The organism is Pseudomonas sp. Snoq117.2 (assembly GCF_900110545.1).
GTDB classification, from domain to species: domain Bacteria; phylum Pseudomonadota; class Gammaproteobacteria; order Pseudomonadales; family Pseudomonadaceae; genus Chryseomonas; species Chryseomonas benzopyrenica.
The window spans coordinates 225714-281529 of record NZ_FOED01000006.1 but is presented as its reverse complement, the minus strand read 5'-3'; the positions used below and the strand labels follow the sequence as shown (position 1 = coordinate 281529).

General features: G+C 66.5%; 52 protein-coding genes (2 of these 52 only partly in view). 27 read left to right on the top strand and 25 right to left on the bottom strand.

The window, feature by feature from the left end; genetic code table 11:
- A protein-coding gene (locus BMZ43_RS17365; protein WP_093255190.1) for an L-dopachrome tautomerase-related protein crosses the window boundary here: on the bottom strand, positions 1–671 show its 5' portion. It extends 478 nt beyond the left edge of the window; 671 of the gene's 1149 nt are visible here — the first part of the coding sequence; the start codon lies at positions 669–671; its stop codon lies off the left edge, out of view.
- Positions 671–1678 carry a zinc-binding alcohol dehydrogenase family protein gene (locus BMZ43_RS17360; protein ID WP_093255187.1) on the bottom strand — a complete coding sequence of 336 codons (1008 nt, stop codon included), beginning with the start codon at positions 1676–1678 and terminating at the stop codon, positions 671–673. Before BMZ43_RS17360 ends, BMZ43_RS17365 begins: the two co-directional genes overlap by 1 nt.
- A 105-nt stretch (positions 1679–1783) precedes the next feature.
- On the opposite strand from BMZ43_RS17360, the gene BMZ43_RS17355 reads away from it, so the two are divergent.
- Positions 1784–2692, top strand: a complete 909-nt coding sequence (locus BMZ43_RS17355) for a LysR family transcriptional regulator (protein ID WP_093255184.1) — start codon at positions 1784–1786, stop codon at positions 2690–2692.
- A 57-nt stretch (positions 2693–2749) separates the two neighbouring features.
- Here BMZ43_RS17355 and BMZ43_RS17350 read toward each other — a convergent pair whose 3' ends face one another.
- The 3 genes from BMZ43_RS17350 to BMZ43_RS17340 form a co-directional block, all read right to left on the bottom strand.
- The gene (locus BMZ43_RS17350) at positions 2750–3775 is read right to left on the bottom strand and encodes an alpha/beta hydrolase (protein ID WP_093255181.1); all 1026 of its coding nucleotides are present in this window, start codon (positions 3773–3775) and stop codon (positions 2750–2752) included.
- A 68-nt stretch (positions 3776–3843) separates the two neighbouring features.
- Positions 3844–4260 (bottom strand): organic hydroperoxide resistance protein, encoded by a 417-nt coding sequence (locus BMZ43_RS17345; RefSeq protein WP_064309165.1) that lies wholly within the window; start codon positions 4258–4260, stop codon positions 3844–3846.
- A gap of 150 nt (positions 4261–4410) precedes the next feature.
- Positions 4411–4845: a MarR family winged helix-turn-helix transcriptional regulator gene (locus BMZ43_RS17340; protein ID WP_093255178.1), complete on the bottom strand. Its 435-nt coding sequence runs from the start codon at positions 4843–4845 to the stop codon at positions 4411–4413.
- A gap of 88 nt (positions 4846–4933) precedes the next feature.
- Between BMZ43_RS17340 and BMZ43_RS17335 the strand changes: the two genes are divergently transcribed.
- The gene (locus tag BMZ43_RS17335; protein WP_093255175.1) at positions 4934–6451 is read left to right on the top strand and encodes a sigma-54-dependent transcriptional regulator; all 1518 of its coding nucleotides are present in this window, start codon (positions 4934–4936) and stop codon (positions 6449–6451) included.
- Between the two features lie 18 nt (positions 6452–6469).
- On the opposite strand, the gene poxB is transcribed toward BMZ43_RS17335, so the two are convergent.
- Positions 6470–8194 (bottom strand): ubiquinone-dependent pyruvate dehydrogenase, encoded by a 1725-nt coding sequence (gene poxB, locus BMZ43_RS17330; protein ID WP_093255172.1) that lies wholly within the window; start codon positions 8192–8194, stop codon positions 6470–6472.
- Between the two features lie 189 nt (positions 8195–8383).
- On the opposite strand from poxB, the gene BMZ43_RS17325 reads away from it, so the two are divergent.
- The 6 genes from BMZ43_RS17325 to gcvT all read left to right on the top strand — a co-directional run bounded on the left by BMZ43_RS17325 (position 8384) and on the right by gcvT (position 15239).
- The gene (locus BMZ43_RS17325) at positions 8384–8788 is read left to right on the top strand and encodes a DUF350 domain-containing protein (RefSeq protein WP_058791768.1); all 405 of its coding nucleotides are present in this window, start codon (positions 8384–8386) and stop codon (positions 8786–8788) included.
- Between the two features lie 9 nt (positions 8789–8797).
- Complete coding sequence (locus BMZ43_RS17320) at positions 8798–9343, top strand: DUF1190 domain-containing protein (RefSeq protein WP_093255169.1); 546 nt, start codon at positions 8798–8800, stop codon at positions 9341–9343.
- 2 nt (positions 9344–9345) lie between these two features.
- Positions 9346–10500, top strand: a complete 1155-nt coding sequence (locus tag BMZ43_RS17315) for a glutathionylspermidine synthase family protein (protein ID WP_093255166.1) — start codon at positions 9346–9348, stop codon at positions 10498–10500.
- Positions 10501–10753: 253 nt separating this feature from the next.
- Positions 10754–11122, top strand: coding sequence for a glycine cleavage system protein GcvH (gene gcvH / locus BMZ43_RS17310; RefSeq protein WP_093255163.1), 369 nt, complete (start codon positions 10754–10756; stop codon positions 11120–11122).
- A gap of 7 nt (positions 11123–11129) precedes the next feature.
- On the top strand, positions 11130–13985 hold the full coding sequence (gcvP, locus tag BMZ43_RS17305; protein WP_093255160.1) for an aminomethyl-transferring glycine dehydrogenase: 2856 nt from the start codon (positions 11130–11132) through the stop codon (positions 13983–13985).
- Positions 13986–14129: 144 nt separating this feature from the next.
- A complete protein-coding gene (gene gcvT, locus BMZ43_RS17300) occupies positions 14130–15239 on the top strand; it encodes a glycine cleavage system aminomethyltransferase GcvT (RefSeq protein WP_093255157.1) in 1110 nt (369 codons plus the stop codon).
- A gap of 87 nt (positions 15240–15326) precedes the next feature.
- Here gcvT and BMZ43_RS17295 read toward each other — a convergent pair whose 3' ends face one another.
- Complete coding sequence (locus tag BMZ43_RS17295) at positions 15327–15941, bottom strand: glutathione S-transferase (RefSeq protein ID WP_093255154.1); 615 nt, start codon at positions 15939–15941, stop codon at positions 15327–15329.
- 155 nt (positions 15942–16096) lie between these two features.
- On the opposite strand from BMZ43_RS17295, the gene BMZ43_RS17290 reads away from it, so the two are divergent.
- Positions 16097–17002: a LysR substrate-binding domain-containing protein gene (locus tag BMZ43_RS17290; protein ID WP_093255151.1), complete on the top strand. Its 906-nt coding sequence runs from the start codon at positions 16097–16099 to the stop codon at positions 17000–17002.
- 18 nt (positions 17003–17020) lie between these two features.
- Here the strand turns inward: BMZ43_RS17290 and BMZ43_RS26115 are convergent, their stop codons facing one another.
- The gene (locus tag BMZ43_RS26115) at positions 17021–17212 is read right to left on the bottom strand and encodes a hypothetical protein (protein WP_133860042.1); all 192 of its coding nucleotides are present in this window, start codon (positions 17210–17212) and stop codon (positions 17021–17023) included.
- A 243-nt stretch (positions 17213–17455) separates the two neighbouring features.
- On the opposite strand from BMZ43_RS26115, the gene BMZ43_RS17285 reads away from it, so the two are divergent.
- Positions 17456–19408 (top strand): DNA topoisomerase III, encoded by a 1953-nt coding sequence (locus BMZ43_RS17285; RefSeq protein ID WP_093255148.1) that lies wholly within the window; start codon positions 17456–17458, stop codon positions 19406–19408.
- 191 nt (positions 19409–19599) lie between these two features.
- Here the strand turns inward: BMZ43_RS17285 and BMZ43_RS17280 are convergent, their stop codons facing one another.
- The 6 genes from BMZ43_RS17280 to phoB form a co-directional block, all read right to left on the bottom strand.
- The gene (locus BMZ43_RS17280; protein WP_017642364.1) at positions 19600–19908 is read right to left on the bottom strand and encodes a hypothetical protein; all 309 of its coding nucleotides are present in this window, start codon (positions 19906–19908) and stop codon (positions 19600–19602) included.
- 175 nt (positions 19909–20083) lie between these two features.
- Positions 20084–21391 (bottom strand): MFS transporter, encoded by a 1308-nt coding sequence (locus tag BMZ43_RS17275; RefSeq protein ID WP_093255145.1) that lies wholly within the window; start codon positions 21389–21391, stop codon positions 20084–20086.
- A 170-nt stretch (positions 21392–21561) separates the two neighbouring features.
- Positions 21562–22887 (bottom strand): sigma-54-dependent transcriptional regulator, encoded by a 1326-nt coding sequence (locus BMZ43_RS17270; RefSeq protein ID WP_093255142.1) that lies wholly within the window; start codon positions 22885–22887, stop codon positions 21562–21564.
- Between the two features lie 153 nt (positions 22888–23040).
- Positions 23041–24807 (bottom strand): sensor histidine kinase, encoded by a 1767-nt coding sequence (locus tag BMZ43_RS17265; RefSeq protein WP_093255139.1) that lies wholly within the window; start codon positions 24805–24807, stop codon positions 23041–23043.
- Positions 24808–24862: 55 nt separating this feature from the next.
- On the bottom strand, positions 24863–26176 hold the full coding sequence (gene phoR, locus BMZ43_RS17260; protein WP_093255136.1) for a phosphate regulon sensor histidine kinase PhoR: 1314 nt from the start codon (positions 26174–26176) through the stop codon (positions 24863–24865).
- An 18-nt stretch (positions 26177–26194) separates the two neighbouring features.
- Positions 26195–26884: a phosphate regulon transcriptional regulator PhoB gene (gene phoB, locus BMZ43_RS17255; protein WP_007159925.1), complete on the bottom strand. Its 690-nt coding sequence runs from the start codon at positions 26882–26884 to the stop codon at positions 26195–26197.
- Between the two features lie 159 nt (positions 26885–27043).
- On the opposite strand from phoB, the gene BMZ43_RS17250 reads away from it, so the two are divergent.
- From BMZ43_RS17250 to BMZ43_RS17220, 7 genes are all read left to right on the top strand, one after another.
- Entirely contained in the window at positions 27044–27838 is a 795-nt protein-coding gene (locus BMZ43_RS17250; protein ID WP_064309175.1) for an IclR family transcriptional regulator, read from the top strand.
- Positions 27835–28788 carry a 2-dehydro-3-deoxygalactonokinase gene (locus BMZ43_RS17245; RefSeq protein ID WP_064309176.1) on the top strand — a complete coding sequence of 318 codons (954 nt, stop codon included), beginning with the start codon at positions 27835–27837 and terminating at the stop codon, positions 28786–28788. Before BMZ43_RS17250 ends, BMZ43_RS17245 begins: the two co-directional genes overlap by 4 nt.
- Entirely contained in the window at positions 28781–29407 is a 627-nt protein-coding gene (locus tag BMZ43_RS17240; RefSeq protein WP_064309177.1) for a 2-dehydro-3-deoxy-6-phosphogalactonate aldolase, read from the top strand. The genes BMZ43_RS17245 and BMZ43_RS17240 overlap by 8 nt, the downstream gene beginning before the upstream one ends.
- A 120-nt stretch (positions 29408–29527) precedes the next feature.
- Positions 29528–30676: a galactonate dehydratase gene (gene dgoD / locus BMZ43_RS17235; protein WP_064309178.1), complete on the top strand. Its 1149-nt coding sequence runs from the start codon at positions 29528–29530 to the stop codon at positions 30674–30676.
- A gap of 479 nt (positions 30677–31155) precedes the next feature.
- On the top strand, positions 31156–32481 hold the full coding sequence (locus tag BMZ43_RS17230) for an MFS transporter (RefSeq protein ID WP_017642355.1): 1326 nt from the start codon (positions 31156–31158) through the stop codon (positions 32479–32481).
- 93 nt (positions 32482–32574) lie between these two features.
- Positions 32575–33627, top strand: coding sequence for an SMP-30/gluconolactonase/LRE family protein (locus BMZ43_RS17225; RefSeq protein WP_017642354.1), 1053 nt, complete (start codon positions 32575–32577; stop codon positions 33625–33627).
- A 109-nt stretch (positions 33628–33736) separates the two neighbouring features.
- Positions 33737–35137: a sugar porter family MFS transporter gene (locus BMZ43_RS17220; protein WP_093255134.1), complete on the top strand. Its 1401-nt coding sequence runs from the start codon at positions 33737–33739 to the stop codon at positions 35135–35137.
- A 45-nt stretch (positions 35138–35182) separates the two neighbouring features.
- Here the strand turns inward: BMZ43_RS17220 and BMZ43_RS17215 are convergent, their stop codons facing one another.
- Complete coding sequence (locus BMZ43_RS17215) at positions 35183–35620, bottom strand: hypothetical protein (RefSeq protein ID WP_093255132.1); 438 nt, start codon at positions 35618–35620, stop codon at positions 35183–35185.
- Positions 35621–35853: 233 nt separating this feature from the next.
- Between BMZ43_RS17215 and BMZ43_RS17210 the strand changes: the two genes are divergently transcribed.
- Entirely contained in the window at positions 35854–37062 is a 1209-nt protein-coding gene (locus BMZ43_RS17210; RefSeq protein ID WP_218189460.1) for an aldose 1-epimerase family protein, read from the top strand.
- Between the two features lie 18 nt (positions 37063–37080).
- Here BMZ43_RS17210 and BMZ43_RS17205 read toward each other — a convergent pair whose 3' ends face one another.
- Positions 37081–37482: an acyl-CoA thioesterase gene (locus BMZ43_RS17205; protein ID WP_026083995.1), complete on the bottom strand. Its 402-nt coding sequence runs from the start codon at positions 37480–37482 to the stop codon at positions 37081–37083.
- A 487-nt stretch (positions 37483–37969) separates the two neighbouring features.
- Here BMZ43_RS17205 and BMZ43_RS17200 point away from each other — a divergent pair, with 487 nt between their 5' ends.
- From BMZ43_RS17200 to gltP, 5 genes are all read left to right on the top strand, one after another.
- Positions 37970–39277, top strand: coding sequence for an MFS transporter (locus tag BMZ43_RS17200; RefSeq protein WP_177344822.1), 1308 nt, complete (start codon positions 37970–37972; stop codon positions 39275–39277).
- 167 nt (positions 39278–39444) lie between these two features.
- Complete coding sequence (gene fdhA / locus BMZ43_RS17195; protein ID WP_007159913.1) at positions 39445–40644, top strand: formaldehyde dehydrogenase, glutathione-independent; 1200 nt, start codon at positions 39445–39447, stop codon at positions 40642–40644.
- Positions 40645–40788: 144 nt separating this feature from the next.
- The gene (locus BMZ43_RS17190) at positions 40789–41151 is read left to right on the top strand and encodes a hypothetical protein (protein ID WP_017642349.1); all 363 of its coding nucleotides are present in this window, start codon (positions 40789–40791) and stop codon (positions 41149–41151) included.
- A 67-nt stretch (positions 41152–41218) separates the two neighbouring features.
- Positions 41219–42049: an aldo/keto reductase gene (locus tag BMZ43_RS17185; protein ID WP_093255127.1), complete on the top strand. Its 831-nt coding sequence runs from the start codon at positions 41219–41221 to the stop codon at positions 42047–42049.
- A gap of 311 nt (positions 42050–42360) precedes the next feature.
- Positions 42361–43710: a glutamate/aspartate:proton symporter GltP gene (gene gltP, locus BMZ43_RS17180; RefSeq protein ID WP_093255125.1), complete on the top strand. Its 1350-nt coding sequence runs from the start codon at positions 42361–42363 to the stop codon at positions 43708–43710.
- Positions 43711–43761: 51 nt separating this feature from the next.
- Here gltP and BMZ43_RS17175 read toward each other — a convergent pair whose 3' ends face one another.
- Positions 43762–44607: an NAD-dependent epimerase/dehydratase family protein gene (locus tag BMZ43_RS17175; RefSeq protein WP_093255123.1), complete on the bottom strand. Its 846-nt coding sequence runs from the start codon at positions 44605–44607 to the stop codon at positions 43762–43764.
- A gap of 151 nt (positions 44608–44758) precedes the next feature.
- Between BMZ43_RS17175 and BMZ43_RS17170 the strand changes: the two genes are divergently transcribed.
- From BMZ43_RS17170 to BMZ43_RS17160, 3 genes are all read left to right on the top strand, one after another.
- Entirely contained in the window at positions 44759–45691 is a 933-nt protein-coding gene (locus tag BMZ43_RS17170) for a hydrogen peroxide-inducible genes activator (protein ID WP_007159908.1), read from the top strand.
- Entirely contained in the window at positions 45688–47763 is a 2076-nt protein-coding gene (gene recG, locus BMZ43_RS17165) for an ATP-dependent DNA helicase RecG (RefSeq protein WP_017642345.1), read from the top strand. Before BMZ43_RS17170 ends, recG begins: the two co-directional genes overlap by 4 nt.
- Positions 47764–47838: 75 nt before the next feature.
- Complete coding sequence (locus tag BMZ43_RS17160) at positions 47839–49233, top strand: aminoacyl-tRNA deacylase and HDOD domain-containing protein (RefSeq protein WP_026083994.1); 1395 nt, start codon at positions 47839–47841, stop codon at positions 49231–49233.
- A gap of 97 nt (positions 49234–49330) precedes the next feature.
- On the opposite strand, the gene rpmG is transcribed toward BMZ43_RS17160, so the two are convergent.
- The gene (gene rpmG / locus BMZ43_RS17155) at positions 49331–49486 is read right to left on the bottom strand and encodes a 50S ribosomal protein L33 (RefSeq protein WP_007159904.1); all 156 of its coding nucleotides are present in this window, start codon (positions 49484–49486) and stop codon (positions 49331–49333) included.
- 11 nt (positions 49487–49497) lie between these two features.
- Entirely contained in the window at positions 49498–49734 is a 237-nt protein-coding gene (rpmB, locus tag BMZ43_RS17150) for a 50S ribosomal protein L28 (RefSeq protein ID WP_007159903.1), read from the bottom strand.
- 391 nt (positions 49735–50125) lie between these two features.
- Between rpmB and BMZ43_RS17145 the strand changes: the two genes are divergently transcribed.
- Positions 50126–51703, top strand: coding sequence for an ABC transporter substrate-binding protein (locus tag BMZ43_RS17145; RefSeq protein ID WP_093255120.1), 1578 nt, complete (start codon positions 50126–50128; stop codon positions 51701–51703).
- 50 nt (positions 51704–51753) lie between these two features.
- Here BMZ43_RS17145 and BMZ43_RS17140 read toward each other — a convergent pair whose 3' ends face one another.
- The 6 genes in view from BMZ43_RS17140 to BMZ43_RS17115 are tightly spaced (at most 14 nt apart) and all read right to left on the bottom strand, a layout consistent with a single transcriptional unit that may run on beyond the window.
- Positions 51754–52083, bottom strand: coding sequence for a Na+/H+ antiporter subunit G (locus BMZ43_RS17140; RefSeq protein WP_093255117.1), 330 nt, complete (start codon positions 52081–52083; stop codon positions 51754–51756).
- A gap of 14 nt (positions 52084–52097) precedes the next feature.
- Positions 52098–52367, bottom strand: a complete 270-nt coding sequence (locus BMZ43_RS17135) for a K+/H+ antiporter subunit F (protein WP_007159900.1) — start codon at positions 52365–52367, stop codon at positions 52098–52100.
- Positions 52352–52849 (bottom strand): Na+/H+ antiporter subunit E, encoded by a 498-nt coding sequence (locus BMZ43_RS17130; RefSeq protein ID WP_093255114.1) that lies wholly within the window; start codon positions 52847–52849, stop codon positions 52352–52354. Before BMZ43_RS17130 ends, BMZ43_RS17135 begins: the two co-directional genes overlap by 16 nt.
- Positions 52846–54345: a monovalent cation/H+ antiporter subunit D gene (locus BMZ43_RS17125; protein WP_017642338.1), complete on the bottom strand. Its 1500-nt coding sequence runs from the start codon at positions 54343–54345 to the stop codon at positions 52846–52848. The genes BMZ43_RS17130 and BMZ43_RS17125 overlap by 4 nt, the downstream gene beginning before the upstream one ends.
- Positions 54342–54671, bottom strand: coding sequence for a Na+/H+ antiporter subunit C (locus BMZ43_RS17120; RefSeq protein WP_017642337.1), 330 nt, complete (start codon positions 54669–54671; stop codon positions 54342–54344). Before BMZ43_RS17120 ends, BMZ43_RS17125 begins: the two co-directional genes overlap by 4 nt.
- A gap of 1 nt (position 54672) precedes the next feature.
- On the bottom strand, positions 54673–55816 hold the 3' portion of the coding sequence (locus tag BMZ43_RS17115; protein ID WP_093255112.1) for a monovalent cation/H+ antiporter subunit A. Its footprint extends 1664 nt past the window's final position; only the last 1144 of its 2808 coding nucleotides appear in the window; its start codon lies off the right edge, out of view; its stop codon occupies positions 54673–54675.

Here is a 55816-nt window from a genome sequence, read left to right as displayed (position 1 = left end):
CGCATCAGCAGCGGCTCGCCTTCCACCACCGGTACGAAGCTGGGATCGACGTTGGCCTGGGGCGCGCCGGTCAGGCGCCGCTGGGCCTGGCCGGTGGCGAGGTCGAGGATGATCAGGCCGCCCGGCGGCGCCGAGTCGGTGACATAGGCCACCCCGGCCCGACCGACGCGAAAGTCGAAGCGCACGTCATTGACGTAGCTCTTGGGCTGGAGCACCGAGGCGGGGAAGACCAGGGTCCTGGCGACCTTGTTGGTCTTGAGGTCGATGGCCACCAGCTTGACGCCACCGGCCTTGGGCGCGGCGAAGCCGGGGGCGGCGGTGTCCAGCACCCACAGGTGCCCGCGACCATCGGCCACCACGCTCTGCACGCTGATGAAGCCCCTGCTCGGCTGGCCCGGGGTCTCGACGTTCAACGCGGCGTCCGGGTAGGGCACGGCCTTGCCGTCCTTGAGTTCGGCCACGGTGAAGGGCACCTCGTCGCCCCAGCGGGGATAGTTGACGAAGATCCGACCGGTCTCGCTGACGGTGACCCCGGTGGGCATGGCGTCGTGGAAGGCGAAGACCTGCTCCAGCTGGCCAAGGGTGCGCTCCTGGGGCAGCGGCGCGGCCTGGCCCGTCAGGCTACCCACGGCCAGGGCGACGGCGAGGGTCAGGGTGCTGAAGCGAGGCATCAGAAACCCTCCAGCACGAGCTTGCCGCGGGCCTGGTGGCTTTCCAGCTGGGCATGGGCGCGGCGCAGGTTGGCGGCATCGATACGGCCCAGGTGCTCGCCCAGGGTGGTTTTGAGGGTGCCCTGGTCGATCAGTCCGGCCACGCGTTCGAGGATCTCGTGCTGGCGCACCAAGTCCGGGGTCTGGAACAGCGAGCGGGTGAACATCAGTTCCCAGTGCAGCGACAGCGACTTGGCCTTCATCGGCACCACGTCGAGTTGCGCCGGATCGTCGATCACGCCGAGACGACCCTGGGGCCGCAGAACATCCACCAGCTGGGTGAAATGCTCATCGGTGTGAGTAAGGCTGGCCACCAGGGTCACGCCGTCTAGACCGAGGGCTTCTAGCTGGGGCCGTAGCGGCTGGTGGTGGTCGATGACGTGGTGGGCGCCGAGGGTGCGCACCCAGTCCTGGGTTTCCTGACGCGAGGCGGTACCGATTACGGTCAGCTCGGTAAGTTGGCGGGCCAGTTGCACCAGCACGGAGCCGACGCCGCCCGCCGCGCCCATCACCAGCAGCTGTTGGCCAGCGCCGCCGCCTTCGGTCGCGCCGAGACGGTCGAACAGCAGTTCCCAGGCGGTGATGGCAGTCAGCGGCAGCGCCGCGGCCTGGGCGTGATCCAGGCTTTTGGGCTTGTGGCCGGCCAAGTGTTCGTCCACCAGGTGCAGTTCGCTGTTGCAGCCGGGGCGGAACAGCTCGCCGGCATAGTAGACCTCGTCACCCACGGCGAAGCGGCTGACGGCGCTGCCTACTGCTCGCACCACGCCGGAGACGTCCCAGCCCAGCACCTTGGACTCGCGCTGCACCAGGCCCTGGCGCACCTTGGTGTCGACCGGATTGACCGACACGGCACGGACTTCCACCAGGAGGTCGTGGGCCTCGGGCGTGGGATCGGTCAGCACGGCGTCCTGCAGGGCACGGGGATCGCTGGCGGGGAGGGTGGTGTCACCGTGGATGATGGCTTTCATGAGCAGGTTCCTTTGTACGATAAGAAGATATGGAGCCATGGTCGTCTTCATTCTCGACCGGAAAAAGCGGCAGAATCAGATAGCACCTTCACTGTGGGAGTGAAAATGATCCGCTTCGATGACCTTGGCCTCTTCGTGCGCTCCGGCGCCCTGGGCAGCTTTTCTCGTGCCGCCCGCGAAGCAGACCTGTTGCCAGGTCAGGTAAGCGCCGCCATCGGCCGACTGGAGCGCGAACTGGGCATCCGCCTGTTCGCTCGCTCGACCCGCAGCCTGCGCCTGACCGCCGAGGGTGAGGCCTATCTGCCCTATGCCCGGGAAGTGCTGGAGACCTTGCGCGAGGGGCGCGAGCGGTTGCAGGGGGAGAGCCCGGAATTGCGCGGGGTGCTGCAGGTGGCGGCGCCTTCGGATCTGGGGCGCAATCTCTTGCTGCCCTGGCTGGCAGAATTTCGCCGGCGCCATCCCGGCCTGACCCTCAGGCTGTACGTCTCGGACCAGCAGGCCGACGTCTATCGCGATCCGGTGGACATCGCCATCCGCTACGGCCGCAGCCAGGACGACAGCCTGGTGGCCCTGCCGCTCGCCCCTGCCAACCGCCGGCTGCTGGCGGCGGCGCCGACCTATCTGGCCCGCCAGGGTGCGCCGCGCAGCCTGGACGACCTGTCCAGGCACGCCTGCCTGCTCTACCAGCTGCATGGTCGCACCTATGACAAGTGGAGCTTTCCACAGGCTGATGGTGGCCTGCGCCAGGTGGCCGTCAGCGGCCCCTTGCAGAGCGACGATGCCGAGGTGGTGCGGCGCTGGGCGGTGGCCGGAGAGGGCATCGTCTACAAGTCCTGGCTGGACATGCGCGACGATCTGCAGAGCGGCCGGCTGGTACGGCTGCTGCCCGATCAGCCCGGCGAGCCGTTGCCGCTGCAGCTGTTCTGCCCACATCGGCGGCAGTTCTCGCCGGCGGTGCGGCAGCTGCATGGCTGGCTAGCGGAACGCTTCGCGGCCCTGGGCGAGCAGCCCTGAAACGCAAAGGGGGTGGCTCCGCGAACGGAGCCACCCCCTCGGGTACCACGCCCAGTCCTACTGCAGGTGTAGCTTGAGCAGTTGGCCGGCCTGGGTCAGCGAAGCTTGGACCTCGGGTACCTTGGCCAGGACGTTGAGTAGGCCATAGTCATGGATCATGCCGTTGTAGCGCACCTGCACCACATCGACGCCGGCCGCGTTGAGTTTGCGTGCATAGGCCTCGCCTTCGTCCCGCAGCACGTCGTTCTCGGCAGTCTGCACCAACGCCGGCGGCAGGCCCTTGAGCTGGGCCTCGCTGGCCCGCAACGGCGAGGCATAGACGTTGGCGCGCTCGGTCTCGCTGGTGGTGTAGTTGTCCCAGAACCACTTCATCATGTTGCGGGTAAGGAAGCGGCCCTCGGCGTAGGTCTGGTAGGAGCCATTGTCGAAGCTCGCATCGGTCACCGGCCAGAACAGCACCTGGTAACGCAGCTTGGGCGTGCCCTTGTCCTTGGCCATCAGACTGACCACCGCGGCCATGTTGCCGCCGACGCTGTTGCCGGCCACCGCCAGGCGACTGCCGTCGACATTGATGTCCTTGCCGTGCTCGGCGACCCATTTCGTCGCGGCATAGGCCTGGTTGATGGCCACCGGGAAGTGGGCTTCCGGGCTCGGGGTGTAATTGACGAATACCGCCGTGGCACCGGAGGCCACCACCAGGTCACGCACCAGGCGCTGGTGGGTGGGGAAGTCACCCAGTACCCAGCCGCCACCGTGGAAGAACATGAAGGCTGGCGTCTGCCCCTTGGCGTTAGCCGGGCGGACGATGGTCAGCTGCAGCGGCTTGCCGTCGACCTGGATGGTCTTTTCGTTGGTCTTGACTCCTGAGAGATCGACCTTGACGCCGGACTGGGCGCCGGACAGCACCGCACGGGCGTCCTTAGGGCTCAAGGTTTCCAGGGGTTTGCCACCGCTGCCGTTCAGGGCGTCGATGAAGCCCTGGGTGGTGCGTTCGAAGGCGGGATCGGGCTGGGGCGCGGCAAAGGCGCTGCCCAGGGCCAGGGTGAGTGCGGAAAGGCCAAGCAGGCGAGAGACGGTACGCATGACGGATGACTCCTCGAACAGGAAGGACCGGGCGCCTCGGCTGAAGCGCCTAGGTAATACCGCGACCCTTAGGCCAGGGTCAGGCGCACGTCCACGTTGCCGCGGGTGGCGTTGGAGTAGGGGCAGACCTGGTGGGCTTTCTCGACCAGGTCTTCGGCTACAGCGCGCTCCAGGCCCGGCAGGCTGATGACGAGTTCGACGTCCAAGGCGAAGCCGGTGGGGATCGGGCCGATGCCGACCTGAGCGGTCACGCTGACGTCCGCCGGCACGGCGATCTTTTCCTTGGCACCGACGAACTTGAGCGCGCCGATGAAGCAGGCGGAGTAGCCGGCGGCGAAGAGTTGCTCGGGGTTGGTACCGGCACCCCCGGCACCGCCCAGTTCCTTGGGCGTGGACAGCTGCACGTCCAGGGCCTTATCGCTGCTGATGGAACGGCCGTCGCGGCCACCGGTGCTGGTTGCGGAAGCGGTATAGAGGATGTTCATGGCGTGCTCCTATTTACGTATCGCGATAACTGTTTGCTTGGGCTGTTACCGAGAGGGCTGGCCCGGGTACGGACTTAAGTTATCGCGATATTAGTTATCGCGCAAATATATTTTCGGAGGCAACCGACCAATGGCTGCGGTCGGCGAGGATCAACGTTCCAGCTTGGCGCGCAGGGTCATCAGATTTTCGCGCAGCCGGGTCATCTCCGCGTCACCCAGCGCGCAGTAGCCGCTGATGGTGCTGTTGATCTTCCGCGCCCGCTCGCGCAGGGTTCGGCCAGACTCGGTCAGCTCGATGGACAGGTTACGCTCGTCCTCGGCATTGCGTTGCCGGGTCACATAACCCTCGGCTTCCAGGCGCTTGAGCACCGGGGTGAGGGCGCCGGAATCCTGGTGCAGCCGACGCGCCAGCTCCTTAAGCGGCAGACGGTCGTTTTCCCAGAGCACCAGCATCATCAGGTACTGCGGGTAGGTCAGGCCCACCTCCTCGAGCAGCGGCTTGTACACCTTGGTCATGGCCAGCGAGGTGGAGTACAGCGCGAAGCACAGCTGCTGATCGAGCAGAAGAGGGTCTTTGTTGGTCATGGCGGTCCCGCCTGGGTAAATGAGAAGTGATTCTAACCCGAGCATTTGGGTAGCATTAGCCCTTTCGCTTTCAGACCCCAGGGTTTCCATGCGTATCCATGTGTCGTTCATCGATCGTGTCGGCATCACCCAGGAAGTCCTGGCGTTGCTCGGTGCCCGCAATCTCAACCTGGACGCCGTGGAGATGGTGCCGCCCAACGTCTACATCGATGCGCCGACCCTAAGCGCGGCGGTGCTGGAGGAATTGCGCGCCGCCCTGCTCACCGTGGTCGGGGTGGAGGCGGTACGGGTGGTGGACATCCTGCCCGGCCAGCGCCGATCTCTGCAGCTTGATGCCCTGCTCGCCGCCATGGCTGATCCGGTGCTGGCAGTAGACGGTGAGGGCCGCATCCTGCTGGCCAATCCGGCCTTTGCCGCCCTCGCGGGCGAAGACAGCGGCCATACCCTGGCCGAACTCTTCAACGACAGCGAATTGCCCAGTGAACTGCTGGACCAGGGCTTTCGCCTGCCGCTGCGCGAGGTGGTGCTGCGCGGCCAGGCGCTTCTGCTGGACGCCACGCCCATTGGCGAGCCGGTCGGCGGCCTGGCCGGCGGGCTGCTGACCCTCTATGCCCCAAGCCGGATCGGTGGCCGCCTCTCGGCGCTGCGCCATGACACCCCCGAGGGCTTCGATTCGCTGCTCGGCGACTGCGCCGCCATCCGCACCCTCAAGGCTAGGGCCCAGCGATTAGCGGCCCTAGAGGCGCCGTTGCTCATCCTCGGCGAGACCGGCACCGGCAAGGAACTGGTCGCGCGTGCTTGCCACGCCGCCAGCGCCCGCCGCGAGGCGCCCTTTCTGGCGCTGAACTGCGCGGCCCTGCCGGAGAGCCTGGCCGAGAGCGAACTGTTCGGCTATGCCCCGGGCGCCTTCACCGGCGCCCAGCGCGGCGGCAAGCCGGGCCTGCTGGAGCTGGCCGACCAGGGCACGGTGTTTCTGGACGAGGTCGGGGAGATGTCGCCCTATCTGCAGGCCAAGTTGCTGCGGTTTCTCTCGGATGGCACGTTTCGCCGCGTTGGCGGGGCCCAGGAAACCAAGGTCAATGTGCGCATTCTCGCCGCCACCCATCGCGATCTGCAGGCCATGGTCGCGGCCGGCACCTTTCGCGAAGACCTCTTCTATCGCCTCAATGTGCTCAGCCTGCAGGTGCCGGCGTTGCGCGAGCGTGGCCAGGACATCCTGCTGCTGGCGCGGCACTTCCTGCAGCAGGCCTGCGCCCAGATCGGTCGACCGCCGTGTCGCCTGGCCCCGGCCACCTACGGCGTGCTGCTGGGCAATGCCTGGCCGGGCAACGTCCGGCAATTGCAGAACATCCTCTTTCGCGCCGCCGCCATCAGCGAGAGCGGCCAGATCGACGTCGACGACCTCGACCTGGCCGGCACCGCGGTGGCCGGCCAGGTCGAGACCGAGGTCAGCACCCTGGAGGCCGCCGTCCAGGGCTACGAGGCGGCGCTGCTGGAGCGGCTCTATCCGCAGTATCCGTCCAGTCGCCAGCTGGCCGCGCGCCTGCAGACATCCCACTCGGCCATCGCCATGCGCCTGCGGCGTTACGGCATCCCACGGCGCTAGAGGCCGCGGGCGTCTGGATCAGCGCAGGACGTTGGTCTTGGCCAGATCCACTACCTCGCTGCCACGCCCGCTCATCACCGCGCGCAGCATGTAGAGGCTGAAGCCCTTGGCCTGGGCGGCCTCGATCTTCGGTGGCAGCGACAGCTCCTGCTTGGCGATGCGTACATCCACCAGCGCCGGGCCGGGGTGGGCGAAGGCCTCCTCTAGGGTGGCATCGAGCAAGCTGGCGGATTCCACCTTCCAGCCGCGCACGCCGCAGGCCTCGGCCACCTGGGCAAAGTTGACGCCACCAAGGTCCGTAGTCTCATCAATCATGCCGGCAGCCTTCATCTCCATCGCGACGAAGCCCAGGGAAGCGTTGTCGTAGACGATGACCTTGACCGGCAGCTTTTCGCTGGCCAAGGTAGCCAGCTCGCCCAGCAGCATGGACAGCCCGCCGTCGCCGGCCAGCGCCACCACCTGGCGATTGGGATAGGCCGCCTGCAGACCCATGGCTTGGGGCAGGGCATTGGCCATGGAGCCGTGGGTGAAGGAGCCGCCCAGCTTGCGCTCGAAATTCATCGCCAGGTAGCGCGCCGCCCACACTGTGGGGGTGCCGACATCGCAGGTGAAGAGGGCGTCCGCTGCGGCCAGTTCGCTGACGCGGGTGGTGACATACTGCGGATGCAGTGGCTCGCCATCGGCCGTAGCGGTAGCCAGTTCGTCCAGCTCGGCGCGGGTCTTGCGGTAGTGCTGCTGGGCCTTTTCCAGGAAGCGGCCGTGGCCGTTGGGCTTGAGCCGCGGCAAGAGGGCGTCCAAGGTGGCACGGACATCGCCCACCAACCCCTTGAGCAGCGGGGTACGCACGCCCAGGTGGGCGCCGCGCACGTCGATCTGTACCACCCGACCGTGATCCGGGAAGAAGTTGCGATAGGGGAAATTGCTGCCCAGCATTAGCAGCAGGTCGCACTCCTTGAGCGCGTGATAGCCGGAGGAAAAACCGATCAGGCCGGTCATGCCCACGCCATAGGGATTGGAGTACTCAATATGGGCCTTGCCGCGCAGCGCATGGACCACCGGCGCCTGCAGCCGCTCCGCCAGGGCCACCACCTGGGCATGGGCACCGGCGCAACCGGCGCCGCAGAGCAGGGTGATGCGCTTTTCGCCGGCCAGCAACTCGGCCAGGGCATCCAGCTCGGCTTCCGGCGGGACCACCACCGGACGCACCGGCTCGCTCCACTGGGCTTCCTTGAGCGGCGCCTCGGCCAGGGCCACGTCGCCGGGAATCACCACCACCGACACCGAGCGATTGAGAATGGCCGAGCGCATGGCGGTCTCGAGGATGCGCGGCAGCTGCTCGGGATGGGAGACCACCTCGCAGAAGTCGCTGCAGTCGCGGAACAGCCGCTCCGGGTGGGTCTCCTGGAAATAGCCCAGACCGATCTCGCTGGAGGGAATCTGGGCGGCGATGGCCAGCACCGGCGCGCCGCTGCGCTGGGCATCGAAAAGGCCATTGATCAGGTGCAGGTTACCCGGGCCACAGGAGCCGGCGCACACCGCCAGGCGCCCGCTGGTGTCGGCCGCGGCACTGGCGGCGAAGGCAGCGGCTTCCTCATGACGCACCCCGCGCCAGCGGATGCGATCGCGCTTGCGCAGGCTTTCGGTGAGGCCGTTGAGCGAATCGCCCGGCAGGCCCCAGATGGTGTCCACACCAGCAGCTTCGAGGGTGGCGACGAGCAGATCGGCAACGGTTTTCACAGCCATGACAAAGACTCCAGACAAGGATGGGAGAGGGCAAAGCCGCTTGGCAGAGGTCTTGTTGTGCCTTCTTGGTCCGATGAAGCAGGGCGGAAGTTCGCGACCATCCTGGCGTTTCGCCCGGTGAACGGTAGGCGCGCCCTCTGCAGGTGCGGCGATAATTGCGGTCGGCCTCTCTCGACAAGGAACGTCTCTGTGCTGTCCGCCTACCTCAGCGGGTTTCCCGCCTTCCTGCTCTATCTATTGCTGTCCCTGGCCCTGCTCGGGTTGTTCTGCGTGCTTTACGCCTGGCTCACGCCCCACCGCGAGTGGCAACTGATTCGCGCCGACGTGCCCGCCGTGGCCCTGGCTTTCGGTGGCAGCCTGCTCGGTTTCGTCCTGCCCCTGGCCGGTGCCATGCGGGTAGCGGTGAGCCTGACCGATTTCCTGCTCTGGGCGGTCATCGCCCTGGTCACCCAGTTGCTGGCCTTCCAGCTGCTGCGCCTGGGCCTGCCCGGGCTGCCACAGCGCCTGGCGGCCAACGAGATGGCCAGCGGCATCCTTGCGGCCTGCTTCGCCATCGCCGTGGGCGTGCTCAACGCTGCCGCCATTACCGGTTGAGGGCGGGTCATGAAACGCAGCCAAGCACTCAAACTGGTCCTCATCGGCGCCCCGGTGCTGACCCTGGCCTGGTGCACCAGTCGGCCTACCACCGGCTATACCTACGAGACAGCGGAGCAATGCACGCGCGATGGTGTCTTCAGTGGCAGCGTCTGCGCCCGCGAGTACGCCAATGCGCGTAGTGCCCACGCCCTGCAGGCACCGCGCTATGGACAGCGGGGCGATTGCGAGGCGGATTTCGGTACGGAGCGCTGCGATGGGCCGCAGCCTTATTACTCGCCGCGGATGTCGGGCTTCCTGATCAATCGCGACCCGGCTTCCGGTGGCGATCTGCCCGACGTGGACCTGGATCGCGACCGGCGTCGTGCCAGTCAGCCGCTCTACCGCTCCCTGGACGATCCCGGCACCTGGCGTACGGGCAGCAACGTCGCCGTGGCCGATCACAGTGGTCGGGTCTCGGTGGCTCGCGCGGCCCAGACGGTAGATGCTGGACGCTTCGTCAGCCGTGGTGGTTTCGGCCAGGCCGCGGCGGCACGCGCCAGCAGCGGGGGTTAGTCATGCAACGCATCGCCTTCAGCGAACGCCCCGACTGGCGCCAACAGGCCGAGGCTCTGGGCTTCGCCTTCCATACCTTCGACGGCGAACCCTACTGGGACGAGACCGCCGCCTACCGTTTTAGCCTGCGGCAGATCGAGGACGATATCGAGGCGCCCACAGCCGAGTTGCATGAGCTGTGCCTGGCCCTGGTGGATCTCATCGTCGAGCGTGAAGAGCTGCTGGAGCGGCTGCAGATCCCGCGCTTCTTCTGGGATCACCTGCGCATCAGCTGGCGGCGCCGTGAACCCTCGCTCTATGGCCGGATGGACCTCTGCTACAGCGGCCAGGGTCCGGCCAAGTTGTTCGAACTCAACTACGACACCCCCACCTCGCTCTACGAGGCAGCCTTTTTCCAGTGGCTGTGGCTGGAGCAGCAACGTGAACGCGGCGTACTGCCGTCTACTGCCGACCAGTACAATCTGATCCAGGAGCGATTGATCGAGACCCTGGCGGAGCTGGGTGTGCCGCAGCCGCTGTACCTGGCCGCGGTGCGTGATTCGCTGGAGGATCGCGGCACTGTCGACTACCTGCGCGACTGCGCGACTCAGGCCGGCCTGGATGCTCGTTTTCTGGCCATGGAGGACATCGGCCTGGAGCGTTCGGGGACCTTTGTCGATCTCCAGGGCCATTCCATCTTCAGCCTGTTCAAGCTCTATCCCTGGGAGCACCTGCTGGAAGACCCCTTCGGCGCGGCGATCCCTACCAGCGGTACCCGCTTCGTCGAGCCTCCCTGGAAGGCATTGCTCAGCAACAAGGGCATCCTGGCGCTGCTCTGGGAACAGCACCCGGGGCATCCTAATCTGCTGCGCACCTATTTCGACGCCCGACCCAGCACGCACCTGGCGCCGGGCTGGGTGCGCAAGCCACTGTTCTCCCGGGAGGGTGCCAATGTGACCCTGCACACTAGCGATGGGCGCCAGGTGACCGTCGCGGGTCCCTATAGCGGGGCGACCATTCGCCAGGCCTGCCAGCCGCTGCCCTGCTTCGACGGCCACTACCCGGTACTGGGCAGCTGGGTAGTGGGCAATCGGGCCTGTGGCATGGGCATCCGCGAAGACCGCTCGCTGATCACCCAGGACAGTTCGCGCTTTCTGCCGCACTTCATCCTCGACTGACGGCGCGACGCTCGAAACGGTGCAGGTAGGCTGTCGGACCCTAGAGGACAGCTAAAGTCGTATTGATATCGATACGGTGTTCGATAAACGTTACGGCTGGGTGGCTTCTCTTGTCCTTTCGTAACGATTTCGTTACGGCACGATAGGGGTCCTTCAGTTAAACCCCTGAAAACGCTGGACTTTGTTCCTGGCATTACCCTTGCACTACCAGACACATCTATCCATCAGGACAAAGGTCCGCAGGAGTCTGGCAATGGGTCTGCGCTATACCGAAGAACACGAATGGCTGCGTCAGGAAGCCGATGGCAGCATTACCGTCGGCATCACCGACTATGCTCAGGAGTCGCTCGGCGACCTGGTCTTCGTGCAACTGCCGGAGCTGCGCAGCTACGCCCAGGGCGATGAAGTGGCGGTGCTGGAGTCGGTCAAGGCCGCCAGCAACATCACCATGCCGCTGGACGGCGAGGTCCTGGCGGTCAACGAGGCGCTCAACGATGCGCCCGAGACCATCAACAGCGATCCGCTGAACGCCGGCTGGTTCTTTCGCTTCCAGCCCGCCAATGCCGACGCCTTCTCCGCGCTGCTCGACGAAGCCGCCTATCAGCACCTGATCAAGGGGTAAGACCGCCATGTCGCTGCACGACACCCTCAGCACCGCCGACGAATTCGTCCCGCGCCACATCGGTCCGCGCGAGCTGGACGAGATCGCCATGCTGAACCTGCTCGGCTACGAATCTCTGGAGGCCATGACCGCCCAGGTGATCCCCGAGAGCATCAAGGGCACCAGCGTGCTGGACCTGCCCGCCGGACTGTCCGAAGCCGACGCCCTGGCCGAGTTGCGCACCATCGCCGGCAAGAATCGCCTGCTCAAGAGCCTGATCGGTCAGGGCTACTACAACACCCACACCCCGGCGCCGATCCTGCGCAACCTGCTGGAAAATCCGGCCTGGTACACCGCCTACACCCCCTACCAGCCGGAGATCTCCCAGGGTCGCCTAGAGGCGTTGCTCAACTTCCAGACGCTGATAGGCGATCTCACCGGCATGCCGGTGGCCAACGCCTCGCTGCTGGACGAGGGCACCGCCGCCGCCGAGGCCATGACCTTCTGCAAACGCCTGGCGAAAAACAAGGCCAGCGCCTTCTTCGCATCCGTGCATTGCCATTCGCAGACCCTGGACGTCCTGCGTACCCGCGCCGAGCCCCTGGGCATCGAGGTGGTGGTGGGCGTGGAAACCGAGATCGAGAACCACGGCCGCTTCTTTGGTGCGCTGTTCCAGTACCCCATGACCACCGGCGAGATCCGTGACTACCGGGAGAGCATCCAGGCCTTCCAGGCCGCCGGTGCCCTGGTGGCCATGGCCGCCGACCTGCTGGCGCTGACCCTGCTCACCCCGCCCGGCGAGCTGGGCGCGGACGTGGCCATCGGCACCGCCCAGCGCTTTGGCGTACCGCTCGGTTTCGGCGGTCCGCACGCGGCGTACTTCGCCACGCAGGACAAGTACAAGCGCGACATGCCCGGTCGTGTCGTCGGCGTCTCCATCGACCGCCACGGCAACCCGGCCTATCGCCTGGCGCTGCAGACCCGCGAGCAGCACATCCGCCGCGAGAAGGCCACCAGCAACATCTGCACCGCCCAGGTGCTCCTGGCCAACATCGCCAGCATGTACGCGGTCTATCACGGTCCCGAAGGCCTGACCCGCATCGCCACCCGGGTGCAGCGTCTGACCAGTCTGCTGGCCGCCGGCCTGCAGCGCCTGGGCCACGAGACCCAGCACACCGCCTTCGACACCCTGACCTTGGTGTTCGGCGCGCGCACCGCCGCCTTGCACGAGTCCGCCCGTGCCCGTGGCTACAACCTGCGTGAAGTCAGCGCCGAGGTCCTGGGCGTGTCCCTGGACGAGACCAGCACCCTGGCCGATGTCCAGGCGCTGCTGGAGATCCTGGCCGACGGCAAGCCCGCACCCCAGGTCGCCGAGCTGGGCGATGCACAGGGCGTGGAAGTGCCCGCGGCGCTGCAGCGCCAGTCGGCCTTCCTGACCCATCCGGTGTTCGCCAGCCACAGGTCCGAGACCGAGCTGATGCGCTACCTGCGCAAGCTGGCGGACAAGGACCTGGCGCTGGATCGCACCATGATCCCGCTGGGCTCCTGCACCATGAAGCTCAACGCCGCCAGCGAGATGATCCCGGTCACCTGGGCCGAGTTCGGCGGTATCCACCCCTTCGCCCCGGCCGACCAGGCCGAGGGCTATGCCCAGCTCACCACCGAGCTGGAAGCCATGCTCTGCGCCGCCACCGGCTATGACGCCGTCTCCCTGCAGCCCAACGCCGGCTCCCAGGGCGAGTACGCCGGCCTGCTGGCCATCCGTGCCTATCACGCGAGCCGTGGTGAGAGTGAGCGCGACGTCTGCCTGATCCCGGCCTCGGCCCATGGCACCAACCCGGCCACCGCCAGCATGGTCGACATGCGCGTGGTGGTGGTGGCCTGCGACAAGCGCGGCAACGTCGATCTCGACGACCTGCGCGCCAAGGCCGAGCAGCACAGCGAGCGCCTGGCCGCGCTGATGATCACCTATCCGTCCACCCACGGGGTGTTCGAAGAGGCCATCCGCGAGATCTGCCAGGTGGTCCATGACCACGGTGGCCAGGTCTATATCGACGGCGCCAACATGAACGCCATGGTCGGTCTCTGCGCCCCGGGCCAATTCGGCGGCGACGTCTCCCACCTCAATCTGCACAAGACCTTCTGCATCCCCCACGGCGGCGGCGGTCCGGGCGTCGGCCCCATTGGCGTCAAAGCGCACCTGGCGCCCTTCCTGCCCGGCCATGCCCGGCTGGAACGCAAGGAAGGCGCGGTCTGCGCGGCGCCCTACGGCAGCGCCAGCATCCTGCCGATCTCCTGGATGTACCTGAAGATGATGGGCAGCGCCGGTCTGACCCGCGCCTCACAAATCGCCATCCTCAGCGCCAACTACATCGCCCGCCGGCTGGAAGAGCACTATCCGGTGCTCTACAGCGGCACCGGTGGCCTGGTGGCCCACGAGTGCATCCTCGACCTGCGTCCGCTCAAGGACAGCAGCGGCGTGACCGTGGACGACGTGGCCAAGCGCCTGATCGACTTCGGTTTCCATGCCCCGACCATGTCCTTCCCAGTGGCCGGCACCCTGATGATCGAGCCCACCGAGAGCGAGTCCAAGCAGGAACTGGATCGCTTCTGCGACGCCATGATCGCCATCCGCGAAGAGATCCGCGCCCTGGAAGCCGGCAACCTGGATCCCCAGGACAACCCGCTGAAGAACGCGCCGCACACCGCGCGTGAACTGGCGGGCGAGTGGACCCACCCCTACAGCCGCGAGCAGGCGGTCTTCCCGCTGCCGAGCCTGGTGGATGGCAAGTACTGGCCGCCGGTAGCACGCATCGACAACGTCTACGGCGATCGCAACCTGGTCTGCTCCTGCCCGCCGATCGAAGCCTACGGCGAGGCCTGAGCCCTTACCCCGGCCCTTTTCCCCCTGGGAAAGCGGCCGGGGTAAGTGATGACCGAATCACCCATAGTTGCGACCCATCAGTCCAGTGCTTGCCCGCTCCTCCTCGAGGGGCGAGCAAGCCGCCACCCGACACGGAGCCCCACCATGTCCCTGCTCAAGACTTCGCTGCACGCCCTGCACCTGGAACTCGGCGCCCGCATGGTGCCCTTCGCCGGCTACGAGATGCCGGTGCAATACCCGCTCGGCGTGCTCAAGGAGCACCAGCACACCCGCGCCCAGGCCGGGTTGTTCGATGTGTCCCACATGGGCCAGGTCCTGCTCGAAGGCGAAGAAGCCGCCGAGGCGCTGGAGACCCTGGTGCCGGTCGACATCATCGACCTGCCCAGCGGCATGCAGCGCTATGCCCTGCTGACCGACGACAACGGCGGCATCCTCGACGACCTCATGGTCGCCAACCTGGGTGACTGCCTCTACCTAGTGGTCAACGCCGCCTGCAAGGAAGCCGACCTCGCCCATCTGGAAAAGCACCTGGGCGATCGCTGCCAAGTGCTGCCGCAATTCGACCGCGCCCTGCTGGCCCTGCAAGGTCCCGCCGCTGCCGCGGTGCTCGCGCGCCTGGCGCCGGAGGTGGCGGAGATGACTTTCATGCAGGTCCGCCGCGTCAAGCTGCTGGACCAGCCCTGCATCGTCAGTCGCAGTGGCTACACGGGCGAAGACGGCTACGAGATCTCGGTGCCGAGCGCCGCTGCCGAAGCCCTGGCGCGCCATCTGCTGGCCGAGCCGGAAGTCGAGGCCATCGGCCTGGGCGCCCGCGACTCCCTGCGCCTGGAAGCCGGTCTATGCCTCTATGGCCATGACATGGATGCCGGCACCACGCCGGTGATGGCCAACCTGGGGTGGGCGCTGTCGAAGGTGCGTCGTGAAGGCAACGGTCGCGCCGGCGGTTTTCCCGGTGCCGACCGCATCTTCGCCGAGCAACGCGAGGGCGTGAGCCGCAAGCGCGTCGGCCTGCTGGTACAGGAGCGGGTGCCGGTGCGCGAAGGCGCGGAGCTAGTGGATGCCAACGGTGCCAGCATCGGCCGTGTTACCAGTGGCGGCTTTGGCCCGACTCTGGGTGCGCCGGTGGCCATGGGGTATGTCGATAGCGACTTTGCCGCCCTCGATACCCAGTTGTTTGCCGTGGTGCGCGGCAAACAGGTGCCGGTCAAGGTCGCCAAGACCCCCTTCGTGCCACAGCGGTATTACCGCGGTTGATCTGAGTGTTGGGCTTCGCGTTGCTCAACTCAACCTACGAGCGCGTGCCGTAGGTTGGGTTGAGCGCCAGCGAAGCCCAAAGCCCCCTCACGCCACCGGATAATCCCGAAACACCGACAGGGCCTCCGCTTCGGTGGTCAGGGCCTCCAGTGTCGGGTAGTTACGCCGCTCGATCAGTCCCGGCAGGGCGAAGTGCAGGAAGGTCCAGGCCACCGCCGTGTCGATGGCATCCTGGCCGATGCTGTCTTCACCCAGCGGCGGACGCGGGCCCAGCCAGGTCTTGTCCAGGGCGCCACAGGCCGCGCGCAATTGTCCCTCCACCCGCTGCTGCCAGGGCGCATGGCGTTTCTCTTCCGGTCGCAGGTCACGCTCGTACACCAGCTGCACCGCCTTCTCGGACAGGGCCAGCGCCAGGCCGCTGCGACCGAGGGCGGTTGCCCGGGCCGCATGGCCCGCAGGAAGCAACTGCCGGCTACCGCAGGCGAGGTGCTGGGCGTAGTTCAGGATCAGCGACGAATCCATCAGCCGCTGGCCGTCCAGGCAGATCAGCGTGGGCGCCTTGAGCACCGGATTGAAGCTGCGAAAGCGCTCGACCTCGCGAAACAGCGACACCTGGCGCAGTTCGAAGGGCAGCACCAGCAGGCGCAGGGAGATCGCGACTCGCCGCACATAGGGGGAGTCGAGCATGCCAATGAGTTGCATGGGGGCATCCTGTCAGAAAGAGTGAATCCTGTTTCACGTGGAACGTCACCCCTGTTGCGCGTTTCACGCCCGGTGCCGCTCTGGACAAGACATTAAGGATTCGACGAAGCTACTTCCAGCGAGAAAATCTGACGGAATAGTTAAGGAAGTCTTACATGTCGCGCGTACCGCCGCTGAATGCTCTGCGCTGCTTCGAAGCGGTAGCTCGTCTGGGCAGCGTGACCCGCGCCGCCACCGAATTGCATCTCACCCATGCCGCGGTGAGCCAGCAGGTGAAGGGCCTGGAGCACCAGCTGGGCATGGTGCTGTTCGAGCGCCAGGGGCGCGGGATCGAGGTCACCGGTGACGGTCGCGTCTATGCCGAGCAGGTCCGCCAGTTGCTCGAGGATCTGGGCGAAGCCACGCGGCGACTGCAGGCCCGGCCACGCCGCAACGAACTGGTGTTCGCCACCTTTCCCTCCTTCGCCACCCACTGGCTGCTGCCGCGACTGCCACGTTTTCGCGCCCTGCACCCGGAATATCGCATCCGCATCCAGACCAGCCTGGATTTCCAGGATCTGCGCCAGGGCATGGTGGATATCGGGGTGCGCATGGGGGAGGGACAGTGGGATGGCCTGACGGCGTTGCGGCTGTTCCAGGACGATGTGCTGCTGGTAGCGGCGCCTGGTTACAACGGTGGGCAACTGCCGCGCAGCCTGGACGAGGCCCTCACGCAGCCGCTATTGCACACGGAGGAAACCTGGCTGCACTGGGGCGAAACGGCCGGTCTAGGCGAAGCGGCGCCCAATCGCGGCATCAGCGTGAACGATTCCAACGTGGTACTGGAGGCGCTACGCCTTGGTCAGGCGCTGGCGCTGGAGCGGCGCAGCCTGGTGCAGGCCGCGCTGAACGAGGGGCGTCTGGTCCAGCTCAGTCCGGTGACGGCGCCCTATCCCTATGCCTACTGGCTGGTCTGGCCGGAACGTGCCGAATCGGCGGACAAGCAGGAGCGCTTCAGCGCCTGGATCCAGGCCGAGGTCGCGACCTATCTGGCCGCGCTGGAGGCGCCGACGCCCGCTTAGGGCGTCGGGCGGAGCGTCTTAGCGCAGCAGCAGCTTGCGACGGCCGTCCGGCCAGACTTCCCAGAGTTGATCGTTGATGCGCTGCACCTGGCTGGTGGTCCGGCGCATGGCCGAAATGCTGGCGCGCAGGGCCTGGCCGCTGGCGGTATCCACGAAATTTCCGGCGCCGGTGCTCTCGGCCGTGGCGCGATCCATAGCTACAGTGTTCATTGACGCCTCCCAGAGCTCGGCTAAAGACGGCGAAAGTGCCGTAGCCCAAGGACCGGCCGTCACGGGCAAGATTCCGCTCCCCCGGTAGCAGCCGTTCAAGCTGTGATCCACGTCCTAAGGGCGCTGTGGCCTGTTGGGCGAATTTGCGCCAAGACCGTTTTCTGTACGGATATACAGATTAGTTCTTGCGCAGGTCGCGCAGGCTTTGCATCCTGTGGCGATTCCCCTCGCGCGACGCCCGCCATGCAGCTGTATCTCTGCGAAAAACCTTCCCAGGCCAAGGACATCGCCCGTGTCCTCGGCGCCACGCGCCGTGGCGAGGGCTGCCTGCAGGGGCAGGGTGTGACCGTCACCTGGTGCATCGGTCATCTGCTGGAAACGGCGCCACCGGATGCCTATGACGCCCGCTACAAGCGCTGGTCGCTGGACGACCTGCCCATCGTCCCCGAGCAGTGGAAGCTGCAGGTCAAGAAGACCACCGGCAGCCAGTTCAAGGCGGTCAAGCGCCTGCTCGGCGAGGCCAGTGAGCTGGTGATCGCCACCGATGCCGATCGCGAGGGCGAGATGATCGCCCGCGAGCTGGTGGAACATTGCCGCTATCGCGGGCCGATTCGCCGGCTGTGGCTGTCGGCGCTGGACGATATCTCCATCCGCCGCGCCTTGGCCGCGCTCAAGCCCGGTGCCGAGACCTATGGACTCTATCAGTCCGCCCTGGGGCGTTCGCGCGCCGACTGGCTGATCGGCATGAACATGAGCCGGCTGTTCACCCTGCTGGGACGTCGCTCCGGCTACCAGGGCGTACTCTCGGTCGGGCGGGTGCAGACCCCGACCCTGCGCTTGGTGGTGGACCGCGACCGCGCCATCGCCGCCTTCGTGCCAATGCCTTTCTGGACCGTGGAGGCGACCCTGGAGGCCTCGGGCAGTCGCTTTCAGGCCCAATGGCAGCCGCCAGAGGACGTCTGTGACGACCAGGGGCGCTGCCTCAAGCCCGAGGTGGCCCAGGCCGCGGCGCGGGCCATCGAGGCGGCCGGGCAGGCCCGGCTGGTCAAGCTCAAGACCGAACGCATCCGTGAGGCAGCGCCCTTGCCCTTCGATCTGGGCACCCTGCAGGAGGTCTGCTCCAAGCGCCTCAACCTGGGCGCCCAGCAGACCCTGGACGTGGCCCAGGCGCTCTATGAAAAGTACAAGCTGATCACCTATCCACGCAGCGACTGCGGCTACCTGCCGCTGTCCCAGCACGCCGAGGCGCCGGCGCTGCTGGCCGCCTTGCTGGGCGCCGACAACAGTCTCGTCCCCCTGCGCGATCACCTGGACGCCAGTCGCCGCTCGCGGGCCTGGAACGATGCCAAGGTCAGCGCCCACCACGGCATCATCCCGACCCTGGTGACCCGCGACCTGGGGCGTTTGAGTCCGCAGGAGCGCAACGTCTATGGCCTGATCCGTGCCCGTTACCTGGCGCAGTTCCTGCCGCAGCACGAATTTGATCGTACCCAGGCCGACTTCGAGGCCGGTGGCGAACGCCTGCGCGCCACCGGCAAGCGGCTGGTGGAACCGGGCTGGCGGCGCGCCTTGCCCGAGTCGCTCACGCCGCCCAAGGGCCGTGAGGCCCCGCCGCCCCAGGCGCTGCCCGAGTTGCGCGAGGGGGAGTCCTATCCGGTGGTGGAGGTGCGCTGCCGGGATCAACTGACCCAGCCGCCCAAGCCCTTCACCGAGGGCGATTTGATCAAGGCGATGAAAAATGTCGCCAAGCTGGTGGAGGATCCGGCTCTCAAGCAGAAGCTCAAGGACACCACCGGCATCGGCACCGAGGCGACCCGCGCCAGCATCATCCAGGGCTTGCTGGACCGCGGCTATATGGTCAAGCAGGGCAAGGCCCTGGCGGCGACGCCGGCGGCCTTCGGCCTGATCGACGCCGTGCCTCGGGCCATCGCCGATCCGGGTACCACGGCGCTCTGGGAGCAGGCACTGGATCGGGTGCAGGAAGGCGAATTGAGCCTCGCGGAATTCGTCACCAAGCAATCGGCCTGGATGGGCAAGCAGGTCGAGCGCTGCCTTGGCCTGACCCTGACCATCAGCGGACCGCCGCCGGCGGGCAAGGGTGCGCCTTGGAAGAAGAAGCGGCGTACGGGCGGGGCCAAGGCCAAGCCGGGTGGCGCACCAACGCGGGTGCGCAAGCCGAGGGTCAAGCCTGGCTGAGGGCGGTGTGGAGATCAGGAGGTATAGTCACCGGAGCTGGTCTTAGCTTGGGTATCGCTAATCGCTATCGCGGTAACACTGGAACAACATCGAGGCCCATGTCTGGAGGAAGAGCCCACTACCGCTCCAGACCGCCCCCTCTCCCCAGGGGAGAGGGTTGGGGTGAGGGCGCAAAGCCCCGTGCCCGCGTCTTATTTCTTCTCGAACGCCGCCGCGGCAGTGGCATAGGCCGCTTCGTGATAGTCGAACTCGGCGGACTGCACCAGCAGGGTTTCTTCGTCCTCGGTGAAGGCAATTACCGGGCGGTAGGAAAGGCCGTCGGCCTTGATTTCAGCTTCGTCGATGAGCTTGGAAAGATCGAAGGCGAAGTCACCACAGATGGCCTTGGCCTGGGCGTCGGTGATGCCGTGCTTCTTCAGGGCATCGCGCAGCAGGGTGCTCCACTGGTATTGAAACTGGATACCCAGTTTGGCGTAGCTGGGACCGTAGTCGATTTCCATGAGTGTGTAACCGGGGCTTGGGAGGAGGGGGCGAACTCGCCACAGCGGCCAGCGAAATGACCGTTGTGAGTGCTGCCGGTGGCACTACGATGGCGTGCCCCAAAGCCCAGGCAAAGGGGGGCGGGCCGGACGGCCAAATCTAATGACCGAGAGGCCCGCACCCAGGGACGAGCGGTTATTCGTGGACGATGCGCGAGTGATCGCGGGTGTCTTTCATGAGGACGTAGACCAGCAGCGAGCAGGCGATGCAGCCGGTCACGTACCAGTAGTAGCCGCTTTCCATGCCGATGCTCTTGAACCACAGCGCCAGGTATTCGGCGGTGCCGCCGAAGATGGACACGGTCAGCGCATAGGGCAGGCCGACGCCCAAGGCGCGGATCTCGGTGGGGAACAGCTCGGCCTTCACCACGGCGTTGATCGAGGTGTAGAAGCTGACGATCACCAGCGCCACCATGATCAGGCCGAAGGCGCCCCACCAAGTGGTGACGCTACCCAGGGCGGTCAGGATCGGATAGGTGAACAGCGTGCCGAGCACGCCGAAGGCGATCAGCACCGGGCGCCGGCCGACGCGATCGGAGAGGGCGCCGACGACGGGCTGCAGCAGCATGAACAGGAACAGCGTCGCCGCCGAGATGGAGGTGGCGTCGGTCTTGCTCATGCCCACCGAGTTGACCAGGTACTTCTGCATGTAGGTGGTGTAGGTGTAGAAGGCCAGGGTGCCACCCATGGTCAGGCCGACCACGGTGAGGAATTCCTTGGGATGGCGCGCCAGGGTGCGCATCAGGGATTCCTTGGGCTTCTCGGCCTTCTTGAAGGAGCTGGTCTCTTCCATGCCGCGGCGCAGATAGAGCGCGGTCACGGCGCAGGCGGCGCCGATCAGGAAGGGAATGCGCCAGCCCCAGCTTTCCAGCTGTTCGACGGTCAGGGTCTGTTGCAGCACGATCAGGGTGGCCAGGGCCAGCAGCTGACCGGAGATCAGGGTGACGTACTGGAAGCTGGAGTAGAAGCCACGGCTTTCCTTGGTCGCCATCTCGCTCAGGTAGGTGGCGGAGGTGCCGTATTCACCGCCGACTGAGAGGCCCTGCAGCAGCCGCGCCAGCACCAGCATGATGGGGGCAGCGACACCGATGGTGGTGTAGCTGGGGGTGAGGGCGATGATCAAGGAGCCTGCGCACATCATGATCACCGAGACCATCAGCGCGGACTTGCGGCCGGCCTTGTCGGCATAGAGGCCCATCAGCCAACCGCCGATGGGGCGCATGAGAAAGCCCACGGCAAAGATGGCGGCCACGTTGAGCAGCTGGGCGGTCTGGTCGCCCTTGGGAAAGAAGGCCTTGGCGAAATACAGTGAGAAGGCGGCGTAGACGTACCAGTCGTACCATTCGACCAGGTTGCCGACGGAACCGCTGAAGATGGACTTGATGCGCTGCGAGGTAGTCTTGGGCGCGGTCTGGCCGGCCGCGAGGGTAGCGGTGCTATCCACAGGGGTGTTCCTCTTGTCGTTGTTATTAGGGCGCTCGGGGCGTCGACAAGGGCTATAGCAGGGCGCGTGCCAGGTCGCGAAGCCGCATTCTGACTGGGTTTTGCCAGGGCGGATCGGCGAAAGATCGCCGAAAGCCGGTGGGCAATGAGCGGATTTCCGCCGATGGCGCCTCAGTCGTCGTCGCGAAAGTCGGCGCGCACCAGGCCATGGCGTTGCATCTTCTCGTTGAGGGTGCGCCGTGGCAGTTGCAACTCGTCCATTACCGCCTTGATCTCGCCGCCGTGGCGGGCCAGGGCGGCGCGCAGGCACTGGGCCTCGAAGGCTTCCAGCTGATCGGCCAGGGAATTGCCCTGGGCGGTCGGCGGCGCGCCCAGGCCGAGGACCTCGCGTTCGGCGGCGTTGGCCAGTTCGCGGACATTGCCCGGCCAGCCGTGACCCAGCAGCTGGGCCAGTCGCGCCGCGCCGGGCGGGGTGACCGGGCGCCCCAGGCGGGCGCCGGCCTCGGCGAGAAAGTGATCGAACAGCAGCGGGATGTCTTCGCGTCGCGCCCGCAGCGGCGGCAGGTGCAGCTCGGCGACATTGAGGCGATAGGCCAAGTCTTCGCGAAAGCGCCCGGCGCGCGCCTCTTCCAGCAGGTCCGGCTTGGTGGCGGCGACGATGCGCAGGTCCAGGGCGATGCTCTGGTTGGAGCCGAGGCGCTCCAGGCGTTGCTCCTGCAGCACCCGCAAGAGCTTGACCTGCTGCGCCAGGGGCATGCTTTCGATCTCGTCGAGAAACAGGGTGCCGCCGTTGGCGTATTCCAGCTTGCCGATGCGCCGGCCCTGGGCACCGGTGAAGGCGCCGCTCTCATGGCCGAACAATTCGCTCTCGAACAGCTGCTCGGGGATGGCCGCGCAATTGAGCGCGACAAAGGCCTTGCCGGCCCGGGGACCGAAGTCATGCAGGCAACGGGCGACCAGTTCCTTGCCGCTGCCGGTCTCGCCGCGCAAGAGCACGTTGACCGGGGTCGGTGCCAGGTCGAGGATCTGCTGGCGCAGGCGGACGATGCCGGGCGAGACGCCGAGCAGCCGACGGGCGAGGGCGCTCTGGTCATCGACCCGGCGGTGCAGCTGGCGGTTCTCTAGCACCAGCCGGCGCTTTTCCAGGGCGCGGCCGAGATCGCCGAGCAGTGCCTCGGGGCTGAAGGGCTTTTCCAGGAAGTCGTAGGCGCCCTGACGCATGGCGCTGACGGCCAGGGCGACGTCGCCGTGGGCAGTGAGCAGGATCACCGGTAGGTCGGCATCCAGGGCCTGCAGCCGGCCCAACAGGGCCAGGCCGTCCATGCCGGGCATGCGCACGTCGCTGACCACCACGCCGGCGAAATCCGGGGTCACCGCCGCCAGGCAGTCCTCGGCGCGGGCGAACAGCCGCACCTGATGCCCCGACAGCTCCAGCCACTGGCGCACCGCTTCGCGGATGCTGGCTTCGTCGTCGACCAGATAGACCTGGGCTTGCATGGGGGCGTCCTCTCGCGGCTGGTGCGCGGTTACCTTGCCCGAACGGCACGGGGCGGTCGAGTCATCCGAAGGAATGAACGTAGCGGGCAGCGGAATAGACCCGGGGGCCGCGCAGTGATTTCAGCTTGGGCCAGTGCGGCAAGCCGCAGGCGACTAGGGGGAGGGAGACGCTTCTTGGCCGCAGGAGGCTACCGGCAGCCGAAGCCTGAAGACCGCGCCTTCGGTGTCGTTCGTGGCCGTCAGGCTGCCGCCCTGGGCCTGGACGATGGCCGAGGACACCGCCAGCCCCAGCCCCAGGCCTTCGCCGACCGGCTTGGTGGTAAAGAAGGGATCGAACACCTGGTCGAGGTGCTCGGCGGCGATGCCGCCACCGTTGTCGGCCACCTCCAGCAACCAGCTGTCCCCCTCTTGCACGAGGCTGACCGCAACCTGCGGCTTCGGTCGTTCGGCCACGGCGTCCAGGGCATTGCGCAGCAGATTGACCAGCACCTGCTCCAGGCGAATCGGATCGCCCAGCAGCCAGGCCGGGCGCGGCAGTTCCAAGTTCAATTCGACAGCCAGCTCGGCGCGCCGCGCCTCCAGCAACTCCAGCGCCTGATCCACTACCCGGGCCAGATCGACCCGCTCGCGCAGACCGGCAGGGGTCTTGCGGGCATAGGTCTTGAGGTGGGCGGTCAAGCCGCTCATGCGGGTGAGCAGGCCATCGAGGCGTTCCAGGGCGGCGCGGGCCTCGTCCAGCCGGCCGTGGTCCAGCAGCAGCCGCAGACTGGCCAGGTGCATGCGCTGGGCGGTGAGCGGCTGGTTGAGTTCATGCACCAGGGCTGCCGACATCTGCCCCAGGGCGGCCAGCTTGGCGGCCTGCACCAGGCCATCCTGGGCGGTGCGCAACTCGGCGGTGCGGGCTTCCACCAGTTGCTCCAGCTCCAGTCGACTGCGCTGGCGCAGGCGTAGCAGCCGCCGCCGCTGCACCAGCAGCAGGCCGGCGCAGACCAGCAGCAGCCAGGCGCAGCCGGCGGCCAGGGCGGCGCCCAGGCCGCTGCCCTGCAGCTCCCGGGTCGGTCTGATCAGGTGCAGGGTCCAGCCTTCGCTGGGCAGCGGCAGGCTGTCCCAGAGGTAGTCGGCGCTGCCTTCGGGCGCCTCGATACGGGCCACCTGGCGCTGGTCGTCCAAGACCACCTGTTGGCTATGCAGCAGCGGTTGCAGGGTGCGTCTGTCGTACTGCCGGGTGGTGGCCAGTTCGGCGCGTTCGGCGGGCGTCAGCTCGCGCAGCAGGCGATAGCGCCAGGCCGGCCGGTTGGCGGCAAAGACCACGCCGCGCGCATCGCTCACCAGCAAGACCTCGGGGTGCTCGCCCCAGCGCGCCTCGATGGCGGGAAATTCCAGCTTGACCACCACGGCGCCGAGAAAGCGGCCCTGGGCGTCCAGCACCGCGTGGGAGAGGAAATAGCCGGGAATGCCGGTGGTGACCCCCACGGCATAGAAGCGGCCGCTGCCGCCCGCGAGGGTCTCGCGGAAATAGGGCCGGAAGCCGTAGTTATGGCCGACGTAGCTGGTGGGCAGCCGCCAGTTGCTGGCGCCGATGGCCAGGCCGCTGCGGTCCAGCACCTCCAGGGTCGAGGACTGGGCAGCGGCATTGAGTCGTTCCAGCTTGAGATTGAGGCGCTCGGTGGCGGCGGCATCGGGTGGCGTGGTGAGGGCGGCGATCAGCTCGGGATCCTGGGCCAGCACCGCGGGCAGGGCGCGAAAGCGATCGATCAGGGTCTGCAGGCTGCTGGCATGCAGGCGCAACTGTTCCTGGCCGAGCAGGCTGGCCTCTGCCAGGCTCGCCCGTTCGGCGCGCTGCCAGGCCAGCACGCTGACCAGCAGACCGCCGAGCAGGGCGAGCAACAGGACCGGCAGCAGGCGCAGGGCTGGAGGCATGACAAGGGACCGTGACAGGGATGGCCGGACGATAGCACGGCGGGGCGGCGGCGGTTCAGGCCGAGACGGCGGTGCGCTGGGCGATCTGCTCGGGCTGGAAATGGCAGGTGAAGCAGCTGCCCTCGCCGGGCACGCTGTGGATGTCCAGGCCGCCGCGATGACGGATCAGCACGTGCTTGACGATGGCCAGGCCCAGGCCGGTGCCACCGGTGCTGGAGGCGCGGCTGGCGTCGATGCGATAGAAGCGCTCGGTCAGGCGCGGCAGGTGGCGGGCGTCGATGCCAGGGCCGGTGTCCTGCACCGCGACGTGGGCGCCTTCGGCGTCCTGCCAGGCGCGTACCCGCACCTCGCCGCCCTCGGGGCTGTACTTGACCGCGTTGAACACCAGGTTGGAAAAGCAGCTGCGCAATTCCGTCTCGCTGCCCAGCAGCGCCAGGTCCGGGGCGCAGTCCAGGCTCAGGCGGTGGCCTATCGCACCGGACAGGGCGCGGCCGTCCTGCAGGATGGAGGCGAGCAGGGGCTCCAGGGCCACGGGGCGATTGTCGGCGGGGTAGTCGGTGGCTTCCAGGCGGGCCAGCAGCAGGAGGTCGTCGATGGTGTGCTGCATGCGCCCGGCCTGCTGCTGCATCTGTCCCAGCGCCCGGCGCCAGCGCGGGGTGGCATGCTCGGCGTTGTCCAGCAGGGTTTCCAGGTAGCCGGTGATCACCGTCAGCGGGGTGCGCAGCTCATGGGAGACGTTGGCGACGAAATCCTTGCGCATCTGTTCCAGCTGGTGGATGCGAGTCACGTCACGCACCAGCAGCAGGCGATCGCCCTCGCCGAAGCGGGTGATCAGGATGTGCAGGTACTGGTCGTCGTTGAGCGGCGAGGCCAGTTCCAGCGGTTCACCGTAGTCGCCACCGAGAAAGTAGTCGGAAAAGCGCGGATGGCGCACCAGGTTGGTGATGGGTTGGGCGAGGTCCTGGGGCTGGCGCAGACCCAGCAGGGTTTCCGCGGCGCGGTTCCACCATTCCAGGTTGCCATGGCGGTCCACCAGGATGATGGCGTCGCGCAGGGCCTCGGTGGAGGCCTGGGCGCGGCCGATGACGGCGAGCAGTTCTTCACGCTGGCGCTGCTCGTGGCGCTGGCGGCGATAGAGCCGGTCCAGCACATCGCCCCACAGCCCTTCGGCCTCGGGTGGTGCGCCCGGGGCATCGCTCAGCAGCCAGGCATGCAGCCGCAGCAGGTGTTTCAGGGTGACCGCCAGATAGACCGCCAGTCCCAGAGCCACCGCCAGCCCGACATGGCCGAAGGGCCAGCCGGCTAGGGCGCAGCCGCCGACCACGATCGACAGCTGGGTGGCCAGACGGGAGCGCCAGTTGATGTTCACGGCGGCGGTGATCCCGCGTCAGAGTTTGGTGGAAAAGCGATACCCGGTGCCGCGTACCGTTTGTACCAGGTTCTCGTAGGTCTCGCCCAGGGCCTTGCGCAGGCGACGGATGTGCACGTCCACGGTGCGCTCCTCGACATAGACGTTGCCGCCCCAGACCTGGTCGAGCAACTGGCCGCGGGTGTAGGCGCGCTCCTGGTGGGTCATGAAGAACTGCAGAAGCCGGTACTCGGTGGGCCCCATCTCGGCGGGAGCGCCATCGATGGTCACCCGGTGGCTGATCGGATCCAGGATCAGGCCGTTGACCTCCAGCGGACCGTCGTTCTCCAGATGGCCGGTACGGCGCAGCACGGCTTTCAGGCGCGCCACCAGCTCGCGGGGCGAGAAGGGCTTGGTGATGTAGTCGTCGGCACCGGTCTCCAGGCCTTGGACCTTGTTGTCCTCGTCGCCCTTGGCCGTGAGCATGATGATGGGAATGGCGTCGGTCAGCTCGTCGCGCTTGAGGCGCCGAGCCAGCTCCAGGCCGGAGGTGCCGGGCAGCATCCAGTCGAGCAGGATGAGATCGGGCTTGCGATCGACGATCAGGGCGTGGGCGTCCTTGCTGTTGTCCGCCTCCAGGCATTCATAGCCCGCCATTTCCAGGGCCACGGCGATCATTTCGCGAATGGGGGCCTCATCGTCGACGATCAGGATGGATTTACCTGTCATGGAGCGCTCTGCCTCTCGAGTCCTTGCAATGTGCCGTGCATTAGATAGCGCCAATATTGCAGCTATGTGACAAGGCTGTCATATCTAACTTCAATCCCACAATATGGGATGACGTATCACATATTGAGATTTGCCAGCGAGGCTTCTAGAGTGAAGGCCATGAACGACAACAATTCCAACAAGGGCGAAGCGCCCAGCGGGGCCCAGGCGCTGTTTCGCGGCCTGGCGGTGCTCGAAGCCGTGGCCGCCGGGGCCGACAACCTGGCCCAGGTCGGCGCCGCCATTGGCTGCACCCGCAGCACCACCCATCGCCTGGTCGCCGCCCTGACCCAGGCCGGCTACCTACGCAGCGATGGCGGTCGACTGATCTTGGGCAGCCACCTCATCGCCCTCGGCTACCAGGCCCGCGAACAGCTGCCGCTGACCGGCGTGGCCCGGCCCCATCTGCAACGCCTGGCCCAGCACTGCGGTGACACCGTGCACCTCGGCGTGCGCGAGGGCGGCGATGTCCTCTATCTGGACAAGCTGCCGGGCAGCCGGGGCCTGGAGATGAGATCCCGGGTCGGCCTGCGCATGCCGCTGGCGCTGACCGGGGTCGGCAAGGCGCTGATGCTGGATCTCGCCGAAGTCGAGTGGGAAGCCCTCTATGGCGAAGGCGTGGCGCGGCGTAGCGGCCAGCCCGGCCTGCGCGAGGACTTCCTGCCCTGGGCCGACTATTGCGCGCGCCTGCGCCGCCATGCCGCCGAAGGCTATGCCCTGGATCTGGAAGAGAACGAACTGGGCATCCGCTGCGTGGCCGCGCCCATCCGTGGTGCCGACGGCGCCATCGTCGCGGCCCTGAGCGTGGCCAGTGCCATCCCCTATATGCCCGAGGCGCGGCTGCACGAGTTGCAGCCCGAGGTCAGTGCCTGCGCCCGGGCCATTTCCCGCGAACTCGGCTGGAGCCCTGCATGACCGCCACCCCGCACCTCATCGGCCTCGACTGGGGCACCTCGTCCCTACGCGCCCAGCTGTTCGACGCCCAGGGCGCCGTGCTGGAAACCCGCAGCCGGCCCTGGGGCATCATGCATGTGCCCGATGGCGACTTCGCCGCGGCCTATCGCACCCTGGTGGGCGACTGGCGCGAGGCCCAGCCGGACCTGCCCGCCATCGCCTGCGGCATGGTCGGCAGTCGCGGTGGCTGGCGCGAGGTGCCCTATGCCGATTGCCCCGCCGACGTCCACAGCCTGGCTGCCGGTCTGCTGCGCCTGGACAGCGGCTGCGGCGAGCTCCATCTGGTCCCCGGCGTGATGCAGCGCGGCGCCTTGCCCAACGTGCTGCGTGGCGAGGAAACCCAGGTGTTCGGCGCCCTCGAACTGGAGCCGGACCTGGCCGCCGAGGCCCTGCTGGTGCTGCCCGGCACCCACAGCAAGTGGGTGCGGGTGCGTGACGGTCGCCTCACCGATTTCGCCACCTACATGACTGGCGAGCTGTTCGCCGTCCTGCGCGAACATTCCATCCTGGGGCGTCCGGCCACCGAGGCCGGTCCCGAGGCCAGTGCCGAGGCCTTCCGCCTGGGCCTGGTCACCGCCCGCGACGCCGGGGCCGAGGGCCTGTTCGGCCGGCTCTTCACCGCCCGCAGCCGGGTGCTGGCCGGCGAGCTGGGCGCGGCGCACAGCCTCGACTACCTGTCCGGTCTGCTGATCGGCGAAGAATTGCGCAGCCAGGTCGCCGCGCTCAAGGGCGCCACCTGCCCACCCCTGGTGCTGATCGGCGACGCGGCGCTCTGCCAGCGCTATCGCGACGCCCTGGCGCTGTTCGACATCCACCAGGTCCGCCTGCTGGAGCAGGCCACCCGGGCCGGGCTCTGGCGCCTGGCCCAGGCCGCCGGCCTGCTCCCCACCTCTGGAGGCTCCCATGCTTGATACCTACCTCAAGGACCTGCCGCTGATCGCCATCCTGCGCGGCGTCACCCCGGACGAGATCGTCCCGGTCGGTCGTGCCCTGTACGACGCCGGCTTTCGCGTCATCGAGATCCCGCTCAACTCGCCGCAGCCCTTCGAAAGTATCCGCCGACTGACCGCGGAGCTGGATGAAAGCTGCCTGATCGGCGCCGGCACCGTGCTCACCGAGGCCCAGGTGGCCGAGGTGGACGCCGCGGGCGGCCGGCTGATCGTCTCGCCCAACGCCAACCTGGCGGTGATCCGCGCCAGCAAGGCCGCTGGCCTGGTCAGCGCCCCGGGCGTGGCCACTCCGTCGGAAGGCTTCGCCGCCCTCGACGCCGGGGCCGACAGCCTCAAGCTGTTTCCCGCCGAGCAACTCGGCCCGGCGGTGGTCAAGGCCTGGCGCGCGGTCTTCCCCAAGGAGCTGGCGCTCCTGCCGGTGGGTGGCATCACCCCGGACAACATGGGCCCCTACGTGGCGGCCGGCGCCAACGGCTTCGGACTCGGCTCGGCGCTGTATAAGCCGGGCCTCACGGCGGCCCAGGTGAGCGCCAACGCCCAGGCCTTCGCGGCGGGGTGGCGGGCGGTAAAGAACGCTTAAAGCTCGCGGTCATGGACCGCTCCTACAAGAGCCTGTAGGAGCGTTCGCAGCGGCGAACCGCCATGACCGCGAGCTGCCCAATCCCTCGATTCCAATAATTACTGTCGAGATTTCCACACCATGAAGATCACCAAACTCACCACCTATGTCGTCCCGCCGCGCTGGTGCTTTCTCAAGATCGAGACCGACGAGGGCATCCACGGCTGGGGCGAACCCGTGTTGGAAGGGCGCGCCCATAGCGTGGCGGCGGCGGTCGAGGAACTGGCCGACTACCTGATCGGCAAGGACCCGCGCAACATCGAAGACCATTGGACGGTGCTCTACCGGGGCGGCTTCTATCGCGGCGGCGGCATCCACATGAGCGCCCTGGCCGGCATCGACCAGGCCCTGTGGGACATCAAGGGCAAGGCCCTGGGCGTACCGGTGCACGAGCTGCTCGGCGGCCAGGTGCGCGACAGCATCCGCGTCTATTCCTGGATCGGCGGCGACCGCCCGGCGGAGACCGCAGCCCAGGCCCTGGAGCGTCAGGCCAAGGGCTTCACTGCGATCAAGATGAACGCCAGCGAAGAGATGCAGTTCGTCGATACCTACGACAAGGTCGACCAGGTGATCGCCAACGTCGCCGCCATCCGCGACGCCTGTGGTCCGCACTTTGGCATCGGCGTTGACTTCCATGGCCGGGTGCACAAGCCCATGGCCAAGGTGCTGGTCAAGGAGCTGGAGCAGTTTCGCCTGATGTTCATCGAGGAGCCGGTGCTCAGCGAGCACCATGAGGCGCTCAAGGAAATCGCCCTGATGAGCAACACGCCCATCGCCCTGGGCGAGCGGCTCTACTCGCGCTGGGACTTCAAGCGCATCCTCCAGGAAGGCTACGTCGACATCCTGCAGCCCGATCCGTCCCACGCTGGCGGCATCACCGAAACACGCAAGATCGCCAACATGGCCGAGGCCTATGACGTGGCCATCGCCCTGCATTGCCCGCTCGGCCCCGTCGCCCTGGCGGTCAACCTGCAGCTGGACGCCAACTGCTACAACGCCTTCATCCAGGAGCAGAGCCTGGGCATCCACTACAACCAGGGCAACGACCTGCTGGACTACATCAAGAATCCCGAGGTCTTCGACTACGCCGATGGCCACGTGAAGATCCCCCAGGGACCGGGGCTGGGCGTCGAGGTCAACGAGGAATTCGTCAAGGAGCAGGCCGCCATCGGCCATCGCTGGCGCAATCCGATCTGGCGGCACAAGGACGGCAGTTTCGCGGAGTGGTAAATCTTCGATTCAACGCTGCTGCGCTTGCCGGAGCGGCGTTGAAAGCCGGTTCGAAATGCTCATGCACTCGATGTGCACTCCGCTTTCTCACCGGCTTTCGCCTTGCTCCGCCTGCGCTCGCGACGCGTTGCTTTCGAAGATTGGCGCCGCTGCTCCCTCACCCCAACCCTCTCCCCAAGGGAGAGGGGGCAAGAGCAGGAGCTCCGGCCCCGACGCTCGCACTGACCGTCCCCTCTCCCTCTGGGAGAGGGCCAGGGTGAGGGAAAAGCAACGCCACTGTTAATGGCCAGACACACCGCTGGCCCCTCACCCCAACCCTCTCCCCAAGGGAGAGGGGCAAGAGCAGGAGCGCGGGACTCGACCTCCGCACCGACCATCCCCTCTCCCCTTGGGAGAGGGCCAGGGTGAGGGCCGCCACGGCGCCCTGACCCCTAGACATCGACAACGCTCGCCACAACGTCAATTACAGGACCCGAGCCATGCCAACCCCTACCCAGGCCTCCCCGGCGGCGGCCACGGTTGCCCCGACCCTGGCCAAGCCCAGCCGGGCGCGCTTCTTCATCATGATGCTGCTGTTCGTCACCGTGGTGATCAACTACCTCGACCGCAGCAACCTCTCCATCGCCGCCCCGCACCTGGCCCAGGACCTGGGCATCGAACCGGTGCACATGGGGCTGATCCTCTCGGCCTTCGGCTGGACCTACGCCGCCATGCAGATCCCCGGCGGCTGGCTGGTGGACAAGGTCGCTCCGCGCATCCTCTATCCGGTAGCCATCGCGCTCTGGTCGCTGGCCACCATCGGCCTGGGTTTCGTCGGCAGCTTCATCGGCCTGATCATCCTGCGTCTCGCCGTGGGCGCCCTGGAGGCACCGGCCTATCCGATCAACAACCGGGTGGTCACCACCTGGTTTCCCGAGCGCGAGCGGGCCACCGCCATCGGCTTCTACACCTCCGGCCAGTTCGTCGGCCTGGCCTTTCTCACCCCGGTGCTGATCTACCTGCAGCAGACCTTTGGCTGGCACATGGTCTTTGTCGTCACCGGCGGTGTCGGCATCCTCTGGGCCGCCATCTGGTATCTGGTCTATCGCGAACCCAAGGATTTCCGCGGCGCCAATGCCGCCGAGGTCGCGCTGATCCAGGAGGGTGGCGGTCTGGTCGATCTGGAGCAGAAGAACCGCAGTCGCGCCGCCTTCCAGTGGCGTGACCTCTGGAGCGTGCTCAACAAGCGCAAGCTCTGGGGCATCTACATCGGCCAGTTCTGCCTCAATTCCACCCTCTGGTTCTTCCTCACCTGGTTCCCCACCTACCTGGTGAAATACCGCGGCATGGACTTCATCAAGGCCGGCTTTCTCGCCTCGTTGCCGTTCCTGGCCGCCTTCCTCGGCGTGATCTGCTCGGGCCTGCTGTCGGACTGGCTGGTCCGTCGCGGCGCCTCCGTGGGCCTGGCGCGCAAGCTGCCGATCATTGGTGGCCTCTTGATCTCCACCAGTATCGTCGGCGCCAACTTCGTCGACTCCCCGGCGCTGATCATCGCCTGCCTGGCGCTGGCCTTCTTTGGCAACGGCCTGGCCTCCATCACCTGGTCGATGGTCTCGGCCATGGCGCCGGAGCGGCTGATCGGCCTCACCGGCGGCATGTTCAACTTCATCGGCAACCTCTCGGCCATCTGCGTGCCCATCGTCATCGGCTTCCTGGTCAAGGACGGCAGCTTCGCCCCGGCCATCGCCTTCATCGGCGTGACCGCACTGATCGGTGCCCTCTGCTATGGCCTGGTGGTGGGCAAGGTGGAACGTCTGCCCGAATAAGGGCGACTAAGGAAGCACCGCGTGCCTGTCCCGGTACGCGGTGCTCTGCCACCGGCCTTGCCGGACCCATAACGACAACAAAGGAGTCTCCCCATGCCGCTCGCCCGTCGCACCTTTCTCGGCGTATCCCTGGCCGCTTCGGCCGGTCTGGTCGCCAGTCGCGCCCTCGCCGACGACAAGTTCGGCCTTACCCGCAACTGGGAGGGCAAGCCGCCCATCGTCATGCCCGATCCCGCCTGGGAAATCCACGACCAGGCCTTCAAAGGCCGCCTGGGCAATGCCTTCGTCGAGCGCCTCTGGTCCGGTGGTCTCTGGACCGAGGGCCCGGTGTGGATGGCCGACTGGCGCTGCCTGCTGTTCAGCGACATCCCCAATGCCCGGGTGATGCGCTGGAGCGCCGACGACGGCCACGTCAGCGTCTACGATGACCAGTCCCACAACGCCAATGGCCACACCCGTGACCGCGAGGGCCGGTTGATCAGCTGCGAGCACGACAGCCGCCGCGTCACCCGCCGCGAGTTGAACGGCAGCGTCACGGTGCTGCTCGACCGCTTCGACGGCAAGCCACTGAACGCCCCCAACGACGTAGTGGTCGGGGCCGATGGTGCCATCTGGTTCACCGATCCCGGCTACGGCATCCTCGGCGCCTACGAGGGCCACAAGGCCGAATTCGAGCTGCCTACCAACGTCTATCGCATCGATCCCCAGGGCAAGGCCACGGTGGCGGCGGGCGACTTCGGCCGGCCTAACGGCCTGGCCTTCGCCCCCGATGGCAAGCGCCTCTACATCAGCGACACCGCTGGCGGCGGCAATCCCGGCAAGCCCAACCATCTGCGTGCCTTCACGCTGAAGGACGACGGCACCCTGGGCGGCGGCGAGGTGCTGATCGATGCCAAGGACCAGGGCGTGATCGACGGCTTCCGCGTCGACAGCGACGGCAACCTCTGGTGCAGCTGGGCCGGCTCGGCCGAGCAGAACAGCGTGCGGGTCTTCAATCCGAGCGGCCAGCCGCTGGCCACCCTGCACCTGCCGGAGACCGTGTCCAACGTCGAGTTCGGTGGCCTCAAGGGCAATCGCCTGTTCATCACCGGCGGCGGTTCGCTCTATGCCACCTATGTGAACGCCCAGCCCGCGCGGCTCTGGTAAGGGCCTCTCACCGGCCGAACCAAGGATCGTTAGACAGGTCTGTAACAAGCGGATACGGAACGACCCGCGCCAACAAGATCGCCCACAAGGCGAGCGAGGAGCCTCAGTCATGAGCAACACCACTACCAACGCCGACGGTCACGTCACCGAAAAGGCCCAGCCCAAGGCGATCTTCGCCTGTTTGATGGCCGCCCTGGCCGGTCTGATGTTCGGCCTCGACATCGGCGTCATTTCCGGCGCCACCAAATTCATCCAGCAGGAATTCCAGATCTCCGATCAGGTGATCGAGTGGATCGTCTCCAGCATGATGGCCGGTGCCGCCCTGGGCGCTCTGGGCGCGGGCTCGCTGTCGGCCAAGCTGGGTCGCAAGAAATCGCTGATGCTGGGCGCCATCCTGTTCGTGATTGGCTCGATCCTCTGTGGCCTGGCCACTTCGCCGACCATGCTGATCTTTGCCCGCTTCCTGCTCGGCCTGGCCATCGGCATCGCGTCCTTCACCGCGCCGCTGTACCTGGCCGAGGTCGCTCCGGAAAACATCCGTGGCTCAATGATCTCGCTGTACCAGCTGATGATCACCGCCGGCATCCTGCTCGCCTTCCTCTCCAACACCGCCTTCAGCTACTACGAGGCCTGGCGCTGGATGCTCGGCATCATCGCCATCCCCGGGGTGCTGTTCCTGATCGGCGTCTTCGCGCTACCCGACAGTCCGCGCTGGCTGATCATGGCGGGTCGCCGCGAGGAAGCGATCAAGGTCCTGCACCGGCTGCGCGGTGACGAAAAGGTCATCCAGCAGGAAGTCGCCGAGATCGAAGAGCAGCTCAAGGTCCCGCAAAAGGGCTGGTCGCTGTTCAAGGAGAATGCCAACTTCCGCCGCTCGGTAGGCCTGGGCGTACTCCTGCAGGTGGTGCAGCAGTTCACCGGCATGAACGTGGTGATGTACTACGCGCCGCGCATCTTCGAAGGCATGGGCTACGACACCGCCGCCCAGATGTGGTTTACCGCCGCGGTCGGTCTGACCAACGTGCTGGCCACCTTCATCGCCATCTTCCTGGTCGACAAGTGGGGCCGCAAACCCATCCTCTATACCGGCTTCGTGGTCATGGCCGTGGGCCTGGGCGTGGTCGGCAGCATGCTGGGCGCGGGCAACCTGAACCACGGCCAGCAGACCTTTACCGTGGTCATGCTGCTGATCTTCATCGTCGGCTTCGCCATGTCGGCCGGTCCGCTGATCTGGACCCTCTGCTCGGAAGTGCAGCCGCTCAAGGGCCGCGACTTCGGCATCGGCTGCTCCACCTTCACCAACTGGATCGCCAACATGATCGTCGGTGCCACCTTCCTGACCATGCTGGGCACCCTGGGACAGGGCACCACCTTCTGGATCTATGCCGGTCTGAACGTGGTGTTCATCTTCCTGGTGTTCCTGCTGGTGCCGGAGACCAAGGGTGTCACCCTGGAACGCATCGAACGCAATCTGATGCAGGGCAAGCGCCTGCGCGATCTCGGTCAGTAGCTTCGCGCGCAACAAAAAAACGCCCGGCAATGCCGGGCGTTTTTATTAGCGATCCCAGCGCTTGTGTCTGTGCTTGGCGTGCTTCCAGCCCTTGCCGGGATGGTCGCGATAGCGGCGATCGTCGCGGCCGCTGTCGCCCAGATTGTTGCCCAGGGCACTGCCGGCACCGCCACCCAGGGCCGCGCCGACCAGGCCACCGGTGCTGCCACCGACTCTATTGCCGATCACGTTGCCGCCCGCCGCGCCCAGACCGCCGCCGATGGCGGCCTCGGTCCGATTGCGCCGGTCAGCGCCCAGTACACCACCTGCTGCACCGCCCACGCCGGCACCGATGGCCGCACCGGTACTGCCGCCGACCTGCTGGCCGACCAGGGTACCGAGTACGCCACCCACGGCGCCGCCGAGTCCGGCTTCGGTATTGCCCGCATAGGCCGGGGCAACGCCCGCCAGGGCAAGCAACAAGAACAGGGCTGAAGGTTTCATGGAGTCCACTCCGTGGTAGAGACGAGCCGATCCTCGGCAAAAATCGCTGCCCTGGCAAGTACCGAACGGTCGTTTGAATGGTAAAGGTTGTCTTTACCCATTCCTTTGATTTCCTTGAACAAACCTATACGGGAATAAGGGGTCTTGTCCCTCTGGTCGCGTCTGGAGCGGGGGTCTGCAGGCCGGCGCGGGCTGGTCTAGACTCAGGTCGACCGCGCTGCCAAGGGGACTTCATGATCCACGCTCGTCTGTTGTCTGGCTGTCTCCTGCTCCTTGCCAGTGTCAGCGCCTCGGCCTGGGAATACACCCTCATCGCTCCCGACAAGCCGGTGCAGAACTGGAGCATCAGCAGTGACCGCCTGGGTCTGCGCGATGGCCTGGCCTTCGCCGTCGGTGTGCATCGCCTGAGTAGCGGGCGCCAGGAGGGTTCGGTGCTGATCGAGATCGATACCGGCGCTATGCAGCTCACCGTGGTGGCGACCCGTGGCATGAATGTCCTGCGCGCCCAGGCCGGCACCCTGCGACTGGGCTGGGATTCTCCGGTACGCGAGGTGGTCAATCCGGCCTTCGTCAATCTGGAAAGCCGTAACGGGCTGGGCTGGCTGGAAGGCTTCAACGAGCTGGTGGCGCGCGCCGGCTTCGAGTGGGTCGGCCACCCGGGAATGGACCGGGGGCAACTCCTGACCCTGCACGGACGGGCCAGTTATCTGCCGGCCAGTCAGGTGGTGCTGACCATCGACGAACAGCCGCCGCACCGCATCAGCCTCAAGGGCGTGCTACACGAAGAGGCCTTCAAGCAGGCCAACTTTCGCATCGACACCGAACTGGTCACCCACGCCGGGGCCACCGGCTTCACGCTGCACGACCGCTTGACCAACCAGGGGGCGCATACCGCCGAGTACCAGGTGCTCTATCACAGCAACTTCGGTCCGCCGCTGCTCGGCCAGGGCTCACGGTTCGCCGCTCCGGTGCGGGAGGTGTCACCCTTCGATGCGCGGGCGCGTCAGGAACTGGGCGAATGGCAGACCTATCGCGCACCCACGCCGGGCTATGGCGAGACGGTCTACAACCTCTACCCCTGGGGCGACGATCAGGGGCGTAGCCTGGCGGTGCTGCACGATCGCAGTGCTCATCAGGGGGTGGCGCTGGCCTTCAATGTGCGGGAACTGCCGGTCTTTACCCTGTGGAAGAACACCGATGCCAAGGCCCAGGGCTATGTCACCGGGCTGGAGCCGGGTACCAGCTTTTCCTACAACCGCGGCCAGCAGCGGGCGCTGGGGCTGGTGCCGTGCATCGAGGCGGGCGGCACACGCGACTTCACCCTCGACTATCGGTTGCTGGCCACCGCCGCCGAGGTCCGGCAGGCGCTGGAGCAGGTCGAAGGCATCCGCCACGGCCGACCGACCAAGATGCGCGAGGCGCCGCTGGCCCAGGAGCCTTAGTGGCCTGGCGAGGCCGCGCTAGCGCCGCGCGGGCAACGGGCGGGTGCGACCGCTACCGTCGATGGCGACGAAGACGAACACCGCCTCGGTGACCTTGCTCCACTCGCTGGACAGCGGATCGTCGCTCCAGACCTCGATGAGGATCTGGATGGAGCTACGGCCCACTTCCAGCGTGTTGGTATAGAAGGAGAGCTGTGCGCCCACGGGCACCGGCGTCATGAAGGCCATGCGGTCGATGGCTACCGTGGCCACCCGACCAGCGGCCAGACGACTGGCCATGGCACTGCCGGCCAGGTCCATTTGGGCCACCAGCCAGCCGCCGTAGATGTCGCCGAAGCCGTTGGTCTCGCGGGGCAGAGCGGTGATCTGCATGGCCAGGTCGCCCTGGGGGATGGGATCTTCTTGTTCGAGCTCTTCGATCATGACAGGGCCCTCGGGAGCCCGGATAGGTAGGTAACGTTCAGCATCTGCACGCAAGAATGCTGCCAATCTCTCTGGGGAGATCGTTAGGGGGCTACAGTATAACGCCTGGGGCAGGGCGGCTCGACCGCTTTTGCACCAGGATGGAACAGGCATAGCTCGGCAGATGAGCCCTGAATGGGCACTGAATGAATAGCTGAAATTCCTTGCGGATTTGCTATCGTGGAGACCGTGCACGGCCAGGCAATCCAGAGGGTCGTGCACGTCCGATGATCAGGTAATGATCGGTAGACCTGCTGCTGCCGTGCTCCACAAGAGCGCAGGCGGCGCGGTGCAGGTCCGGCGCCCATCCGGCGACCCGCCCGATCCCTGCCAGCCGCCCCAGGCGGACGGTCACTCGGGGCCGCGTCTTGTCCGCTACACCCGGAGGGATGCCAGAGGCCGAATTTCCTTTGCGCTCCTCTCTTGTCCGGGATCCTCGATGAAACTGCAATCCGCCTCCGCGCCGCTCACGTCGCGCCCTTTGGGCCGCAACGACTACAAGACCCTCTCGCTGTCCGCTCTCGGCGGCGCGCTGGAGTTCTACGACTTCGTCATCTTCGTCTTCTTCGCCGCGGTGGTGGGGAAGCTGTTCTTTCCCGCCGACATGCCCGAATGGCTGCGGCAGATGCAGACCTTCGGCATCTTCGCCGCCGGCTACCTGGCCCGCCCGCTGGGCGGCATCATCATGGCCCACTTCGGCGACCTGCTCGGACGCAAGAAGATGTTCACCCTGAGCATCTTCATGATGGCGCTGCCGACCCTGGGCATGGGCCTGATGCCCACCTACGCCCAGATCGGCGTGGCCGCCCCCATCCTGCTGCTGGTGCTGCGCATCATCCAGGGCGCGGCCATCGGCGGCGAGGTGCCCGGGGCTTGGGTGTTCGTCTCCGAGCACGTGCCCGGCAAGCACGTCGGCTATGCCTGCGGCACCCTGACCGCCGGTCTCACCTTCGGCATCCTGCTCGGTTCGCTGATGGCGACCCTGATCAACACCGTCTTCACCCCGGTGGAGGTGGCCGACTACGCCTGGCGCTTCCCCTTCCTGATCGGCGGGGTCTTCGGCCTGTTCTCGGTCTACCTGCGCCGCTGGCTGCACGAGACGCCGGTGTTCGCCGAGCTGGCGATCCACAAGTCGCTGGCCGAGGAAGTGCCGCTCAAGGCGGTGCTGCGTGACCATCGCAGCAGCGTGGTGCTGTCCATGCTGCTGACCTGGATGCTCACCGCCGGCATCGTGGTGGTCATCCTCATGACCCCGACCCTGCTGCAGACCCAGTACGGCTTCTCCGCCGCCATGGCGCTCAAGGCCAACAGCCTGGCCATCGTCTTCCTGACCCTGGGCTGCATCGTCTCCGGTGCCCTGTCCGATCGCTTCGGCAGCGGTCCGGTGTTCATCGTCGGCGGTCTGATCCTGGCGGTGGCCAGCTGGGCGCTCTATGCCGGTCTGAAGATCCACCCGGAGTGGCTGTTCCCGCTCTATGCCCTGGCTGGCGCCGCGGTCGGCGTCATCGGCGGCGTGCCGCGAGTGATGGTGCTGGCCTTCCCGCCCAAGGTGCGCTTCTCGGGCCTGTCCTTCTCCTACAACGTGGCCTACGCCATCTTTGGCGGCCTGACCCCCATGGTCGTCACCCTGATGCTCAAGCAGCATCCGCTGGGCCCGGCCTGGTACGTCATGGGGCTGGCCCTGCTGGGCGTGGGCATCGGCTGCTACCTGCTCAGCCGCGAGCGCCGCGCCGCCGCCCTGGCGCCCGCCTGACCCCGGCCGTTCACGCCACCTGCACCGGCGGCGTGAACGGGTTCGCCAGGACGACCCGCCAGGGCGACCTCGGCATGGCCAAAAACGCCATCCCCACAGACGCCACGCTTCGCGAGGACTAGGCTCGGATCCCTAGAGCCAGTCCAACAACAACAGCGAGGTGCAACATGTCCGGTAATCGTGGCGTCGTCTATCTGGGCGCGGGCAAGGTCGAGGTGCAGACCATCCCCTATCCGAAGATGGAAACCCCGCAGGGCAAGCGTATCGACCACGGCGTCATCCTGCGCGTGGTGTCCACCAATATCTGTGGTTCCGACCAGCACATGGTGCGCGGCCGGACCACTGCCCCCGAAGGTCTGGTGCTCGGCCACGAGATCACCGGTGAGGTCATCGAAGCGGGCCGCGACGTCGAGACCCTCAAGGTCGGCGACCTGGTCTCGGTGCCCTTCAACGTCGCCTGCGGTCGCTGCCGCACCTGCAAGGAGCAGGACACCGGGGTCTGCCTGACCGTCAACCCCTCGCGTGCCGGCGGTGCCTACGGCTACGTCGACATGGGCGGCTGGGTCGGTGGCCAGGCCGAATACGTGCTGGTCCCCTATGCCGACTTCAACCTGCTCAAGCTGCCGAATCGCGACGCGGCCATGGAAAAGATCCGTGACCTGACCTGCCTGTCCGACATCCTGCCCACCGGCTACCACGGCGCCGTCACCGCCGGCGTCGGCCCGGGCACCAGCGTCTATGTGGCGGGTGCCGGCCCGGTCGGCCTGGCCGCTGCCGCCTCGGCCCGTCTGCTGGGCGCCGCCGTGGTCATCGTCGGTGACGTCAACCCGGTGCGCCTGGCCCACGCCAAGGCCCAGGGCTTCGAGATCGCCGACCTGTCCCTGGACACCCCGCTGCACGAGCAGATCGCCGCGCTGCTGGGCACTCCGGAAGTGGATTGCGCCGTCGATGCCGTTGGCTTCGAGGCCCGTGGCCATGGTCACGAAGGCGCCAAGAGCGAGGCCCCGGCCACCGTGCTGAACTCGCTGATGGGCATCGTGCGGGTGGCTGGCAAGATCGGCATCCCCGGTCTGTACGTCACCGACGATCCAGGCGCCGTCGACGCCGCGGCCAAGCAGGGTGCCCTGAGCATCCGCTTCGGTCTGGGCTGGGCCAAGTCTCACAGCTTCCACACCGGCCAGACCCCGGTGATGAAGTACAACCGTCAGCTGATGCAGGCCATCATGTGGGATCGCATCAAGATCGCCGACATCGTCGGCGTGCAGGTGATCACCCTGGACGAGGCACCCCGCGGCTACAGCGAATTCGATTCGGGCGTACCGAAGAAATTCGTCATCGATCCGCACAAGCTGTTCAGCGCGGCCTGATCATTGCGCTAAGGGTTTTGTCCGGGAATGCTGGCCATTTGGCATTTCTCGGGCAAAGCCTGCAGTCGTTTGCCACACCAAGGGGTCTACCCTCGCAGCGTCCGATTCGGGCGCTGTTTTTTTGGTGCCACAGACGAGGCCCGCATGACCCCGAATGTCCTTTCGATCCTTCGCCGTATCCTCCCCTCACTGCTGGTGGCGTCCGTGCTGCTGCTAGGCAGCAACCTGGCGCGCGCCGAGGGTGGCGTGTCCTTTCGCTTCGCCGAAGAAGGGCAGGGCTGGATGCTGCGCGGTCCGGTCGATGTCCTCAAGTGGCCCTTCGTCTACGACCGTAGTCGCGAGCGCGCCCGCAACACCCTGGTACGGCTGGACGGCGATACCCAGGTGCGGGTGATCGAGACCCGTTCCTTCCAGCGTTGGAAGCGCATCGAGCTGCAGCGGGATGGCCGTACCGTGCTGGGCTGGGTGGAAAGCTACAGCGTGCCTGAGGCCATGCGCCTCGACTGATCGGGAGCAAAAGGCCACCGCCGCCAGTCACACCTCTGGTACCCCATCCATTCCAGAGGAGCGACGCATGTCCGCGATCACCCGTCTTCAGCTCAACGACGGTCACCACATTCCGCAATTCGGTCTGGGGGTCTGGCAGACTCCGGCCGAAGAGACCGCCCAGGTGGTCAAGACCGCCCTCGATCTGGGTTATCGACACATCGATACCGCCGCCATCTATGGCAACGAAGAGGGCGTCGGCCAGGCCATCGCCCAGGCCGGTCTGCCGCGTGACGAGCTGTTCATCACCACCAAGCTGTGGAATGCCGACCAGGGCTACGACAGCGCCCTGCGCGCCTTCGACACCAGTCTGGCCAAGCTGGGCCTGGAGCATGTCGACCTCTATCTGATCCACTGGCCGCTGCCGGAAAAGGGCCTGTTCCTCGACAGCTGGAAGGCGCTGATCGAATTGCGCAACCAGGGTCGGGTGAAGTCCATCGGTGTCTCCAACTTCCGTCAGGCCGACATCGAGACCCTGCTGACCGAGACCGGCGTGGTGCCGGTGGTCAACCAGATCGAGTGCCATCCGCTGGTGCAACAGCAGGAGCTGCGCGACTTCAACACCTACAAGGGCATCGCCACCGAAGCCTGGAGTCCGCTGGCCCAGGGCGGCGAGCTGCTGGGCAGCCCGATCCTGCAACAGCTGGCGGCCAAGCACGGCAAGACGCCGGCCCAGGTGGTGCTGCGCTGGCACATCCAGCTGGGCAACATCATCTTTCCCAAATCCAAGACGCCCAAGCGCATCGAAGAGAACATGCAGATCTTCGACTTCACCCTGGACGACGATGACCTGCGGCAGATCGCCGGGCTGAATCAGGACCGGCGTCTGGGCCCGGACCCTTCCACCTTCAACGGCTGACGTGCACGGGACGCCGCGATGAGCGGCGTCTCTGTATGCCTGGCGTGCAAGGCGCCAGTGCCTGTATGCTGCGCGGCCCTTTCGGGACCTCTCATGCCGGATCGGCATAGGGCAGGCTACAGCGGCATTAGACATACCCCGTTACCCTCTGGCAAAAGTGTGACGCCTTGGTGCTCCTCGTCCTTTTCGAGCACCGTTTCCGCAGCCTGAACGCACCCTTCGGTTGGGCGTTGCATGCGCTTTGCGCATCACGACCCGGCACGGTGACGTTCGTCCCGAACTCCATCCAAATAGAACAAAGGTGTCGGTACATGACCAAGCCCAAGCTCAGCCTCGCGTGGCAGATTCTCATCGGCCTCGTGCTGGGGATCGCCGTCGGCGCACTGCTCAACCACTTCAGCGCCGAGAAGGCCTGGTGGATCGCGAACGTTCTCAAGCCGGCCGGCGACATCTTCATCCGGTTGATCAAGATGATCGTGGTGCCCATCGTCATCGCCACCCTGGTGGTCGGCATCGCCGGCGTCGGCGACTCCAAGAAGCTCGGTCGCATCGGTCTCAAGACCATCCTCTACTTCGAGATCGTCACCACCCTGGCCATCGTCGTCGGCCTGTTCTTCGCCGACAGCGTGCAGCCCGGTGCCGGTATCGACATGAGTACCCTGGGCACCACCGACATCTCCCAGTACCAGAAGACCACCGCGGAAGTGCAGCATGATCACGCCTTCATCGCGACCATCCTCAACCTGATCCCGTCCAACGTCTTCGCCGCCGTCGCCCGTGGCGAGATGCTGCCGATCATCTTCTTCGCGGTGATGTTCGGCCTGGGCCTGGGCGCCCTGCCGGAAGCCACCCGCGAGCCGGTAGTGCGCGTGTTCCAAGGCATTTCCGAGGCCATGTTCAAGGTCACCCACATGATCATGAATTACGCCCCCATCGGCGTCTTCGCGCTGATCGCGGTGACCGTGGCCAACTTCGGCTTCGCCTCCCTGCTGCCGCTGGCCAAGCTGGTGGTGCTGGTCTACGTGGCCATCGGCTTCTTCGCCCTCGGCGTGCTGGGCCTGGTGGCCAAGCTGTTCGGCTTCTCGATCTTCCGCATCATCCGCATCCTCAAGGACGAGCTGATTCTGGCCTATTCCACTGCCAGCTCGGAAACCGTGCTGCCGCGCATCATCGAGAAGATGGAGGCCTATGGCGCGCCCAAGGCCATCACCAGCTTCGTGGTGCCCACCGGCTACTCCTTCAACCTGGACGGTTCCACCCTCTACCAGAGCATCGCGGCGCTGTTCATCGCCCAGCTCTATGGCATCGACCTGTCGCTGAGCCAGCAGCTGCTGCTGGTGCTGACCCTGATGGTCACCTCCAAGGGCATCGCCGGCGTGCCGGGTGTCTCCTTCGTGGTCCTGCTGGCCACCCTGGGCAGCGTCGGCATTCCGCTGGAAGGCCTGGCCTTCATCGCCGGCGTGGATCGCATCATGGACATGGCGCGCACCGCTCTGAACGTGATCGGCAACGCCCTGGCCGCCCTGGTCATCGCCAAGTGGGAAGGCCTCTACGACGCCGAGAAGGGCGCCGCCTACTGGGCCGCCCTGCCGCACCTGAAGAGCACCGCCAAGGTCGAGGAGCGTCCTCAGGCCACGCGCGGTGAAGCCCTGCGTGACTGAGTGGATCGTTAGCTGAGAACGGAGCCCGGTCTTGTGTCGGGCTCTGTCGTTTCAGCGGTCGAGAATGGCCGCGTAGCCTTCGCGATAGCTGGGGTAGCGGGGCGTCCAGCCCAGCGCCCGGGCGCGGGCGTTGCTGCATCTCTTGCTGCCGGCGCGACGCAACTGGGCTTCGTCGGACCAGAAGGTGATGCCCAGCCGTGCCCGCAGCCAGTCGACCACCTCGTCCAGCGGCGCCGGATCGTCGTCCACGCCCAGATAGAGCGCTTCCAGGGCGACCCCTTCGCGATCCCGTTGCAGCAGCAGTGCCAGCAGGCCGGCGGCGTCCTCGACATGGATGCGATTGCCATACAGCGGCGGCTCGCGGGTCACCCGGGAGCCTTCGCGCACCTGCCGCAGCAGCGCCTCGCGCCCCGGGCCGTAGATGCCGGTCAGGCGGACCACGGTGGCGGGCAGGCCGCTGCCCAGCGCCAGGTCCTCCGCCTCGCGCAGGAGGCGTCCGGAAAAGCGCTCGGGTTCGGCAGGGGCGGTCTCGTCGACCCAGGCGCCGTCGCCCTGGGCATAGACGCCACTGCTGGAAACGAACAGCAATCGCTGCGGACGCTGGTCGCAGGCGGCCAGCCAGTCCAGCAGGTGGCGTAGGCCGTCGACATAGGCGGCACGATAGCCGGCTTCGTCATGGTGGGTCGCGGCGGTGGCATAGACCACCTGGTCGATGGGCTCTCGCGGCCAGGCCGCCGGTGGCATGGCGTCGGCCAGATCGCCCGCCACCGGCAGCAACGCGGCGGGGAGGGCGGCGACGTTGCGCCGGAGGCCGAAGACCCGGTGGCCCTGGGCGACCAGTTGCAGGCCGAGACGGCTGCCGACATCGCCGCAACCGGCGATCAGAATGGTGCTCATCGGTGTTTCCCTCTGCAAAGGCCTGGACAGACGGCCAGGGTAGCCTGAGCGTACCCGCGGTCCAACCAGAAGGCGCAGGCAGCTGCCCGTCGCGCTTGGCCGTTGATAGAGACAGCCGCTAAGATTGCCTGGCCACCCATGGAATTTGACTATGACCCTGACTGAACTGCGCTATATCGTCACGCTCGCCCAGGAACAGCACTTTGGCCGAGCTGCCGAGCGTTGCCACGTCAGCCAGCCGACCCTGTCGGTCGGCGTCAAGAAGCTCGAGGACGAGCTGGGCATTCTGATCTTCGAGCGCAGCAAGAGTGCCGTGCGCCTCACCCCCACCGGCGAGGGCATCGTCGCCCAGGCACAAAAGGTGCTGGAGCAGGCCCAGGGCATCCGCGAACTGGCCCAGGCCGGCAAGAACCAGCTCACCGCGCCGCTGAAGATCGGTGCCATCTATACCATCGGGCCCTATCTCTTTCCGCACCTCATCCCGCAGCTCAACCGGGTGGCGCCGGAGATGCCGCTGTACATCGAGGAAAACTTCACTCACCTGCTGCGCGACAAGCTGCGCACCGGTGAGCTGGACGCCGTCATCCTCGCCCTGCCGTTCAACGAGCCGGACGTCCTGACCCTGCCGCTGTACGACGAGCCCTTCTACGTGATGATGCCGGCGCGGCACCCCTGGACCAAGCTCAAGGCCATTCCGCAGAACCAGCTCAGCGACAAGAGCCTGCTGCTGCTGGGCGAGGGTCACTGCTTCCGCGACCAGGTCCTGGAAGCCTGTCCGACCGTGCGCAAGCACGAGGAAAACAAGAATTCCACGGTGGAATCCTCCTCGCTGGAAACCATTCGCCACATGGTGGCCTCGGGTCTGGGCGTCTCGGTCCTGCCGTTCTCGGCGGTGGAGAGTCACCACTATGCCCCCGGGATCATCGAGGTACGGCCTTTCGAGCGGCCGGTGCCCTATCGCACCGTGGCCATCGCCTGGCGCGCCAGCTTTCCACGGCCCAAGGCCATCGAGGTGCTGGCCGACTCGGTCCGCCTCTGCTCGGTGGCGCGGCCTGAAGCCAAGGGCGTCGTGCAGCCGGCATGAGTGAACTGGCCGCGACGCCGGTCACCGCCCTCAAGGGGGTCGGCGCCGCCCTGCAGGAAAAGCTCGCGCGGGTCGGTCTGGAAACCTTGCAGGACGTGCTCTTCCACCTGCCGCTGCGCTACCAGGACCGCACCCGCATCGTGCCCATCGGCGCCCTGCGGCCCGGCCAGGACGCGGTGGTGGAGGGCATGGTCGCCTCCGCCGAGGTGCTCATGGGTCGCCGGCGCAGCCTGCTGGTGCGGCTGCAGGACGGCAGCGGCACCCTGTCGCTGAGGTTCTTCCACTTCAGCCAGGCGCAAAAGGACGGGATGGCTCGCGGCACCCTGCTGCGCTGCTACGGCGAGGTGCGCCCCGGTGCTTCCGGCCTGGAGATCTATCACCCCGAATACCGCGCCCAGGACGAGAACGCCCCGGCGCCGGTCGAGCAGACGCTGACGCCCATCTACCCGACCACCGAAGGCCTCACCCAGCTGCGCCTGCGCCAGCTCAGCGCCCAGACGCTGGAACGGCTCGGGCCCGAATCCCTGCCCGACTGGCTGCCGCCGGAGATGGCCGAGCACTATCGCCTGGGGCCGCTGGCCGATGCCTTGCGCTATCTGCACCGACCGCCGCCGGATGCGGACCTGGAAGAGCTGGCCGAGGGTCGCCACTGGGCCCAGGAACGGCTGGTCTTCGAAGAATTGCTGACCCACCAGCTGTCCCTGCAGCGCTTGCGCGAGACCCTGCGCGCCCAGCGCGCGGTGCCCCTGCCGGCGGCCCGGCGCCTGCCACAGCTTTATCTGGACAACCTCGGCTTCAAACCCACCGGTGCCCAGCAGCGCGTCGGGCGCGAGATCGCCCATGACCTGGCCCAGCCCGAGCCCATGCTGCGCCTGGTGCAGGGCGACGTGGGCGCGGGCAAGACGGTGGTTGCCGCCCTGGCCGCCCTGCAGGCCATCGAGGCCGGCTACCAGGTGGCGCTGATGGCGCCTACCGAGATCCTCGCCGAGCAGCACTTCCTCAACTTCCAGCGCTGGTTCGCCGCTCTCGACATCGAGGTGGCCTGGCTGGCCGGCAAGCTCAAGGGTAAGGCCCGCGCCAGCTCCCTGGAGCGCATCGCCGCCGGGGCACCCATGGTGGTGGGCACCCATGCGCTGTTCCAGGACGAGGTACGCTTCGCCCGCCTGGCCTTGGTGGTGATCGACGAACAGCACCGCTTCGGCGTGCAGCAGCGCCTGGCCCTGCGCCAGAAGGGCGTCGACGGCCGTCTCGCGCCGCACCAGCTGATCATGACCGCCACCCCCATCCCGCGCACCCTGGCCATGAGCGCCTATGCCGACCTGGACACCTCGGTGCTCGACGAGCTGCCGCCGGGGCGGACGCCGGTCAATACCGTGAGCGTCACCGACAGTCGCCGCGAGGAAGTGGTGGAGCGAGTGCGCGCCGCCTGCCACGAAGGCCGTCAGGCCTACTGGGTCTGCACCTTGATCGAGGAATCCGAGGAGCTCACCTGCCAGGCGGCCGAGACCACCTACGAGGAGTTGCAGCTGGCCCTGGCTGAATTGCACGTTGGCTTGATCCACGGGCGCATGAAGCCAGCGGAAAAGGCCGCGGTGATGGCCGAGTTCAAGGCCGGCAACCTGCAGCTGCTGGTGGCCACCACGGTGATCGAGGTCGGGGTGGACGTGCCCAACGCCAGTCTGATGATCATCGAGAATCCCGAACGTCTGGGTCTGGCCCAGTTGCACCAGCTGCGTGGCCGTGTCGGGCGGGGCAGTGCGGTCAGCCATTGCGTGCTGCTGTTTCATCCGCCGCTGTCGCAGATCGGTCGTGAGCGCCTGGCCATCATGCGCGAGACCAACGACGGCTTCATCATCGCCGAGAAGGACCTGGAGTTGCGGGGGCCCGGCGAGATGCTCGGCACGCGCCAGACCGGCCTGCTGCAATTCAAGGTGGCCGATCTGATGCGCGATGCCCACTGGCTGCCGGCGGTGCGCGACGCCGCCCAGGAGCTGCTGGCACGCTGGCCAAGCCATGCCGCTCCGCTGCTGGAGCGCTGGTTGCGCCATGGGCAGCAATACGGCCAGGTTTGACAAAGCTTATACAGACGACGCTACCTACGGAGCCGAATGGTTATACTCCAAGGCGTACGTGAGGAAGAAAATGCCATGACCGATGTAGCGCTCGCTTCGCCCCTCCCTGAGGTCCCCCCTTCGATCCAGCAGTTGCTCGCCCAGTTGAACCTGGCCTATCGGCCGGTCCCGGCGACGACGCGTCAGCCGCAGGCGAACCGGGTGCACACGGTGCTCTTGAGCGACAGCGTCGGCATGCTGCTGGTGCTGTTGCCCGAGAATCAGCTGCTGGATCTGCGCCGGCTGGTGGAATTCACCGGGCGGCAGCTGGCGGTGGTGGCGCCGGAGCGGCTGATGCGCACCCTGGAGCGCTACGAATTGGACGTCCTGCCAGGGTTGCCGTCGCTGACCAATTCCCCCTGCCTGTATGACGAGCGCCTGCTGGAGGCACCGCGCCTGTTGTTGGAATCCGGTGAGCGCTCGCTACTGTTGGAAGTGGAAACATCTGACTATCGCTGTCTGCTGAGTCAGGCGACCGCGGGCAGCTTCGGCATCCCGGCGGCCGGTATCCAGCCGAATCTGCGGCAACCGGAGCGAGACGAGGCGGAAATCCTCCATGCCGCCACCGCCTTTACCGCGCGGCGCATCCGCCAGCGTCTGGAAGAGACCCTGGAGATTCCGCCCCTGTCCAAGACCGCGGAAAAGGTCATCAAGCTGCGCGTCGATCCCGAGGCCACGGTGGACGATCTGGCCAATGTGGTGGAGACCGATCCGGCCCTGGCGGCCCAGGTGATCAGCTGGGCGGCTTCGCCCTACTATGCCGCGCCCGGCAAGATCCGCTCGGTGGAAGACGCCATCGTGCGGGTGCTGGGTTTTGACCTGGTGATCAACCTGGCCCTCGGCCTTGCCCTGGGCAAGACCCTGAGCCTGCCCAGCGACCAGGCCCAGCAGGAAACGCCCTACTGGAAACAGGCTATCTACACTGCTGCCCTGATCGAGGGCCTGGCGCGCGCCATGCCGCGCGCGGAGCGGCCGGAAATGGGCCTGGCCTACCTGGGCGGCCTGCTGCACAACTTCGGCTACCTGGTGCTGGCCCATGTCTTTCCGCCGCACTTCTCGCTGATCTGCCGCCACCTGGAGGCCAACCGCCAGCTGGATCACCAGGTCATCGAGCATCACCTGCTGGGCATCACCCGCGAGCAGATCGGCGCGGCCCTGATGCGCTGCTGGGAGATGCCCGAAGAGGTGGTGACGGCGCTGCGCTTCCAGGGCGACCCGGCCTACCAGGGCGAGCAGGCGGTCTATCCCAACCTGATCTTTCTCGCGGTGCAGCTGCTGCGCGGCGAAGGCATCGGCAACGGCCCCGCGCAGGCCATTCCCGAGGATCTCTATGCGCGGCTGAACATAGATCCGGCCAAGGCGCGGGAGTGCATGCAGAAGATCCTCGGTGCCGAAGCCGCCCTGCGCGAGCTGACCGGCCAGTTCAAGTGACCGTCTGACTGGCCTCCGGCGCTCCAGGCGCCGGAGCCGCAAACGCCAGGCAACAAAAAACCCGCCGAGGCGGGTTTCTTGTTCAAGGGGCGATCAATTACTTGATCTTGCCTTCCTTGTACATGACATGCTTGCGCACGACCGGATCGAATTTCTTGATTTCGATCTTTTCGGGCTTGGTGCGCTTGTTCTTGTCAGTGGTGTAGAAGTGACCGGTGCCGGCACTGGAAATCAAACGGATCAATTCACGCATGACGAATCCCCTTAGAATTTTTCGCCGCGGCTACGCAGCTCGGACAGTACGGTTTCGATACCGCGCTTGTCGATGATACGCATGCCCTTGGCAGAAACACGCAGACGCACGAAGCGCTTCTCGGATTCTACCCAGAAACGGTGATGCTGCAGATTCGGCAGGAAACGACGACGGGTTTTGTTGTTAGCGTGGGAAACGTTGTTCCCAGTAATCGGACCCTTACCGGTTACTTGGCAAACTCTCGACATGGCTCAGCCCTCATAAACCTCATGCCAAACCCGGCATGGGTTGGCCGCTTGTAACTGTATTGATTCCTGTTTTGACGGGGAGAGCCGGCAAACGCCGGGGACCTGAAGCGGCCATACCCCGAAAAAAGAGCGCTGTTTTATACCAGAAGCACCCAGGGATAACAAGGTAGGGCGACGGATGAAATGCCTACGGACCGGCCGCCGTGTGGGCCTGGCCGGAATGTCAACCGTTCGTCGGTGAGAAGCATTGTGACGGACGGACGGGTGGTCTAGTTTAGAGCGCGTGCCACACTCAATCCACGTCCGCCAGACGGCCGCCCACAGCGCTCTGTCAGCCGCTGCCCGCTAAGCGCGTGTCGTCTGCCCACCTCGGATCTACAAGGAATCGTTCATGCGTTTCGCCGCCTTGCCTCTGCTCTTCGCGCCCCTGCTGGCTCAGGCCGCCACGCTCAGTGTCTGCACCGAAGCCAGTCCGGATGGATTCGACGTGGTGCAATACAACTCCCTGACCACCACCAATGCCTCGGCCGATGTGCTGATGAACCGGCTGGTGGAATACGACGCCAGCGAAGCCAAGCTGGTGCCGAGCCTGGCGCAGAGCTGGACGATCTCCACGGACGGCCTGACCTACGACTTCGCCCTGCGCCCGGACGTGAAGTTTCACCAGACCGACTACTTCACCCCCAGCCGTACCCTGACGGCCGACGACGTGGTGTTCAGCTTCCAGCGCATGCTGGACAAGGACCATCCCTGGCACGCGGTAGCCAAGAGCGGCTATCCCCATGCCCAGTCGATGCAGTGGCCCAAGCTGATCAAGCGCGTGGAAAAGACCAGCGACCTCGGCGTGCGCATCGTGCTCAACAGCCCGGACGCCACCTTCCTGCCGACCCTGAGCATGGGCTTCGCCTCCATCTATTCCGCCGAATACGCCGCTCAGCTGCTCAAGGCCGGCAAGACCGCCCAGCTCAACGACGAGCCCATCGGTACCGGTCCCTTCGTCTTCAAGCGCTATCAGAAGGATGCCGTGATGCGTTACGCCGCCAATCCGGACTACTTCGCCGGCAAGCCCAAGCTGGATGGCCTGATCTATGCCATCACCCCCGACTCGGCGGTGCGCCTGCAGCGACTCAAGCGCGGCGAATGCCAGATCGCCCTGTCACCCAAGCCCCAGGATCTGCAGAGCGCCCATGAGGACAAGAGCCTGCAGGTGCTGCAGACGCCGGCCTTCATGACCGCCTTCGTGGGTATCAACACCACCCATCCGCCGCTGGACAACATCAAGGTGCGCCAGGCCATCAACCTGGCGTTCGACAAGCAGAGCTATCTGAAAGCGGTATTCCAGGACACCGCGGTGGCCGCCGACAACGTCTATCCGCCCACCACCTGGGGCTATGCCAAGGACGTGCCGGCCTACCCCTATGACCCAGCCAAGGCCAAGACGCTGCTGGCCCAGGCGGGCCTCAAGGACGGTTTCAAGACCACCATCTGGACGCGCCCCAGCGGCAGCCTGCTCAATCCCAATCCGCAACTGGGTGCCCAGATGCTGCAGGCCGACCTGAAGAAGATCGGCGTCGATGCCCAGATCCAGGTGATCGAATGGGGCGAATTGATCCGCCGCGCCAAGACCGGCGAACACGATCTGCTGTTCATGGGCTGGGCTGGCGACAATGGCGACCCGGACAACTACCTGACACCGCAATTCTCCTGCGCCTCGGTGCAGTCGGGGCTGAACTTCGCCCGTTATTGCGACAAGACCCTGGATGGCGCCATCAGCAAGGGCAAGACCCTGTCCGACCAGATGGCCCGGGCCACGGTGTACCACCAGGCGCAGCGCATCATCCACGACCAGGCGCTGTGGCTACCGCTGGCCCATCCGACGGTAACGGTGCTGGCCAAGAGCGGCGTCGAGGGCTATCAGCCCAATCCCTTCGGTCGCCAGGACTTCAGCAAGGTCAGCGGCGGTCGCTAGGACCGCCTGCGGCTCGCCCACTGCTGTGCGGCGAGCGGTGCGCGGTCAGCCTAGCGCCAGGGCTGGCCGTCGGTGCGCTCCACCTGCTTGACCTTCTGCTGGATGGCGGCGCGCGCCAGCATATGGGCGCTGACCGGCGCGGTGATGAAGATGAACAGGGCGATCAGCAACTCGTGCAGGCTGAGACCTTCGCCCTGGCTGCTGAAGAACAGCATCGAGGCGATGATGGTGCTGCCCACGCCCAGGGTGGTGGCCTTGGTCGGACCATGCAGGCGCATGAAGAAGTCCGGCAGCCGGTACAGGCCGATGGCGCCGATGAGGGCGAAGCTGCTGCCGATGAGCAGCAGGGCGCAGATCAGGAGTTCGAGCCAGAAGGGCATGGGGTAGCTCCCTGTTAATCGATGATTTCGCCATGCAGCATATGCTTGCCCAGCGCCACGGTGCCGACGAAACCGGTTACGGCGATGAGCAGCGAGGCTTCGAAGAAGACGTCGGTGGCCAGCCAGATACCGAACAGGATGATGATCGCCAGGACGTTGATGTAGAGGGTGTCCAGGGCCAGCACCCGATCCGGGATGTCCGGTCCCTTCACCAGGCGATAGACGTTGAGCACGGCGGCCACGCCCATCATCCCCATGCACAGCAGGGTCACGTAGGTGAGCATTCGAAGATCTCCTTGAGCGGGGCTTCATAGCGCGTCTTGACCTGATGGATCACCGCGTCCTTGTCCGCGACATCGAGACCGTGCAGCAGCAGGGTCTTGCGATCACCGCTGAGGCCGGAGGAAACGGTGCCGGGGGTGAGGGATACCACGCAGGCCAGCAGGGTGAGCAGGAATTCGTCCTCGATGTCGATGGGCACCTCGATGAACGCCGGCTTGAGCGCCTCGGTCCGGCCCAGCACCAGGCGGGCGACGTGCAGGTTGGCGACGATGATGTCGTATACCACCATCAGCATGTAGCGCAGCAGGAGGACCGGGCGGCGCAGCCGGGGCGCGTGCAGCAGGAAGTCCTGGCACAGCAGCGGGATGCCCCAGCCGAGCAGCAGACCCAGCAGCAGCTGGCCCAGACTCAGGCTGTTGTTGAGCAGCAGCCAGGTCAGGGTCAGCAACCCGGTGAGCAGTGGGTGCGGTAGCCAGTGTTTCATGGGCCAACCCCCCGGACGATGTCGAAGTAGGGTGTGACGTCCAGCAATTGCCGGGCGGTTTCCAAGGCGTAGCCGTGCAGCGGCGCGGCCAGCGCCATCAGCAGCGGGCTGCCCAGCAGCAGGCCGAGGGTGGCGGCGAGCTGGACCGGATCGAGGCGGACGTCCAGGGCGGCGCTGTTGCCGCGCCAGAACAGCGTGGTGCCGGCGCGGGACAGGGCGATGATCATGCCCAGGCCGCCCAGCAGCACCACCGGCCAGATGATCAATGCCGGCCAGGCGGTGCCGGTAGCCTGCAAGAGCATCACCTTGCCGAGAAAGCCGGGGAAGGGCGGCAGGCCGGCGACGGATACCGCACCGAGAAAGAACAGGCCACCGAGCAGTCGTGGGTGAGCCAGCTGCGGACCGCTGTTGAGGGTATCGCCCTGCGCCCCGCGCTGCTGGGCGATGAGATCCGCCAGCAGGAACAGGGCGCCGGCGATCCAGGTGCTGTGCACCAGGTAGAAGAAGCTGGCGGCCAGGCCCGCGACGCTGCCCAGGGCCACGCCGGTCAGCAGCATCCCTACCGAGATGACCACCAGGTAGCCAAGCAGGGCCTTGAGGTGATGGGCCGCCAGGGCGCCGAACACCCCGGCCGCCAGAGTGACCGCCGCCAGCGGCCAGAGCCAGGGCAGGACATAGTGGGCCAGGGGTCCGGCGGCCGTGCCGAATACCAGCAGGAAGACGCGGACGATGGCGTAGAGCCCGACCTTGGTCATGATGGCGAACAGGGCGGCGACCGGGGCACTGGCGGCGGAATAGGCGCTGGGCAGCCAGAAGTACAGCGGCAGGATGGCGCCCTTGAGACCAAAAACCACCAGCAGCAGAAAGCCCGCGGCGGCCAGCAGCGGCGCCTGCTCGGGATCGGCATTGGCGACCCGGAGGCCAAGGTCGGCCATGTTCAGGGTGCCGAGCAGGCCATAGAGCAGGCCGATGCCGATCAGGAACAGCGCCGAGCCCACCAGGTTGAGCACCACGTAGTGCAGGCCGGCGCGGACCCGGGCGGGGCCGGCGCCATGCACCAGCAGGGCATAGGAGGCGATCAGCAGGATCTCGAAGAAGACGAAGAGGTTGAACAGGTCGCCGGTGAGAAAGGCGCCATTGATGCCCAGCAGCTGGAACTGGAACAGCGCATGGAAATCCGGGCCACGCTTGTCGTCGCCGCGGCAGGCATAGAGCGCCGCCCCGGCGGCCAGCACCGCCACGCTGACCAGCATCAGCGCGGCCAGGCGATCCAGCAGCAGGACGATGCCGAAGGGCGCCGGCCAGTCGCCCAAAGCATAGACCTCCAGCTGACCGCTGTTGGCTCGCTGCAGGAGCAGCAGTGCCAGCGGCAGCAGGGTCCAGGTGGCCAGCAGCGACAGCCCGCGCGCGGTGCTGGCGGACAGCCGCGGACGCATGAGCAGGAAGGCGCCCATGAACAGCGGTACGAGAATCGGCAGGATGATCAGGTGCTTCATCGGCGCGGCTCCTCGCCATCCACGTGGTCGGTACGCAACTCGCCGAGGGCGCGCAGCGACAGGGCCACCACGAAGGCGGTCATGGCGAAGCCGATGACGATGGCGGTGAGCACCAGCGCCTGGGGCACCGGATCGGCCTGCTCGGCAGCCTTGCCGATCACCGCCGGCACGCCGGTGCGCAGGCGGCCCATGGCGAACAGGAAGAGATTGACCGCGTAGGAGAGCAGGGTGAGGCCGAGCACCACCGGATAGAGGCGCGCCCGGAGCAGCAGGTAGACGCCGCTGGCGGTGAGGACCCCAAGGGCCGTGCAGAACAGGATTTCCATGTTAGAGCACCTCCTGGCTGGAGCCGTCCTTGTCCGTCTCGTCCCGGCTGACATGGCCGAGGTTGGAGAGGATCAGGAGGGTGGCGCCGACGACGGCGAGGTAGACGCCGAGATCGAAGATCAGGGCGGTGGCCAGTTCGGTCTTGCCGATCAGGGGGATGGCGAAGTAGTCGAAGGCGGTGGTGAGGAAGGGGTGACCGAAGGCCAGCGAACCCAGTCCGGTCAGGGCGGCGATCAGCACGCCGAGGCCGCAGATGGCGTGGTAGCTGATCGGCAGGCGCCGCTGGGTCCAGGTCACGCCATGGGCCACGTACTGCAGGATCAGGGCGATGGCGGTGATCAGGCCGGCGATGAAGCCGCCGCCGGGCAGGTTGTGGCCACGCACGAAGATGAAGGCCGATACCAGCAACGCCAGCGGCAGCAGCACCCGCGCCACGTTGTTGAGGATCATCGGGTGGCTGTCGCGGGACCAAGGCGTGCCCTTGGGGTCGACCAGCGGATGCGGCAGATGCAGGTGCTTGAGCAGGCCGTAGACGCCGGCGGCGGCGATGGCCAGCACGGTGATCTCGCCGAGGGTGTCGAAACCACGGAAGTCCACCAGGATGACGTTGACCACGTTGTAGCCACCACCCCCGGACACCGAGTTGGCCAGGAAGAAGTCGCCGATGCCCTCGTAGGGGCGGGTCAGCACGGCATAGGCCAGCAGCGCCACCAGCAGGCCCAGGCCGCCGGCCAGCAGGACGTCGCGCAGGCCGCGCAGGCTGCTGGATTCGATGGGCGTGCGATCCGGCATGAAGAACAGCGCCAGCACCAGCAGGATGACCGTCACCACCTCCACCGACAGCTGGGTCAGGGCCAGGTCCGGCGCCGAGTAGCGGGCGAACAGCAGCGAGACGATCAGGCCCACGGTGCTCAGGGTCATCAAGGCCTTGAGCCGGTTGCGGTGGAAGAACACCGTCAGCACCGCGGTCAGCATCAGGATGCCCAGGCCCAGGGCGGTGAGCGGATCGAAGGGCGACAGCGCGACCGGACCGTGGAGGCTGTCCAGCCCTGACAGTGCCGCCACCAGCAGCACCAGGGTGGCCGCCAGCATCAGCGCGATGTAGCCCTGCAGCGAGCCGCTTTCCAGGCGCCCGGTGAGCCGC

Excerpts from the sequence above, each read along its gene's own strand:
- BMZ43_RS17190 (WP_017642349.1), top strand. The coding sequence starts at position 40,789 with ATGACCCCGAATGTCCTTTCGATCCTTCGCCGTATCCTCCCCTCACTG.
- BMZ43_RS17270 (WP_093255142.1), bottom strand. The coding sequence starts at position 22,887 with ATGCAAGCCCAGGTCTATCTGGTCGACGACGAAGCCAGCATCCGCGAA.
- recG (WP_017642345.1), top strand. The coding sequence starts at position 45,688 with ATGAGTGAACTGGCCGCGACGCCGGTCACCGCCCTCAAGGGGGTCGGC.
- BMZ43_RS17335 (WP_093255175.1), top strand. The coding sequence starts at position 4,934 with ATGCGTATCCATGTGTCGTTCATCGATCGTGTCGGCATCACCCAGGAA.
- rpmB (WP_007159903.1), bottom strand. The coding sequence starts at position 49,734 with ATGTCGAGAGTTTGCCAAGTAACCGGTAAGGGTCCGATTACTGGGAAC.
- dgoD (WP_064309178.1), top strand. The coding sequence starts at position 29,528 with ATGAAGATCACCAAACTCACCACCTATGTCGTCCCGCCGCGCTGGTGC.
- BMZ43_RS17295 (WP_093255154.1), bottom strand. The coding sequence starts at position 15,941 with ATGCAACTCATTGGCATGCTCGACTCCCCCTATGTGCGGCGAGTCGCG.
- gcvH (WP_093255163.1), top strand. The coding sequence starts at position 10,754 with ATGGGTCTGCGCTATACCGAAGAACACGAATGGCTGCGTCAGGAAGCC.
- BMZ43_RS17120 (WP_017642337.1), bottom strand. The coding sequence starts at position 54,671 with ATGGAAATCCTGTTCTGCACGGCCCTTGGGGTCCTCACCGCCAGCGGC.
- gcvP (WP_093255160.1), top strand. The coding sequence starts at position 11,130 with ATGTCGCTGCACGACACCCTCAGCACCGCCGACGAATTCGTCCCGCGC.
- BMZ43_RS17145 (WP_093255120.1), top strand. The coding sequence starts at position 50,126 with ATGCGTTTCGCCGCCTTGCCTCTGCTCTTCGCGCCCCTGCTGGCTCAG.
- BMZ43_RS17245 (WP_064309176.1), top strand. The coding sequence starts at position 27,835 with ATGACCGCCACCCCGCACCTCATCGGCCTCGACTGGGGCACCTCGTCC.
- rpmG (WP_007159904.1), bottom strand. The coding sequence starts at position 49,486 with ATGCGTGAATTGATCCGTTTGATTTCCAGTGCCGGCACCGGTCACTTC.
- BMZ43_RS17320 (WP_093255169.1), top strand. The coding sequence starts at position 8,798 with ATGAAACGCAGCCAAGCACTCAAACTGGTCCTCATCGGCGCCCCGGTG.
- BMZ43_RS17135 (WP_007159900.1), bottom strand. The coding sequence starts at position 52,367 with ATGCTCACCTACGTGACCCTGCTGTGCATGGGGATGATGGGCGTGGCC.
- BMZ43_RS17315 (WP_093255166.1), top strand. The coding sequence starts at position 9,346 with ATGCAACGCATCGCCTTCAGCGAACGCCCCGACTGGCGCCAACAGGCC.
- BMZ43_RS17340 (WP_093255178.1), bottom strand. The coding sequence starts at position 4,845 with ATGACCAACAAAGACCCTCTTCTGCTCGATCAGCAGCTGTGCTTCGCG.
- BMZ43_RS17265 (WP_093255139.1), bottom strand. The coding sequence starts at position 24,807 with ATGCCTCCAGCCCTGCGCCTGCTGCCGGTCCTGTTGCTCGCCCTGCTC.
- BMZ43_RS17280 (WP_017642364.1), bottom strand. The coding sequence starts at position 19,908 with ATGGAAATCGACTACGGTCCCAGCTACGCCAAACTGGGTATCCAGTTT.
- BMZ43_RS17130 (WP_093255114.1), bottom strand. The coding sequence starts at position 52,849 with ATGAAACACTGGCTACCGCACCCACTGCTCACCGGGTTGCTGACCCTG.
- BMZ43_RS17160 (WP_026083994.1), top strand. The coding sequence starts at position 47,839 with ATGACCGATGTAGCGCTCGCTTCGCCCCTCCCTGAGGTCCCCCCTTCG.
- BMZ43_RS17355 (WP_093255184.1), top strand. The coding sequence starts at position 1,784 with ATGATCCGCTTCGATGACCTTGGCCTCTTCGTGCGCTCCGGCGCCCTG.
- BMZ43_RS17210 (WP_218189460.1), top strand. The coding sequence starts at position 35,854 with ATGATCCACGCTCGTCTGTTGTCTGGCTGTCTCCTGCTCCTTGCCAGT.
- BMZ43_RS17230 (WP_017642355.1), top strand. The coding sequence starts at position 31,156 with ATGCCAACCCCTACCCAGGCCTCCCCGGCGGCGGCCACGGTTGCCCCG.
- BMZ43_RS17220 (WP_093255134.1), top strand. The coding sequence starts at position 33,737 with ATGAGCAACACCACTACCAACGCCGACGGTCACGTCACCGAAAAGGCC.
- BMZ43_RS17360 (WP_093255187.1), bottom strand. The coding sequence starts at position 1,678 with ATGAAAGCCATCATCCACGGTGACACCACCCTCCCCGCCAGCGATCCC.
- BMZ43_RS17285 (WP_093255148.1), top strand. The coding sequence starts at position 17,456 with ATGCAGCTGTATCTCTGCGAAAAACCTTCCCAGGCCAAGGACATCGCC.
- BMZ43_RS17185 (WP_093255127.1), top strand. The coding sequence starts at position 41,219 with ATGTCCGCGATCACCCGTCTTCAGCTCAACGACGGTCACCACATTCCG.
- phoB (WP_007159925.1), bottom strand. The coding sequence starts at position 26,884 with ATGACAGGTAAATCCATCCTGATCGTCGACGATGAGGCCCCCATTCGC.
- BMZ43_RS17170 (WP_007159908.1), top strand. The coding sequence starts at position 44,759 with ATGACCCTGACTGAACTGCGCTATATCGTCACGCTCGCCCAGGAACAG.
- BMZ43_RS17345 (WP_064309165.1), bottom strand. The coding sequence starts at position 4,260 with ATGAACATCCTCTATACCGCTTCCGCAACCAGCACCGGTGGCCGCGAC.
- gltP (WP_093255125.1), top strand. The coding sequence starts at position 42,361 with ATGACCAAGCCCAAGCTCAGCCTCGCGTGGCAGATTCTCATCGGCCTC.
- gcvT (WP_093255157.1), top strand. The coding sequence starts at position 14,130 with ATGTCCCTGCTCAAGACTTCGCTGCACGCCCTGCACCTGGAACTCGGC.
- BMZ43_RS17140 (WP_093255117.1), bottom strand. The coding sequence starts at position 52,083 with ATGCCCTTCTGGCTCGAACTCCTGATCTGCGCCCTGCTGCTCATCGGC.
- poxB (WP_093255172.1), bottom strand. The coding sequence starts at position 8,194 with ATGGCTGTGAAAACCGTTGCCGATCTGCTCGTCGCCACCCTCGAAGCT.
- BMZ43_RS17215 (WP_093255132.1), bottom strand. The coding sequence starts at position 35,620 with ATGAAACCTTCAGCCCTGTTCTTGTTGCTTGCCCTGGCGGGCGTTGCC.
- BMZ43_RS17350 (WP_093255181.1), bottom strand. The coding sequence starts at position 3,775 with ATGCGTACCGTCTCTCGCCTGCTTGGCCTTTCCGCACTCACCCTGGCC.
- BMZ43_RS17225 (WP_017642354.1), top strand. The coding sequence starts at position 32,575 with ATGCCGCTCGCCCGTCGCACCTTTCTCGGCGTATCCCTGGCCGCTTCG.
- fdhA (WP_007159913.1), top strand. The coding sequence starts at position 39,445 with ATGTCCGGTAATCGTGGCGTCGTCTATCTGGGCGCGGGCAAGGTCGAG.
- BMZ43_RS17240 (WP_064309177.1), top strand. The coding sequence starts at position 28,781 with ATGCTTGATACCTACCTCAAGGACCTGCCGCTGATCGCCATCCTGCGC.
- BMZ43_RS17250 (WP_064309175.1), top strand. The coding sequence starts at position 27,044 with ATGAACGACAACAATTCCAACAAGGGCGAAGCGCCCAGCGGGGCCCAG.
- BMZ43_RS17125 (WP_017642338.1), bottom strand. The coding sequence starts at position 54,345 with ATGAAGCACCTGATCATCCTGCCGATTCTCGTACCGCTGTTCATGGGC.
- BMZ43_RS17290 (WP_093255151.1), top strand. The coding sequence starts at position 16,097 with ATGTCGCGCGTACCGCCGCTGAATGCTCTGCGCTGCTTCGAAGCGGTA.
- BMZ43_RS26115 (WP_133860042.1), bottom strand. The coding sequence starts at position 17,212 with ATGAACACTGTAGCTATGGATCGCGCCACGGCCGAGAGCACCGGCGCC.
- BMZ43_RS17175 (WP_093255123.1), bottom strand. The coding sequence starts at position 44,607 with ATGAGCACCATTCTGATCGCCGGTTGCGGCGATGTCGGCAGCCGTCTC.